Source organism: Rheinheimera sp. SA_1, from assembly GCF_001669775.1.
Classification (GTDB): domain Bacteria; phylum Pseudomonadota; class Gammaproteobacteria; order Enterobacterales; family Alteromonadaceae; genus Pararheinheimera.
This window is the reverse complement of the sequence record NZ_LXWK01000011.1, coordinates 1153432-1211102: the sequence shown is the minus strand read 5'-3', so window position 1 is coordinate 1211102 and position 57671 is coordinate 1153432. Positions and strand designations below refer to the sequence as shown.

Below are 57671 nucleotides of genomic sequence, written 5' to 3'. Positions count from 1 at the left end.
GCACCAATACACCGGCCAGTTGTTGCTGCGCGAACACCCGGGTTAACGAGGGCACATACATTTGGGCATGTGAATTACCAAGCACCGCAATGCTGGGCTGAATGTCAGCGGACGCATTGATGCCGCAGGCTCTGGTGCCCTGATAGAAAAAATAATCCGCTAACGCACAATAAAAGTGGGTGCGACGGGCGTCTGAAAGCGCGATAACCAATGGCGAATTCCGAACCATATGCCCTTGATTTGAATACACTAGGCCGCTTAATGCCAGCAGTGCCCCGATGGACATTGCCAAATAGCCGTAGACAATTTTGTGTGAAAAATCCCGGCGAAACGGTTCTTCTACCCAGCGGTAACTGAACAGCGACAACCCAAAAGTGACTACAAGGCCGGCCGTCATGACTAAATAGCTATGTTCTTCAACAACATAGTAGTTAATAAAAGCAACAAGTGGCCAGTGCCATAAGTATAAAGAAAAAGAAATAATGCCGATTTTTCTGACATGGTTGTTCAGGAAAAAAAAGGCTAAAAAACCGGTGGTGTTGAATTTTTTTGCCAGGAATAAAGCGGTCATTACTGAAACGACAGTACCAGCCGGGATCTGGGTGAACTCGATGCAAAAGAACAAAAACAGTGCCGCAATGATGCCGAGTTCGACAAATTTATGATGGGTAGTGTTGTTTTTCATAAAGTACATCGCGGCGAGGATCCCGACCCCAAATTGCCATGCTCGGGCCGGAAGTAAGAAAAATGCCGGGGCGGTGAGGTCCTTAAAAATTAAGTAGATGCAGGCTAAAAAGCTGGTCAGACACAAGGCTGCGACGGTCAAAAACACATAAGTTTTGTTTTTGACTTTGCTTAGCAGTAACACCATAAATATCGGAAAAATCAAATAAAATTGTTCTTCCACCCCAAGTGACCACATATGAAGCAGCGGTTCAATGCTGTTATCCAGACCAAAGTAGCCGCCGTTGCGCCAGAAATATATATTCGCAGTAAATGAAAGCGAGGACAGCAGTGAGAATGAATAGTCGCGTAAATTCGATGGCGTGAAAATAAAGATCGAAAGTACCGAGCACACTGTTAACACCAGCATGACGACCGGCAGTATACGTTTGATCCTGCGATGGTAAAACTCAGCGTAAGAGAATTTACCTTCATCGCATTCTTTGATGATATACGAAGAGATTAAAAATCCGGAGATCACAAAAAATACATCAACACCTAAATAACCCAGCGGAAACATGGCAGGGAAAAAATGAAACAGCAGCACCGCCATCACGGCAATGGCCCGGATCCCATCAATTTCTGCACGATAGCGCATAGCACTAAGCCTCATGATTATTTATTGGTGTTGAATTACAGGCACTTTAGGTGTTGTTCAAAATTAAATAGTGTTTTTAGGTGCGAGACAGTATTCAAAAAAACAGACAGCAACAACCGAAAAATGACTGCTGCTAGGCGTGCCCAAAAGCGGGCTATCTTAAGTGAGAAGCACTCGACGAGCAACTTATACCCGTCATCCTTGTGCATACAAATCCGATCGAAGGCCAGGTTTTCTGCCGTAGCCGCCACTGTGATTTTAAGTCGTTAGGTCAAATCGCGGAGCAAGATGATTATAAATACTTGTCCAACCAGGCTTCAATTTCTGCATCGGCTTGTTTGCGGTTTTTATTTAAACCATGGTCGTCCCCTGGGTAAATCACCAGTTTGTGCGGCTGCTGGCGTTGTTGCAGTAGCTTTGCCAACTGTTCAGAGTTTTTCACATCTACTTGTTTATCAGCACTGCCATGCAATAACAACATCGGCAACGCGGCCGGAATTTGATCGATAAAATGCACCACCGATCGTTCTTTCAGTGCCTCGTCTTTGCGTAATTGGTAATATGGGATCCGCTTTTCATACATCTTTTCCATTTCAGGCCTGAACTGCAATTCCGAAACTAAATCGCTGACGCCTGCTGAGGAAATGACTGTTTTTAACCCAGGCATCGATTTTGCCGCCAAATAGGTCATCATGCCACCGCGACTTTCACCAAACATCGCCACTTTTTTCATGTCAGCGGCCGGGCTTTGTTGCAAAATGGGCCATAGTGCCCTTACATCATTGACCTCAACGCCACCAAATTCGTCGTGACCGACATTTACTGGCTGGTTGCGGGGCCAATTATGCTCCCCGCGATAGTTACTCGCGATCACCATATAACCCCGTTCAGCCCAAGGCATCAGCCGCATATAGGCAAAACCCATCACGATACTGCCATACTCACCATTACCACCCCGGTTGTAAATCAGCACCGGTAACTTGCCCTGATGTTGTTTCGGTTTCATCATCCAGCCCGTCACTGGCACGCCATCAACGGTATAGGTAAATGTCTGACAATCTAATTGTTGTTGATAACGGTCAAAGTCTTCTTTATTAAAAATTTCTGCCAGCTTCTGCTGCGCTGCAGCAGGTCGATTTTTATTTTTTTGCAGCAACATATCGATAAATGTCTGATGGCTTTGAAAAGGGCCCCGAAAACAGGTCACGCTGCTTTGTATACTGTCGTGGCTGGAAAATAATAGAGGTTTAGCGGATGGTTGTTGGTCGGAGGTTGCGGCATGACTGACGGCGCTGAATATCAAACCCGCGCCAATCAGCCATATACTCTTTTTAATCATGTATAACTCCCTGTTAAAGTTCATAATTTCTCACCCAAAGCGAGTTTTTCGATGCTAACAGTTTGCTGATACTTTTACAGCGGATTAAATGTAAATTGAGGGTAAATGGTTGTCATGATGTATGTGTTTGGTTAACGAATGGCGATGGTAGTTAAACCACTAAAACAACGTATAAATCAGTCCGGCCAAAGCCGATTGTTGGCTCGCCACCACCAATGCGCCCAGTAACGCCAGAATGACCACCACCGGCAATAACCACATTTTTTTGCGCACTTTTAAAAATGCCCATAAATCGCTTAGAAATTCCTGCATTTAAAACGGTTCCTCTAAATTACGGGCTTCTGGTGCAACCGAATGCTGCCAGTTGCTGTGCTCGCTGAAACTTTTCCGCTTCTGATACTGCAATTTACCCAAAAGCCGCAGCACCAGCCCCATGGGCGTGATCAACAGCACAAACACCAGGCTTAAAATCAGATAGGTATTGATGATGCCGACCACCCCAAATACCGCCATCCACAGCCGATACGGGTAATACAATAAACCGGGTGTGAGCATCGCCAGCGGCAGCAGCCACAGTGGGATCAGCACCGGCCACAACGGTGTGCTGTAATTCAATAACCAGGGTATTAACGCCATAAAGATCAGCGGCAGCGCCAGGCCCATACTCACGCCAAAGCGGCGCAGACCGGCGTGATCGGTGGGTTTGAGTAGTTTAGCTTTCAGCATGATTTCCCCTTAGCTGCAATTGGCGTTTAATCATCAGCAAACTCACGCTCGCGGGCACGGTCGATGGCCGCTTGCGGCTGGTTTCTTTTAAGTAACAGATAATTACCCAGCACCAGTACATCCATATCGGTCGCCAGAAAACCTTCGATGGCATCTTTTGGGCTACACACCGGCGGCTCACCGCGCACGTTAAAAGAGGTATTGATCAACACCGCCACGCCCGCCTGTTGGTAAAATGCCCGCAACAGAGCATGAAATCTGGGGTTGGTGTTGGCATCCACCGTTTGCACTCTGGCACTTAAATCGACATGGGTAATGGCGGGCAAGGTCGAACGCTGCTCGGCCAGTCTGGCGAAAACATTGCTGGTTTGGCTGGTCGGGGAGGCCGCAGTTTGTTTATTTGCTATGGCTGGTTCAGCACTGAGCTGATACTCGTCGTTGTCTGCCTGTGCGGTTTTTCCTGTCGCTGGCAGCAATAACTCTGGCCGCAACTGACAACACAACAGCATATAAGGGCTGGTGCCAATAAGTTGAAAATAGCGGCTGGCCATTTCCTGCAGTACCGCTGGTGCAAAAGGCCGGAATGACTCGCGGTTTTTGATCTTTAAATTCAGCACACTTTGCATCTGCGGGCTTCTTGGGTCGCCCAGAATAGAGCGATTACCCAGCGCCCGTGGTCCAAATTCCATCCGTCCCTGAAACCAGCCAACCACTTTGCCATTGGCTAGTAAATCAGCCACTTGCGGGTAAAGCTCAGCATCTGCCACGTGCTGATAGGACAGGTGCGTAGCCTGCAATTGCTGCTCAATCGCAGCGTCGCTATATTCGGGGCCGAGGTAACTACCTTGCATTTGATCGGGCGCGCCAGCGGCCAGCTGGCGCGGTTGCCCGGCGTACTGATGCCAGGCCAAATAAGCAGCCCCAACCGCGCCGCCGGCATCACCAGCAGCGGGCTGGATCCAAACATGTTTAAATGGGCCTTCGCGCATTAACCGGCCATTGGCGACACAATTAAGCGCCACGCCTCCGGCCAGACAGACTGCCTGACAACCGGTCAGCTGCTTGGCATGGTGCGCCATTCTCAGCACGATATCTTCAATCACTTGCTGAATAGAACGGGCCAAATCCATCTGCTTTTGGCTGATCGGCTCATCGGCACGCCGTGGTGGCCCGCCAAATAAGCGGTGGAATTTGCTGCTGGTCATCCGCTTACCGACGGCAAAATCAAAATAATCCGGGTTCAGCACAAAGCTGCCATCTTCATGTAAAGTCAGCAGATGTTGGTGAATTAAATCGACATAAACTGGTTCGCCATAAGGCGCCAGGCCCATTAACTTGTATTCGCCGGAATTCACTTTGAAACCACAATAGCTGGTAAAGGCTGAATACAATAAACCCGGTGAATGCGGGAAATGTTGTTCGGTCAACGGCGTCAGTTGTTCGTTTTCACCGAGCCAAATCGATGCGCTGACCCATTCGCCAACCCCGTCCAAACAGAGCACTGCCGCCCGTGCAAAGGGGCTTGGGTAAAAAGCCGACGCCGCATGCGCCTGATGATGCTGACTGAATAACAATTTTGGCAAGGCAGTTTTAGCCAGACCCGACAGCGCCATCAATTCTTGGCGCAGCACCGTTTTCAGCAGCAATTTTTCTTTCAGCCACACCGGCATCGCCCGGCAAAAAGCTGGCAAACCAAAAGGGGCGTGTGCCAGAAAAGTTTCCAGCAAACGTTCAAATTTTAATAACGGCTTGTCGTAAAACACCACGGCGTCGATGTCGGCGAGCACCAACCCGGCTTGATCTAAACAGCTTTGAATGGCCTGCGCCGGAAATGCCGGATCGTGCTTTAACCGGCTGAATCTTTCTTCCTGCGCTGCCGCCACAAGCTTACCGTCAACTAATAAGGCGGCAGCACTATCGTGGTAAAAGCATGAAATACCTAATATTTTCTGCATAACTCTCAATTGCAGCGCTGGCTGGGCTCCGGTGAGGGATCTGTTGCATGGCACAGGGCTTGGCAAAGCTGAATGGGTTCGATACTGTTGTTATATTACGAAAATCTACAGGCGTCGAGTCCCGGATGTTGCCAAGACTTCGTACCCAACTGACCAGCTCAGCAGCAAATAAGGACCGGCATGCGCCAAATGACAATTAAAGTTGCAGCAACCAAACCAACGCCGCGAAGGTTTTATCTGGTGCTGTGGTCATTGCCATTGATCCTGTTATTGCTGTTGGAAGGGCTATTGCGACTGGCAGGATTTGGCGCCAGTTACCCGTTGTTTGTACCAGCGCCAGAGCCAGGTTATCTGCAGCCAAACCCGCTGTTGGTGCGCCGATATGTTGACGACCCGCGTCAGGCTCCGCCGGTGGCGCCGGACAGTCAGTATTTTCTGGCAGAAAAGCCCGAAGCCGGTCTGCGATTGGTGGTGGCCGGGGAGTCAACGGCCGCCGGTTTTCCTTATGGCCGCTTTGGCTCGCCCGCAGCTTTGTTGCAACAGCGGCTTAAACAGCAAGCAGGCGACAAGCAAATCGAAGTGATTTCAACCGCGATGGCAGCGATCAACAGCTACACTGTGCTCGATATCATGCCGGAACTGTTGGCGGTGCAGCCTGACGCCATTGTGCTGTACCTGGGGCACAATGAATATGTCGGTTTGCTCGGCGTGGGCTCACAGTTTCAGGCCAGTCCAAACCGGCAGTTAACGCTGTGGTGGCTGCAGTTAAAACAGTGGCGGTTATATCAGTTGGTGCAGCAGCTGTTGCAAGCGGTATTGCCGGCGCCGGATCGGCAAAGTGGTCAAACGACGATGGCGCAAATGGCCAGCCAGTCTGGTATTGCTTTGAGCAGCGAGGCTTACCAGGCGGGTGTGCAGCAATTCCGGGATAATTTATCTGAAATCAGTGAATTAGCGCGCGAAGCCGGGGTGCCGCTGCTGTTGACGACACTGGTCAGTAATGAGCTGGTGCATGCGCCTTTTCTGGCGGATCAAAGCCAGTCGCTGCCGGCACTTGATCCGGAATTATCCGCGGCAGCAGCGTTACAACAGTTACCGGCATTATTAAAAACCGCGCCGGAAGATGCATTGTTGCATTACCGTTATGGCCAGGCGCTGCTGGCGAATCGTCAGCCTGAAGCGGCACAGCAAGCGTTACAGCAGGCCAAAGATCTGGATTTATTAAGGTTTCGCGCGCCAACCGAGTTTAATCAGCTGCTACGCGAACAAAGTAACACACCCGGCATTTGGCTGGCCGATGCTGAAACTTTGTTTCGTCAGCACAGCCAGGACGGCATTTTGGGCGCTGAATTATTGCTGGAACATGTGCATCCGAATCAGCGCGGCTATCAGCTATTGGCCGACAGCTGGTGGCGCAGTTTGAGCCAAGCCGGATTACTGAGGGCAACACCTGGTAGCAACACCGCAACTGCGCCAACAAATTTGTTATCGGTGTTGGACGTGGTGAATGCCAACTACAAAATTGCCATGCTGCTGGCAGATTATCCTTTTGATCAACACCAGCAACAGCCTCCACCGTCGCAGGCTGAGTTTACCAGTCAGTTGCCACAACCGGCGCTGCAACAGCTGGCTGCGCAGCTGGTCCAAGGCGGCGACTGGCTCAGTTTACATCAGCAATTATTAAATTTTTATCAGCAACAACGCGACGCACCCAATGCGGCGAAAGTGGCGGCGTTATTGTCCGATGCCTTGCCGTTTAAAGCAGATATCGCCTTTGCTGCCGGTCAGTTTTATTTTATGGCTGGTGATGTGCTGATGGCGCGTTTTTATCATTGGCGGGCGTTGCAATTACAGCCGACAGATGTGCAATACCGGCTGATGTTGGCCCGCACGTTGGCGAGTGCCGGTGACGTACCGGCGGCTTTGGCGCAGCTGGCGCTAATCCTGCAACAACAGCCGGATCACCAGGTGGCATTGCAGCAGCAGGCGCGGTTAAAAGCAGCGTTCACACCTGGCGAAGGCGACACAACACCATGAAAGCAACACCATGAAAAAAATGCGTTCACAGTCGCAGGTTCAACCAACAAAGCCGGTTCCAGCAGAAAAAACGCTTCAACCAAAAAAGCCGGTACCGGCACTGTTCTGGCTGGTGTTGGCGGTCATCCCGTTTTTGTTATTGTTATTGGCAGAAGGGGCGCTGCGACTGGTTGGTTTTGGCATGGATTTACCGTTATTTGTGCCGCACCCGGCGCATCCGGCGTATCTCACCGCAAGGCCCGATGCAGTGCGCCGTTTTGTACCAACCGGTGTCACGCCACCCAATGTCACCATAGAGCCGCAGTATTTTCTGGCGGAAAAACCGGCCACTGGGGTGCGGATATTTGTGCAGGGCGAGTCGTCGGCGGCGGGATATCCTTATGGCTTGGGCGCGTCGCTGGCGGGTTTGCTGGAAGGCAGGCTCAGGCGCAGTTGGCCGGAACATCATGTCGAAGTCATTAACACTGCGATGTCGGCGGTTAATAGTTACAGCATGTTAAGTTATGCCGATGACATTATTGCCCAGCAACCGGATGCGGTGCTGATTTACGCCGGACACAATGAGTATGTGGGTATCCTTGGCGTTGGCGCGGCAGAGTCCGGGTTGGGTTCGTCGACACTGACGCGGCTAAGTTTAGCGCTGCGGCCGTACCGGCTGTATCAGGCGGTGGAACTTCTGGCCACCACATTCACACCAGAAGCTTCTGTTCACAACTCTGATCACAACTCGGCCCCCCAGCAAAAACGTACCCTGATGGCACGTTTGGCACAAAGTCAGTTTATTCCATTAAATTCTGCGCTTTATCAAGCAGGCTTGGCGCAGTATCAGCGCAATCTGGCCGCGTTACTTGGCAAATATCAACAAGCGGGTGTGCCGGTGTTTCTGGCAACAGTCGCCAGCAATATCGCCGACCAACAGCCGTTTCAAAGCCCGCCGTTGACTGCTTCGCAGCGCCAATTACTGGCTGAACTTGCTAGCTCCGATCCCGGCAATAATCCCAGCAACAACGCCGTCAAACTGGCAGCGCTTCGCGACATTATTGATCAGCAACAGCATGGGTTATTGGCGTTTGAACTAGGGCAATGGTTACGCGCGCAGCAGCGGTTTGCTGAAGCAAAAGTTTATCTGGAACTAGCGCGGGATTTGGACCAACTGCGATTTCGGGCGCCAGGCGACATCAATAACATTCACCGGCAGCTGGCGGCGGAGTACGCTGCAACATTGGTTGAAACCGAACAAGCGCTGGCGCAGCATTCGACTGGCGGCTTGATCGGCCGCGAGCTGATGCTGGAACATCTGCATCCGAATTTGCCCGGTTATTTTGTGATTGCCGACCAGTTTTATCAGGCGCTCGCCAACAGCAAGCCACAATCTGTAAGACAACAACAGCTGCCGGCGATGACTTTACAGGAAAGTACCGCTCAGGCCTGGACCTTGCGACCGGTATTGCCGGCTGAGGAATATGCCGCTTTTGCCCGGATCGCGACTTTAACTTCTGATTACCCCTTTGTGCCGAGCGCGCAGCCGGTGCAATTACCCAAAGCCAGCGACTGGCAGCAGCAACTGGGGCTGGATTATTTTGCCAATACCATCAGTTGGCTGACGCTGATGCAACAGTCGCTGGCGCAGTATCAGGCCAGTGCTGATTTGCCAATGCAACTTAAAACCAGTCTGATTCTGGCCGATGCCATGCCGGAGCAAGCCGGACTTCAGGCCACTGCCGCCCGCTTGTTGCAGCAGCAAGGGCGTCACGGCGAAAGCCAGTACTATCAGCAACGGTGCCAACGGGCATTGCCGGTTGCAGGGCGCCCGGTCAGCTGTCGCTAAGCCTGGCAAATGTAGCATGTCAGGTGCACGTGCAATCCCCTTCAGCACCTGATAGGTGCAAAATCACCACCACCATTTCCCCAAAATCTGGCTGTTGCACTATCCTCTAGCAGTGAACATGTCGTTCGCACTGTCATTGTGCGAAAGTTCCGGGCTGAATACGTATTCATGTTGTACTTCGCTCAGCCACTGTTTATTTATTAGACACAGAATTCTGAATTTCTCTCAGTGACTTAGGATAACTGCCGTCTGAATTTTCAACAGGGAGCCATTGCGGTCACTTGTTGAACCAAGCAGTAGCAACGGTACCGTCCAGGGTCATAACAATAAAAACCATCCCGGGGACAAAGGCATGTCAAAGTTCAAATTAAGTGTGTTAACGCTGGCGATTGCAGCGGCGGGGTTTGCGCCCGGCTTGTCTGCGGCACAAGCCAGTGCCGAAATGCAAGAGACTGCACCAGCTGCTGAGCAAAATCAGGCGAAGAAAAAGCAACCCACCAAAGAAGAAATTGAGGTGATTGAAGTTCGCAGTTATGCGGGTAGTCTGATTAAATCGCTGAATATGAAACGGTTTAACGACACAGTTTCTGAAACTATTTCTGCCGATGACTTAGGTGCTTTGCCAGATGTGTCGATGGCCGATGCATTAACCCGGTTACCGGGTATTTCTGCGGTGCGCACCGGCGGTCAGGCGGCGGAAATTAACATTCGCGGGATGTCGGGCGGTTTTGTGTTTTCCACTTTAAACGGCCGGGAGCAGGTATCGACCAGCGGCAGCCGTAGTATTGAATTTGACCAATATCCTTCTGAGCTGATTTCTTCGGCTGCAGTATACAAGTCGCCCAAAGCCTCATTAATTGAAGGTGGCGTTGCCGGTACTGTCGAGCTGGAAACCGCCAGTCCCCTGCGTAACGCCGAGCAACACACTTTTATGGTCAATGCCCGTGGCATGTACAACGATCGGGCTGATGAAGTGCCGGATGGCAAAGAAATGGGCGATCGTTTCAGTGTTTCTTATCAGGGCAAGTTTGCTAACGACACTTTGGGTTTGGCGCTGGGGTACGCCCGATTGTTCCAGCCTAGTGTTGCGACGCAGTTTATCGGTTTAGCCTACAACGCTTCTAAAGACGTTGATGGTATTAAAGAAACCGATCCTAATGAGTTTATCAGCGAAGGTTTTGAAATCCAGCATAAAGGCGGTGAAGAAGTCCGTAACGGCTATATGGCCTCAATGGAATGGGTACCGCACGATGCGTTTAAGTTAAAAGGTGATGCCTTTATTTCTAAATTTGATTCCAAAGCCTTTGCCCGTGGTTATCGGGTGAAATTTGGTGGCGCTTCGGCGGCTGTTGCGAACCCGGTGCTGAATGGTAATTCAGTGATCGGCGGTACTTTTAATCGCACTTCGAACAGCTTTACCCGCGTAGAACTAGTCAACGATGACAACCAGGACTTTGATGAAGTACAAAGTTACGGAATTAATGCCGACTGGGATGTCAGTGAGAATTTCAATCTGAATTTTGACGTGTCACATTCCAGTGCCGAAAGCGATTTCCGCAACGGCTTGTTGTGGTCGCTGGTGGCGCAAGACGCGACTGTTGCGAATCCGGTATTTGATACCAACGTGTCAATTTCGTATTTGCTTAACGGGTTGAATTTACCGGATGTAGGCTTTAATCAGGCTGCGGCCTTTTCAGATATCAACCGGGTGATGGTCAGTAAGTACGGTATTTATCCGTTTGAAAATAAAGATGAATTGAATGCAGTGCGCTTAGACGGTAGCTACAAACTGGATATGCCGGTGTTGGCCTCGTTTGAAGTGGGCGTGCGTTATTCCGAGCGTGAATATGCCAATGATCGTTCAGTCTATGAGTTTGGTAACGACGGTGCTTTTTCCAACCTGCAAAAACCACTTCGTTTGACCCAGGATATGGTGAAGGTGGTTGATTTCAAAGGTGACTTTAGTTATTTCCCAAGCTACCTGGCGATTGATTTAAACAAAGCTCTGACCGCCTGGTTCCCAAATGGCATTCCACAACCGGTAAAAACCTGGGGGACTGGTACTCCGGGTGTTCTGCCCGATCAGTTTGTTGCAGGTGGACCGCAAACCAGCTGGTCTATGCTGCAAAGCGGCAAAGTATTTGAAGATGTCCTTTCTGCTTATCTGATGGCCAATATAGACACGGATGTGTTTAACATCCCGCTGACCGGTAACTTCGGGGTGCGGATGATCGAGACCAAGCAATCAGCGACGTCTTTGCAGGATGTCAAAGGCGATCCAAAACTTGGTGCGCAGAATATTACCGATGATGCCGGTTTAATAAATGGTCAATATGCCCCTTCAATTTTGGGTGAAACCTACCGTGATTATTTGCCACAGCTGAACTTAAATTTCCGGTTGACAGATGATGACCAATTACGTTTTGCCGCCGCGAAGGTTATGTCACGTCCACCAATCAACCGTCTAGCTTCAGATACCAGCACGTCGATCAGTGATGACGGAATTATCAGCGGTTCCAGTTCGAATAATCCATATTTACGGCCATTTTATGCCGATCAATATGATATTTCGTATGAGCACTATTTCACTGAAACTGAAGGCGCTTTTGTGGCAGCTTTGTTCTACAAAGACATTAAGTCTTTTATAAGTACTTACACTACGCCTGAATTTGATTTTGCCGCAGCAGGTTTTTTTGTACCTGAATATAGAGAGGATCCTGTCACTGGCGTCCGCACTGAGTTGAAAAACGGTGATTACACCACTGCCGTAAATAATGCCAAAGGCGGGTATATCCGTGGTGCAGAAGTTGCCTATACCCAAATCTTTAAATTCCTGCCCGGCATTTGGCAAGGTTTGGGCGTTAGCGGTAGTTATTCTTATACCGAAAGTGAAATCCAACAACCGACGAATCTTGGCGGCGATAGTATTGAAATCAGCCTGCCAGGTTTATCAGAAAACGTCTTTACCGGCACCTTGTTCTGGGAATACGACAAGTTTGAAACCCGACTCAGTGCGCGTTTTCGTGACCCCTTTGTCTCTGAGCAAGTGGCTGTGAACGAGCAGATTGTCAATTATGACGGTGAAACCGTGCTCGATTTCCAAACCTCGTATCAGGTTACAGATAATTTTGGGGTGTTGTTCCAGGTGAATAACCTCACCGATGAACCGACCAAGAGCTATTTCGGTGATGAATTACAAACCGGCACTATTCAGTTTTTCGGCCGGCAGTATTTCTTTGGCGTGACCTACTCAATGTAAGCAGGCGGATTTCACCAGCGGTGGGCTTTGCAAACGCACCCGCCTGAACGGACAAATTGGAGTGATTGATTTATGTTGAACCTGAAAAAAATACTGCAGCTTGTGATAGCAAGTTGTGTGCTGGCGGTTCTCGCCGGTTGTGGTGGTGGCAGCGACTCGGTGGAAACCGGTAAAGTGCTGTTAACCTGTAATGTGCCACAGGTACCCAACTCTGCAGGCACCGCCTGCGTGGCGCCGAAACCAATTAAATGCCCGGCGCCAACAGTGCCGGATGCCAAAAACGAAAGTTGTGTAATTGGCGTTGACCCGACAGCGCCGGCACCGGTGGTGATGGCTGGCCCTGGTCAGGCGGTGTTGTTTTATAAACGCGCTGATGGCAACTATGATGGCTACAAGTTACATACTTGGAACGATGAAACTTGTTCCGCTTATGCCCCTTCTTCTATTGCCGCTGGCTGGGCTGACGGTTTGGTTCGCAATGGTGTTGATCCTAACTACGGCGCTTATTGGTTATTGAATCTGCTGGAAGGTGTCGGCACTAAGGCAACTGATTGTGGTAATTTTATTATCCACATTGGCACCGATGACGCCGGAAAAGAGCTCGGTGGCGGTAATATGAAACTTGGTATGGGGCCAAAAGACGTCGCTAAATTCTCGCGTATGGGTTGGACTTTCTCTGGCGTCGCTTCGGTGTTTGATTACCCGTTGGTGTCATTGGGCGTACAAATCAGTGATAGCGCCGCGCATTGGCTGGATACCGGTACTTTTGTCTGGAAGGCGGCAACCACGGGCAGCAGCAAAATCAAATTGCACAGTTCTGCTGCAGCCGACTTAGCAATCGACAGCGACACCCTGACCATCAATGGTGACAGTGTCGAACTGACTCCAACCGCATTAACCGATGAGCAAAAAGCCAAGGTGCCGCATTTAGCCACTTGGCCGGCCTACAAAACTACCGTCACCGCTGATCAGGCAAAAAACCTGGTCAAAAACCAGCTGGTGCTGGCAGCTTATGATTCTGCCAATAAACTAACCTCTGCATCGCATGTGCAGGCAGCAAAAGTGCTGGACGATTTGTATACCAAAGCCGCCAACGATGCGGATGAAGCGGTGTTGGGCGTGGTGTACGAAGGCAGCAATATCAAAACATCAGTCTGGGCACCAACGGCGCGCAGTGTAAACCTGAAAGTGTATAACGCAGCAAAAACCCTGACCGCAACTCATGCCATGACCGTGAACGCGGCAACGGGCGTTTGGAGTTACAGCGGTGCAGCAGCGGGTTTAAATCGCAGTTTTTACCGTTTTGAGTTGCAGGTGTATCACCCGCTGACCAAAAAAGTTGAAACAGTGCTCGCTACTGACCCGTACTCAGTGAATACCGCCACCAATGGCCGTTACAGCCAGTTTGTCAATTTAGCCGACGCTGATACCAAACCGGCCAACTGGGATAGCCATGAAGTACCAGCGGCAGGTAATCCGGAAGATATCGTGATTTATGAAGGTCATATCCGTGATTTCAGCGTTCGCGATATGTCGGTGACTGCTGCCAATCGTGGTAAGTATCTGGCCTTTACTGAACTGGACTCGGCGCCGGTGCAGCACTTAAAAACTTTGGCTGACAATGGTTTAACCCATTTTCATATGCTCCCTGCGACCGATATGGCAACCGTCAATGAAGATGCCACTAAACGGGTCGATCTGAACAATACGGTAGCTGATCTTTGTAAAATCAATGCGACTGCACCGGTTTGTCTGATGAACGCGACGACCAAACTGGAAGATGTGATGAAGGGTTACCAGAACTCTGGTGAAAATGCTCAGGCGTTAGCGCAAGCGATGCGCGGTACTGACAGTTTCAACTGGGGTTATGATCCACATCATTTTAATGTGCCGGAAGGTTCTTACGCTTCAACGCCAGAAGGTGTGGCGCGGGTAAAAGAAATGCGGGCGATGAACCAGGCGCTGCATGCTATTGGCCTGCGTGTGGTGCTGGACGTGGTGTACAACCACACCAGCTCATCGGGTTTATTTGATAACTCAGTATTCGACAAAATTGTTCCGGGCTATTACCACCGCTATAACCCGGTCAGTGGCTTGATTGAGCGTTCAACTTGCTGCGAAAATACCGCCACCGAACATGCGATGATGCGCAAGTTTGTCAGTGACTCGCTGGTGACCTTGGCCAAAGAGTACAAGTTTGACGGCTTCCGGTTTGACATTATGGGCCACCATCCAAAAGCCGATATCCTGGCGGCGCGTGAAGCAGTGAAAGCGGTAGATGCGGATACTTACTTCTACGGTGAAGGCTGGAACTTTGGTGAAGTGGCTAACGACGCCCGTTTTGTGCAAGCACGCCAGGCCAATCTGGCTGGTACCGAAGTAGGTAGTTTTAACGACCGTATCCGTGATTCGGTGCGCAGTGCCGCCTTGTTTGCGAATGATCCGGACGTGGGTAATCTGCAACAGCAAAACTTTGTTGAAATCGGCATGGCCGGTACTTTAAAAGACTTTGTCTTTAAAGATTATCGCGGCAACACCGGCACTGCCGGCGGTGTGACCTGGAATGGTCAGCCAGCAGGCTACGCCACTGATCCGGCCGACATCATTAACTATGTCTCGAAACACGATAACGAAGCCTTGTGGGATAAACTGCAGCTGGAACTTGATTCGGGTGTCAGTATTGAGAACCGGGTGCGTATTCACAATATTTCACTGGCCATCCCATTGTTAAGTCAGGGGATTCCGTTCCTGCAAATGGGCGATGATTTACTGCGTTCGAAATCGATGGATCGCAACAGCTACGACGCTGGCGACTGGTTTAACTTTGTAGATTTCACCAAGCAAAGCAACAACTGGAACGTCGGTTTACCGCTGGCGCAGGACAATCAGGCGTCATGGGAAATTATTAAACCCATTGCTAACAACCCAAATACCGCTGCAGCACCACAAAATATTGGCTTTGCGACCGATGTGTTTAATGAGTTTTTGCAAATTCGCAGCTCAAATTCGCTGTTCCGCCTGACCACTGGCACTGATGTGATGGCGCGGGTTGGTTTCCATAATATCGGCAAAACTATGACTCAGGGTTTGATCGTGCTGAGCATCGACGATGGTGTGGGTCTGGCAGATCTTGATTCGGCCCATGATGCAGTGGTGGTGGTCGTCAATGGCACCAACGCTGAGAAAACCCATAAAGTTCCTACTGCACAAGGTTTTGAGTTACATCAGGTGTTACAAGACTCAGCGGACACTGTAGTCCAGGACGCACACTTTAATACCGTGGGTGCCGACGGTGAGTTTGTGGTGCCGGCTTATACCGTAGCGGTATTTGTCAAACCACAGCTGGGTGCACAAGGTGTTGGTCTGAAAGCCGATGCGACCATGGGCGCTCCGGATATTGCCCCTTACGGTTTAACCACAGTTTATGTCCGCGGTGGCATGAACGGCTGGGGTGAAGCCGATGCCTTCAGTTACGATGGCGATGGTATTTATTCAGCCAAAGTCACGGTTGCCGCAGGTAATCACGAATTTAAAGTGGCCTCCAGCGACTGGTCAACGGTCGATTTTGGCGCGAAAGCTGGTGAGCAGGATGTGATTTTCGGCACACCACAAACACTGGCAAAATCGGGTCCTAACTTAAAAGGTAACTTTGCCACCACATCCAGCTATGTGTTCAAATTGGATGCGACAGTGGCAACAGCTCCAGTGCTGACAGTCAGTGAATACGTGCCTTATGGCAGCACCAAAGTATTCCTGCGTGGTGGTATGAACGGCTGGGGCGAAAGTGATCCATTTGTCTACAACGGTTCAGGCCAATACAGTGTGCAACTGAATCTGGCGGCCGGTAACTATGAGTTCAAAGTTGCTTCCAGTGACTGGGCAACAGTCGACTTCGGCGGCGGCGCTGATGGGCAGGATGTGGCGCTGAATACCGACAAAGTCCTTGCTAAATCTGGGCCTAATCTGAAAATCAGCATCGCCGATGCAGCGGCTTACAAGTTTGCAGTCAACGCCAACGACAGCGCGGCACCGGTGTTGAAAGTGAATAAGGTGGAGTAGTTGTACCTTTGTTCGATTTAAAGTGATGCAAAAGCCAGACTTCGGTCTGGCTTTTTTATGGAGTGATTTTGACGTCGTGATTGAAAGACTGGACTTGAAAATTAGCAACTTGCATTGCATTAACAAAGCGTTGCGATTTAAAAGCAGTAACGTAGTATGCGATCTTATTTCTTACGCCTGTCTTGTTCACGGAATGATATTGATGATGCATTTGATTGAAATTCAAGTTGTTGACTTATTTTTGCGATTTGCAGCGGTTGGCCAGTTGGGGCTATTAATTGCTTTTTTTAGTCGAAATATCACCGCGCTTTCGGCGGCAAATATTACTGTAACCTTATGTGTTATTTGCTATGTATTGCTTACCGCACCCATTGGCAATAGTCACTATGGTGGATTTCGCCATGTGTTGCTGCTGTTTACCGATTTAACCCCATTTGCCACGGTTTGGTATGCATTGGGGCATCTGAACCCTCAGTTTAAATTGGATAGGATACCTAAATGGATACTTACCGTCGTACTGCTTTGGCTGGGATGGCTAGTGTATTTCTTTTTGGTATTGGGCGGGCGCGGCATGTTCCACGACTTCAATCATGCTTTGGGTGTGATGTTGTTATGCTACGTGATCTACCTTTGTATTTCCGAGTTTAACGGTGATTTAGATAACGAAAGGCGCAACACCCGGGTCATGTTGGTTGCCTTGTGCTCGTTATACATGATTGGCTTGGTGATATTCGAGTTTACCTTAAAGAGCGTGCGGGATAGCTGGCAATTTAGTTTAGTGAATTCACTAATGATTTTTTCAGCGGTGTTTTTAGTTTGTGCAAAAGAGATGTTTTCCCGGTTTGAGATACTGGCACCACAGCCCCTTGTCGCAGCGCAAGCACATGCTGAGCACAACAATCAATTATCAACTGCAAAAGTCCGCCAAATGTTGCCAGGCCAAACAGAAAATCTAGAGCGTTTGATGGCGCAAGGCGCGTTTTTAGAAACGGACTTAACGGTTAATAACCTCGCCAGGCAGCTGGGATTACCTGCGCATCAACTGCGGCATTTGATCAATCAGCAATTGGGTTTTAGCAACTTCTCCGACTTTTTAAACAGCTATCGCATACCTTGGGTATGTGAACAATTGGCAGATGCGTCGAAGCGGCACCTGCCCATTTTGACCTTGGCGTTAGAGGCAGGATATGGCTCAATTGCCCCCTTTAACCGGGCTTTTAAAACGAAAATGGGGTTAACGCCGACCGAATATCGTGATCAATTTTAAAAATGATCAGGTATTTTCAGTTCTAACAAGACGAGAGCGCGGTCATTGCTTGTAATGGACGTCCTTATTTTTAATTGGACGTTTTTATGAAAAAAATTCTGCTCGCAACTACGGTCTTTGTCCTTGTTCCACTGATGTATGTCTGTGTACCGATATACCAGGGTCTCGCCCATAAGGGTATGTTGCCTATGGTTGGATGGGATTATCAGACCTGGCCAACTGAACAACCGACAACGCAGCAAGTCAACGACAACAGATTTAAAACGTCCGGGTTACAAGCGCTCAATTTGTTGAAAGAACAACAAAAGGCGGTGTCCGCACCCGGTTATACAGCCGCAGTGGCAATCAACGGCAATATTGTATGGGCAGGCAGTGTTGGCTGGGCAGATATTGCCAATAAAATAAAAATGACCACCGATACACAACTGCGTATCGGCAGTACCTCAAAAGCGCTCACGTCGGCCGGATTGGCTCGATTAGTGGCAGCGAATAAGTTGAATTTAGACGCTCCATTGACTGAATATTTTGACTCACTGCCTCATCCTGATTGGCACAATATGACCGCCCGGCAATTAGCCTCACACATGGCAGGAATGCCCCATTATGATGAAAATACAGATATTTTAGGTTTGCTTGAAACCGTAAGTGCCCAGACCCACTACCCCAATGTGTTGGATGCAATGACCTTGTTTGATGAAAGCGACCTGTTGTATCCGCCAGGAGAGCAGTTTAGTTATGCCAGCTTGGGTACTGTGTTGTTGAGCGTGCTGATCCAAATAAAAGCTGAGCAACCTTATCAGGATTTTATCAAGCAGGCGGTTTTAGCGCCGCTCAATATGAACGAAACCAACACCGGCTCACCGGATGATGTTGGTGCCCAGATGGCGACATCTTATTGGCAAGACGAGCAACAACCAACCCGGCTCAAACCTTGGTATGAACTCGATCTGAGTCACCGTCTGGCAGCGGGCGGTTGGGTATCCACCTCAAAAAACCTGGTTCAGCTAGGGCAAGGCTTTTTGGACGATAGCTTTATCCCGCAAGAAGTAAGAGACACTTTTTGGACACCGCAACGACTCAATAATGGCACAACGAATCGGCAAAACTATGGCATTGGTTGGCGCATTAATGACCTGGATTTAGGTGAAGGTTACAAAACGATGAAATATATCCATCACGGCGGCGAGACTGCCGGCGCTCAGAGTTTTTTGATGGTTATTCCTGAATACAAACTCTCTATCGCCGTAAATACCAATGTTAAAACCGAGGCGAACTTTGGTGCAGTAGCATTCGACATCGCCAAAGTGTTTATCGCCGAACTGGAAAAATAAAAATAGCGCTCTGTAAAATAACGATTTGCTGAATGTAATTTTATTTGCATATACCCACGTTTGGCGATCGCGCGATCAGGTAATTCAGCAGGTAATTCGGTGGTAATTTTGGATAGCCATTAATTTGAAAAGTGGCTGTCCTTTTTTGTCCTCGATTTATTTGCTTATGCATTGATATTTTTTTTGATAAATTTTTGATATTCGCTGCAATGGCCGAGCAAGCCATTGCACGCTTTGCACAATTTGTTAGCTTGAACCCAGTAAACCACTTTGTGCAGCTCAGATCACTCGTAAGCAAAGGCGCCTTCATCCGCGCTTTTTTTGGCAGTGAAAATGACAACGTTGTCAAAGGTGATTTACCGCGGTGTATCGTCTATTGGGTTCAACTTTCGGAGAGTTCATATGAAAAATTTAGTGCTTATCGGTTTGGTTGCGTTGTCAGCCTTTGGCATGACTGCAGTTTCGACGATTGCTGTTGCTCAACCGGTCGCACAAACGACCACTTGCCAGTGGCAGTTTGATTATAGTGAAAGGGTTGGCAGTCAGCACAACTACACGGTATTGGACTGGTATCGTTCGAATGGAGCCTGCGGCTATAGTCGCAAAGCGTACAACCACAGAACCAGCAGCTGGATGTACTTCTGAGGTCTTCAGCTGTGCTGATCGGGCAGGGGATTAATTAAACGGGATTAATTGAGGACATCCACAAATTAAAAATTGTGGCTGTCCGTATTTCTCCAAGGACGTGGCGCTTAATATCGACAATGTCCATGCTAAATCTGGGCCTAATCTGAAAATCAGCATCGCCGATGCAGCGGCTTACAAGTTTGCCGTGAACGCGAACGACAGTGCGGCACCGGTATTGAAAGTGAGTAAGGTGGAGAAGTTGTACCTTTGTTCGATTTAAAGTGATGCAAAAGCCAGACTTCGGTCTGGTTTTTTTTATGGTGCGCCGGGCATAGCGTAGGGCTTTGATGGGTGCTCTCGAGCACAAGAGTGACCTTTTTGTCGTGCAGATGACAAAAAAGTGAACTATTTGTGGTTAAAATTTGATCTTTTATAAATATGAGAATATATCTTGGATGCGTTCTGATAATAATTAACAGGAGGACATGATGAAAACGCAAACAAGACAAAAGATCCGGGTTGGCAGCTTAATGCTGACTTTATTGACGGTTGCGATGCTGCCGGGCGCAGTGAATGCAAAGACCGTCAGTGCTGGCCCAGAAATCGAGCCACATGTGGTTGGTGGTAGTGAAACGACTCCAAATTCAAGACCTTACCAGGTGGCGTTATTAATGAATGGCCGGCAAGGCTGTGGCGGCACCTTGATTAGCCCGGAGTGGGTGCTAACAGCAGCACATTGTTTGGATAGCGCTTCGACCAGCACCCTGACGGTGCAGGTCGGGGCTCATAGTATTAGTCGGCGTGACGGACAAAATCTGCGGGTCAGCCAGATCATCAAACATGAAAACTGGCGCGGAGCACAAGGTATTCAGTCTGGCTGGGATATTGCGGTGTTACGGCTGGCGACCCCTGCGGCAGGGGCCGTAACCCCGGCGGTGTTGCCAACAGTGGCGCTAGAAAATCAGCTGGCAGCTGTCGGACGTGCAGTGACTGTTTCTGGCTGGGGTTTGACCCGTAATCAGGGCAGCCCGAGTGATGTATTGCGGGAAGTAAATTTGCCGGTGATCAGTAACTCAAGTTGTAGTAGCGAACTGCGCACCAGCTTACCTGCCTCAGTGATTTGTGGTGGTGGCAGTGGCGGGGTTTCCGCTTGTAATGGTGACAGCGGCGGTCCTTATGCCGTAAGTTCAGCTGGCAAATTTTACAGTATTGGGACCGTTAGCTGGGGCAACGCCTGCTCGGGCGCCACAGTGTTTACCCGGACCAGCAGCTACTTAAGCTGGATTGAGCAAAAAACCGGCGTTAAACCGGATGGCGGAGGAGGGATCGATCAAAAACCGGTGGCACGGTTTACCGCCAGCGTGAATGGTTTGAATGTCAGTTTCAGCGATGCGTCCACCGATGACAAAGGGATCCGCAGCTGGTCGTGGAATTTTGGTGATGGTAGTGCGTCATCTAATCAAAGTTCGCCTTCGTATAGTTACAGCGCCGATGGAAGCTATAACGTGACCCTGACGGTCACAGACACTGCGAATCAGACGCACGCTGTGTCGCAACTGGTGCAGGTACGCGCTGACGGTGATCCAACCGGTTGCGAAGGTCTGTCTGCCTGGAATGCCAGTACGGCTTACCAGTTGCGGGATCTGGTCAGTTATCAGCAGAAAAAATATCAGGCCAGTTGGTGGTCGACCGGAGCGCGGCCGGACCTGTATGCCAATGTCTGGACCTTGTTGGGTAATTGTGCAGATGGTGGGAATACGGCTCCGGTGGCCGACTTTAGCTTTGTCGCTAATAAGCTGAATGTCAGCTTCAGTGACCGTAGTACTGATGATTCGGCAGTCGTGAGCTGGTTATGGCAGTTTGGTAACGGCAGCAGTTCGACGCAGCCATCGCCGACCACCAGCTATGCTCAGGCTGGCAGTTACAAGGTTCAATTAACGGTGAAAGATGCGGCAGGCCTGAGCCACACTGCGAGTAAAACGGTGATTGTGACCTCAGGGGATACTGGCGGTAATTGCGCCGGATTGCCGGTCTGGAGCAGCACTGCGGTTTATAATGCCGGTGTCAGTGTACAGCACAGTGGCAGTAAATATACTGCCCGCTGGTGGAGTCAGGGCCAGGACCCGTCCACTAATGCCGGGCCATGGCAGGTTTGGGAGGCGTTGGGCTCTTGTCAATAACAGTGATTTGCTGAACGCCCCATGCAAAAAAGCTACGGGTGAACTGCAGCCGACAACGCCAGTGATCTGACCGGGGGTCAGCACTGGCGTTCATCTTTCTTCCCTAAAGTGCTTTGTGGTAAGGTAAAACGCTGTGTTATTGGGTCACAATTTTCTATGTCTTTGTCATCTCAAGAATTAGATCAACTGGAACAGGCAGGCAAACAGATCGGCGACGGATTACAACAACTACTGTTAGTAAGTCCACCTTCGGCCCGGACGATCAGTGGCATGGCTAAATGGCTTGGTTATCACAAATCAAATTGTCAGCGCATTCTGCAAGCGACACAAAAAGCGCAGCATGGTCTTGAAGTGTTGTGTCAGTTGCCTGGCATGGCCAGCCTGGAAGAATTTCTGCAACTGCTGCGACACAAAGCCTTACCGGAAACCTTGATTACCGCGCTGGAGCAACAAATCCGACAATGGGCAGAATTGTTTGCGTTGCATTTTCGCAGCCATGCGGATGTCAAAAGGACGTTGGCCGAAGCAATGGCGGTCGCTGAATCAGCACCGGCGCCTGACCGACTGTTGTTACGGCAACAACATTTCGTCAGTTCTAAAGCGCTGATTGGCAGTAGTATTGATGTGGTCTTTGCCTGTTATCTGCTCACTGAAAGTGAGAAAAACCCCGAGTTTCTGCAGGAAATTGCGCTGATTTCGAAGAAAAACTTCTGCCGAAGCGCTGAAGCTCCACCCTTTGTCCAATTTTATACCCATCCACATCCGGCCCATTTCGATCGGCCGCTGGATATTACCGCTGCTTCCCGTATCGATACCGCTCAATTTCAGATTGGCGTGGTGCAGCCATATTCTTCCCCGGGTTTTCTGGCACAGTATCGCAGTTATTCGGCCAGTAATTCCGGCATTGTATTTGCTGATGACGGGGTCGGTGTGCCGCTGGATGCCACTTTTTTATTCAGCAATCCGGATGAGCTGGTCAATCCGCTGAGTCATCAAAGCCGCTGCAGTTCAACCAGCATTTCCATTAAAACACCCACCAAAAAACTGGTGATGGCGGTCTTTCTCGAGAAAAAAATTGATATGCGCAGCTCGGTGAATGTCGGTTGTTATTCTGGTAATCAAAAGGTGGAAGAGGGAAAATTGCGACCCGACGACATGTGGACTGAATTGCTGCCGGATTATCCGGATCTCAGCATTTTACATACCGCATCATCACAGGTGAAAACCGTTGATGAGGTGCCGGTTGGCGAAATGACCGATTTTATGTTCCGTTTTGCTGGGTTGAATAAAGCTGATTTTATCTGTTATTTCATGACCATCGACTATCCAATCTGGTCGTCGACCTATCGTATTTACTTTCAGCACAGCTACGTATAAATCGAGGCCCTCATTGAGCAGTAGTTCCACTTTGAATTAAAACAAAAGCCAGACTTCGATCTGGCTTTTGTTTCATCAGAATAATTGGCTCTCTCCATCTGCGAACCGACAAAGCTGACAACTCAAGCAACCGGCACTAGTTTGCTGGCGCAATATCTTTAATATCGACATGACCTTTGCCGCGATTTTCGTACGGAGCGAGAAATTTCGAAACTTTGTGTGCTTGTTCGGCCCGAGCGAACGCTGCAAGCGGCAGACCATTGCACACAACTTTATCAACAGCAGTATTCACACCGATGCGGTATTCTTTTAGTGTTTTATAAAGGCTTAAGCGATCGTCCTGGCTGGTTTCGGTACAAACAGCCACCAACGCCTCATAAACAATAGGTGTAAATTCATGTTTTTCAGAGTTCGCCTGCACAGCGCCACTTCCTACGATCATTGCTGCAAGTACTATCAGTTTAGCGTTCATTATCAGAGCCTCTTTTTACTGTAACCCCCTTGGTCACAGGCGTATTTTGTACATATGGCACCTATTTGCCAGTTTGGATGGGGTTAGCGGATGGTAGCTTGTGACTAAGTGACCAGCAGTGCTTTTTTAGGGACGAATAGAACCTGAAAATCCGAATAAATGAGGTGGCTGTCCTGGCTTCTCACGCAAGGACATCGACGAAAAAACGCTCCCGGCATTTTCGTCATACCGTCCGTCCATGGACATCGACGAAAAAACGCTCCCGGCATTTTCGTCATACCGTCCGTCCATGGACATCGACGAAAAAACGCTCCCGGCATTTTCGTCATACCGTCCGTCCATGGACATAAAAAAGCCGGGCAATAGCCCGGCTCATCAGTTCAAACAACTAACAGCAAAAATCAATTCACTGCAGTTTTTAAACCACGGCGGATCAGTAGTGCGTCAGTGGTTGGTTCCTGACCACGGAAGTTTTTATAAGCTTCCATTGGCGGCAGGGTGTTCCCGACAGAAAGAATGTGTTTGCGGTAATTCTGACCGTTTTCCAGCTTCAGACCACCTTGCGATTGCACATAAGCAAAGGCGTCAGCTGCCAGAATTTCTGACCACATATAAGCGTAATAACCGGCTGAATAACCGCCGCCAATCGAGTGGCTGAAGAAGGTTGATTTGTAGCGTGGTGGCACGGCAGCAATATCAACGCCATGTTTTTTCAGGGCTTCGGCTTCAAATTTTTCCACATCTTGCAATGGAGCATCGGCTTTTAACGCGTGCCATTCCATATCGACCAACGCAGCGGCTAAGTATTCCAGCGTATCAAAACCCTGGTTAAAGCTGCGTGATTTCATGATTTTCGCCAGCAATTCGGCTGGAATTGGCTCACCGGTTTTATAGTGTTTGGCGTAGTTGGCAATCACTTGCGGGTAAGCTGCCCAGTCTTCCTGGAAGGTCGATGGGAATTCAACGAAATCGCGTGATACTGAAGTACCAGCTAAAGTTGGGTATTTCACTGCGGAGAACATGCCGTGCAGCGCGTGGCCAAATTCGTGGAACATGGTGGTCACGTTGTCATAGCTGACCAGCGTTGGTTCGCCAGCCGGGCCTTTTGGAATATTCATCACGTTGACGATCACTGGCTTGGTGCCGATTAAGCCACTTTGATCAACAAATGAGCTCATCCAGGCGCCACCACGTTTACCTTCGCGGGCGAAGTAGTCAGCGTAAAACAGGCCAATGCTGCTGCCGTCGGCATCAAACACTTCGTACGCTTTGACGTCCGGGTGGTAGCCTGGCAAATCTGGTCTTGGTTTCATGGTGATGCCAAACAGTTTGTTCATGGTGAAGAACACACCGTCTTGCAGGACCCGCTCAAATTCGAAGTATTGTTTGACTTCGTTTTCGTCTAAATCAAATTTCGCTTTACGCACTTTCTCAGCGTAAAACTCCCAGTCCCACGGTTGCAGTTCAAAATCACCGCCAGTGGATTTGATCATTTCCTGAATGGCAGCGGCTTCCAGTTTGGTGTTTGCAACCACGGCTGGCGCCATGCCACCTAACATCGACAGTACCGCCTGTGGTTTTTGCGCCATGGCTTGTTCCAGCTGGTAATCAGCCCAGCTGTCGTATCCTAGCAGCTGCGCACGTTCAGCCCGGATTTGCGCCAGACGTGACACTATCGGCCGGTTATCAGTTTCGCCTGTTGTGCCACGGTAAGCCGAAGCTTCCCAGATTTGTTTACGCAGTTCACGGTTTTCCAGGACTGACAGCACCGGCTGGCGGGTGGTGTTGGTCAGGGCAACGATAAACTTACCTTCTTTACCAGCGGCTTTGGCGCCTTCAGCGGCAGCGGTAATTTCAGCATCTGACATACCGGCTAACTGTTCTTTGCTGTCAACAAACACGGCGATGTCTTTGGTGATTTGCAGCAAATTCTGCCCGAATTGATTAGTAAGCTTTGAATGCTCTTCGTTTAAGGCGCGGATTTTGGTTTTTTGCTCGTCAGTTAATTTGGCGCCGGCGCGGACAAAACGGTCGTAATACACTTCGGTTAAACGCAGCGCTTCAGCGTCCAGATTCAGGTTAGCGCGATTGGCGTAAATGGCCTGTATCCGGGCAAACAAAGTAGGGTTTAAGTTGATATTGTCGCCATGCGCAGCCAGTTTTGGTGCCATCGCTGATTGAATTTTCAGAATTTCCGGGTTGCTGATAGTACCGGTCATGTTGAAGAATACGGTTGATGCACGATCCAGCAGTTCACCACTTTTTTCCATCGCCACAATGGTATTTTCAAAAGTGGCAGCTTCGGTATTGTTGGCAATCTTTTCAATTTCAGCAGTGTGTTCGACGATGCCTTGTTCCATCGCAGGCTGATAATGTTCAACCTTGATTTTGTCGAATTCCGGCGCGCCATATTGCAAGGTGCTAGCGACCAATAATGGATTTGTTGCTGCCACTGGTGTTTGCTCCGCTGTCACTTCGGCGGCAGGTGCTGCAGCCTGAGTCGTTTCTTGTTGCGCTGGTGCGCTGTTATCGGTACAGGCGCTTAACGCCAATACTGCAGCGACTGCGGTCGCTACCATCGTTTTATTCATGAATTTTTCCTTTGAGTGTGCGGAACCAGGGAGGTTAACTGACCGAGTATGCCAAAGCCGTTCCGGCTGTCACCGGCATTTTCTGCCAGTGGTGGTTTTGCTGCGTTAAATCACCTTTTTCTGATGTAATAGCGTACCGATGTCAGCCATACTCAATACCATTGAGCAGCAACGCGCACCGGATGGCCTGACATTTTCCGGTGCTGCCGGGGCGTTTTTTTACGGTTGCTACGCTGTTTTCCGGTTGAAATCAGTTGGCGCTGTTACCAAAATTTGCTGCAGAAGCTATGCTCAACGAGCTGCTGCAATGATGCGGGCAGTTGCTTTGTGACGACCGCACAAACGGCATCCGCCAGAATCCTGAGGACATTTATGTACAGTATCACTGAAGTTCCGTTGACAAATCCGGCTTTGATGGCGCTGTTTGGGGCTTTATCGGAAGCGCTGGGCAAAACCGAACCTGAACCACAACTACAGCAAACACCACAAAGTGGCCTGTTGATTGCGGTCGTTGCCTGGCACGATGGCAAGGCGGTCGGTTGTGGATTGCTGCGGCAGGAGGATCCGCAGCAGGCTGAAATTAAACGCATGTATTCGTTGCAACCGGGCGTAGGCTCCGCGGTGTTGTTATATTTGGAGAATTACGCCAGGCAACAGGGTTTTCAGAAAGTACTGGCGGCTGCCCGCATTATTAACTGCAAAGCAGTTAACTTTTACCTGCATAAAGGTTTTAAAAAATGCCCCGGATATGGCAAATACCGGTACAGTTCGCAGTCAATTTGCCTGGAAAAGTCGTTAGTTGCGGCCTGCGCATGACCTTCGGTCTTGACCATGACAACGCATAAGCGGCAGTTGCATCTGCAACATCGCCAGCAAGGATCCTTTACCGGTTTATTGCTTAGTACCGTATTGATTGCGGCAGTGATTATTGCCCTGAATAGCCTCGCTGTCCTGAGTTACCAGCAAGAAGTCCCGGCAAAAACGGTCAGCATCATGATGCTGGACGATCAGGCGGTACAAACACCGCAGCAAGCGCTGCAACAAGCAGCAGTACAATGGCAACCATTACTGGATAAAGGTCGGCAACTTGGTTACCACCGGGGCAGTTTGTGGTTTAAGCTGCAGTTTGAACCCGACGCCAATTTTGCGCTGGAGCTGGCCGCGCCTTATCTTGATGATGTGCAATTTTATGTGCTGAACGCCAATGGTGATGTGGTGCATGAAGTACACACCGGCGATCAGTTGCCTTTTGCGCAGCGTCCGCTGGCCAGTAGTTCTTTGTTGTTCCCCATTCAACCCGACTGGATCAACGAGTCCTATCAGTATCTGTTCCGGCTTGAAAATAGCGGCGCTATCGTTTTCCCATTACATTACCTGGCTCGTGACCAACAATTGGCGCTGTTACAGCAACGTAATGTATTACATGGTTTTTTTCTGGGGCTGATGGTGTTTGCCAGTTTGCTGGCGGTACTGCTGGCGCTGGTGACACAGCAACATAGTTATGCCCTGTTCAGTGCTTTATTGCTCTGTATTGCAGCGGTACAGGCGGAAGTGAATGGCTTTAGTTTTCAGTGGTTATGGCCGAAAAATCCAGGGCTGAATCATCTGGTGGAATGGGGGTTACCACTCGCGGTGTTATGTTGTTGTGGTTTTGTCCGCAGCTTTTTCCAATTACAGCCGCCGTCACGCCTGCGGTTGATGTTGTTACTGATCGAGCTGGCAGCAGTATTATTGCTGATGGCGACAGTCGTCTGCCAGCTGTTGGCGCAGCCGGTGGTGCTGGGGTATCTGAAACAAAGTGCGGTCTATCTGATGCAGCTGTGTGTGCTGGCCAGTGTGATTACCGGGCTGGTGATGCTACGCCAACAACCCAGACGCGCCGTGGTATTTTTGCTGCCGATGTCGGTGCTGCTCGGCAGTATTGTATTGGCGGTGCTGCGGGTGCTTGGCATTTTATCCGAATCAGCGCTAACGCTGATTGCGCTGGAACTTGGCACTACGCTCGCTGCTATTTTGATGGTTAGCAGTCTGCTGGTGGAGATTTACCTGGAAAAGGCCGCTATTGCGCGCACGCAGCAGTTGTTGCTTGACCGTAACCTGCAATTGTCGCAGTTGCAGCAACAGGAAATTCAGCGCAGTAAAATCTCGGCCTTTTATGGTCTGGGTTCGCGGCTGGTGTTAACTGAACTTCTGAACAATCAACTCGCTCATCCTAATCTGCATTACCGTTTATTATTGATTGAATTACAAAGCTTTGATCAGATTGAAGCTGTACTGGGCCAGCAAAAAACTGCCGAAATTCTGCAGGCTTATATCAGTCAGCTACAGACATTCTGCAAGCAACGGGCGCCGGCTGTTGTTAGTTTAGGGCCTGCGTCACATGAAACTTTGTTTTCATTAAGCCCGGACAAACTAGCGCTGTTGGTGCTGGAGCAAGATTTTGTGGTGGTGCTGACCGGTCTGCGTAAGTTAATGAACCAGAAATTCAGTCTCGATGGTATTTCACCTGACTTTAAGCCAAGGTACGCCTCGGTCGCGGTCAACCGCACTTATGGGGACGACGCCGAGGCTTTGCTGGCGCATGGATTACTGGCGCTGACTTATGTGGAGAAAACCGCCAGTCACCGCTCGTATCAGCCACAACTTGCTGCGGAAAGCCGGCAGCGGCTGACGCTGATCAGCGAACTGGCTAAAGCTACCCAAAGTCAGCAGCTGAATTTGTTATTTCAACCGGTGCAGGACATCGCCACGCAACAAGCCAGTTCACTGGAAGCCTTTTTGCGCTGGCAACATCCAACGTTAGGGGCGGTGTCACCGGCGGTATTTATTCCGTTGGCGGAAGAAGCTGGCCTGATGAACAATTTAACGGCCTGGGTCTACAGCCAGGCACGCAAAAGTCAGAATCAGTTGTTTGGATTGGGGTTTGCGTTGCCGGTATCGATCAATTTGTCAGCGCAGGATTTGGCTAATAGTCAGCTTATCCAGACCATTTTGCAGCATGAGCAAAAGTACCCCAAAGCGCAACGGGTGAAGTTTGAGCTGGCAGAAAGTGCAATGAACCTGGATACCCCGGCATCGCAACGTTCACTGGAACAGATTAAAAAAAGTGGCACTGTGCTGGTCATGGACGACTTTGGTGCTGGCCAGTCGTTTATCGGCAAATTGGCGAGCTTACCGATCAGCGAAATTAAAATTGATATGGCGCTGCTCAGCATGCTTGGTACACAAAAAGAAATGCTGCTGGCGGCGGCAATCAAACTGGGCAAAAGTCTTGATCTGACCGTGATTTGTGAAGGTGTTGAGCATCAGAAACAATATGATTTTTTAACTCTGCACAATGCCGATGCGGTGCAGGGTTATCTGGTTGCCAGACCCATGCCGCTGGATGATTTAATTGCATATTTAACTGCGCAGCAGCAACAGGTACCGGACAATGCGGATGAGGTCGTTGCGCAGACGGGGCAAGCCTGATTGTTCGTTGGTATCTGCGGTTTTTGTGTGGTGCCGACGGGCATTGTGCTGCACCCTCTATCCGCTCCAAATCCGCGTCTGTTTTACCCAGCTGCGGGCATAAAAAAGCCCGCGCGGTTTTACCGTCGCGGGCTGGTTGCTGCGGCTCAGAAATGCCTGAGCAACAACTGATTTAGACGGCAGTTTTTCTGCGACGCAGGCCTAAGCCCAACAGTGCCAGACCAAACAGACCCAAAGCAGCAGGTTCTGAAACGCTGACTGGCGTACAAGGAACACCTGGTGTCGGTACACATACCTGATCGCCGCCATCAACAATTAACGATGATTTGCCAAGTGTTACCAGCCAACCTTCGTTCAGCGCATCAATGTTCATTTTGACTTGTAAACCAGCGTTCACTTGCGCTTGTGCCCAGCTGTATGAGCTCAGGTCAAAAGAAGTAAATGCCCAAATGTCAGATGCACCAGCCAGTGCGCCAAGGCTCAGCCAGTCGCTACCATCGAAAATCCAAATCAGGTCGATTTCGCCGTTAAACAGAGTGGAAAAGTCCACATCAAAAGCGGAAATATCAAGTTTGATGGAAGAATGGGTGCCGGCGATGGCGTTGTGGGTCCATCCCCAGTCTTGATTTGCATCGCGATAGTAAGGTGAAGAATATTTTGCAGCGTCGTTAATAACGAAGAATTCAGACGCGGTGTTGTTTGCATATTCTTTTACATCGGTAATTGGCGCTGCAGTGACAGTAGCAGAAACACACATTGCTGCACCAAGCACAGCGGCCATTGCTACTTTCTTGAAAAATGTCGACATTCTTTAGATATCCTTGATAGATGTGATTTGTAAAATTTGAGTTTCCTCAATCGCACGAAGTATTCCCTTTAAGTGCCGTATACATGCTAAAAAACTGAGCAGAAACAACTGGCTGTGAACTTCGGGGCTCACATAGCAAAATGCAGGCCAAGTTGTTAAATTCTACTTAATTCAACAAGATACAGTTTATGTGGGAGTTGTTGCTACAAAGTTATTTATCTAAATGTAAAAAAATCAGACGATGATTGGCATCGATGGTGAGGTTAGGTTGCTTAGGTGTTGATTCTCGCTGTCAAAGTGGCTGGGGTGGGGCTGCCGAAGCCGGACTTTTTGTGGTCACATGCTTGAGAAATATGCCACAGGCCCCATAGTTCAGGCTACTATCTGGTTTTCAAGATGGCTGTTTTTCCAATGCCGTTTTTTCTGAGTCAGTGTTTTGAATTGTCGCACCGAGGCTATCATGAGCAATGTGTTATCCAGTTTTACCGGTTTACCTCCTTTTTCCGCAATTGAGCCGTCGATGGTGTTGCCGGCAGTTGAACAAGCTCTGGCTGCCTGTCGCCAGAATATTGAAGATGCGCTTGCGGCAACACCGGTTAGCTGGCAGTCGCTGATCACCAACACCGAAGAAACCTCCGATCATTTAAGTCATCTGTGGTCGCCGGTGTCGCATTTAAACTCGGTATTATCATCGCCGGAACTGCGGGAAGCTTATGAAAGTTGTTTGCCGTTGTTGTCTGATTACAGCACTTGGGTGGGGCAGCATGAAGGTTTGTATCAGGCGTATCTGGCACTGAGTCAAAGTGCTGAATACAGTACGCTTTCCAGCGCCCAACAAAAAGTGATTCAGAACGAGCTGCGTGATTTTAAGTTGTCGGGCATTGGTTTATCCGATGAAAAAAAACAGCGTTATGGGGATATTCAGAGCCGGTTGTCCGATTTATCCTCCACCTTTTCTAACAATTGCCTGGATGCGACCCAAGCCTGGTTTAAGCACATCAGCGATGAAGCTCAGCTCGCCGGTTTACCGGAAGATGCCAGGTTAGCTGCCGCTGAAGCGGCGCACAGCCGTGAGCTTTCCGGTTATGTGTTTACGCTGGAATTTCCAAGTTATATTGCAGTGATGACCTACGCCGATGATGCCATGCTTCGCCAGGAAATGTATCAGGCTTATTGCACCCGCGCTTCGGATCAAGGGCCAACCGCTGGCCAGTTTGATAACAGCGCCATTATTGAAGAAACACTGGCGCTGAAGCATGAATTAGCGCAACTGCTTGATTTTAATAACTCGGCGGAGGAGTCACTGGCCACCAAAATGGCGGAAAGCCCGGAACAGGTGTTGGCGTTTTTATCCGATTTGGCCACCCGAGCCAAACCGCAGGCACAGCAAGATTTACAACAGCTGACTGAATTTGCCCGCGCTCATTTTGGCGTCGACCAGCTGCAAGCCTGGGATACTGCGTATTATTCGGAAAAACTGAAAATGGCCACTTATGCCATTTCCGATGAAGTGCTGCGGCCGTATTTTCCGGAGCATCGGGTTGTTGCCGGGTTGTTCAGCGTGTTACAGCAAGTGTTTGGCATTACCGTCACCGAGCGCGCAGGCGTCGATGTCTGGCATCCGGATGTGAAGTTTTACGATATTTTTGATACTGTCGGCGAACTTCGCGGTAGTTTTTACCTCGATTTATACGCCCGCGCCAAAAAACGTGGTGGCGCCTGGATGGACGATTGTCAGGGCCGGCGCATTAAAGCCGACGGCAGCCTGCAACGGCCGGTGGCCTATTTAACCTGTAACTTTAATAAACCGGTCGGTGGCAAACCAGCGCTGTTTACCCACGATGAAGTGGTGACGTTGTTCCATGAGTTTGGCCATGGCTTGCATCATATGTTGACCAAAGTTGACGCCAGTGCGGTAGCCGGGATCAGCGGTGTACCTTGGGATGCCGTGGAATTGCCAAGCCAGTTTATGGAAAACTGGTGCTGGGCGCCGCAAGCCTTACAGCTGATTTCCGGTCATTTTGAAACCGGCGAGCCGCTGCCACAGGACTTGCTGGATAAAATGCTGGCGGCGAAAAACTTCCAGTCGGCACTTTTTTTAGTGCGCCAGTTAGAGTTCGCCTTGTTTGATTTTAGGGTTCACGCCGATTACAACCCAAAACTGGGTGGTCAAGTGCAGCAAGTGCTGGATCAGGTGCGCGCTGAGGTTTCGGTCATAGTGCCACCACGTTTTAACCGGTTTCAGCACAGTTTCAGCCATATTTTCGCCGGTGGTTATGGCGCCGGTTATTACAGTTATTTATGGGCCGAAGTGTTGTCTGCCGATGCCTTTGGTCGTTTTGAAGAAGAAGGCGTGTTCAACCGCCAGACTGGCGCCGACTTCCTGCATTGTATTTTAGAACGGGGCGGCAGTGCTGAACCGATGGAACTGTTTAAAGCCTTCCGTGGCCGTGAACCGTCCAATGCCGCGTTATTACGGCATATGGGTATTGCCGGAGCGGCCGCCTGATGCGTTTGCCTATGACTGCAACACTGCTGGCGCTCATGTTGGCCGGTTGTCATGAACAATCTGCTGAACAGGCGGCACCGCCCGCGACCACAGTTGCGCCTGAAACGGCGACGGTGACTGCCGCAGCGGCAGATCCCGAGGAGCAAAAAATGCCAAAAACCAGACAAACATTGCCTGTCGCTAATCAGGGCACCAATGCCGAACTAACGCAGCGTTATGCCGAGATTAAAACCATGATCGGCGACGCCAAAGCCAGTGAAGTACAGCAATGTCGTAAAGTGCCTTTTGGTTATAAAGCTTGTGGTGGCCCGGCTTCGTACCTGATTTATTCGGTACAAGGGTTGGACGAAGCGCTGCTGCTACAAAAAGTCTCTGAATACAACGGATTGGCCGAAGCAGAAGCCCATCGACTTGGGCTCATTTCGGATTGTTCCATGGTGCTGGAACCCAGTGTGATGCTGGTCGGTGGGGTTTGTAAAGCCGGCCCATCCGGCGATTTGTTCTGAGGTTGATATGGCGCAGGTCGAGAAATTCCCGAGCATTTATCAGCGGGCAGTTGAGCGTAAAGGTGGTGAAGCACAGCTGCAGGCATTGCTTGGCCATTCGCTGAGCAGTGCCGAACTGTTGCAATACAGCGACGCCGACTGGTTGGAAGCATTGACCAAAAAAGTGTTTCAGAGTGGTTTTGTCTGGCGGGTGGTGGAAAACAAATGGCCAGGTTTTCGCGAGGTGTTTTTCGACTTTGCGGTGGAGAAAATGCTGATGCTGCCGGACGAAATGCTGGCACAAAAAGCCCAGGATCCGCGGATTATCCGTAACGGCAGCAAGGTGTTGACCATTCGCCATAATGCGCTGATGATCCATGAACTGGCACAGCAACATGGCAGTTTTGCTGCGATGGTGGCGCACTGGCCGACGGACAATATCATCGGTTTGTGGGAGCTGTTGAAAAAACGTGGCGCAAGATTAGGTGGCAATACCGGTGCTTACGCGTTGCGTGCCATGGGTAAAGATACTTTTTTATTGTCGCAGGATGTCGAAGCTTATCTGCGCGCTTATCAGGTGATTGATGGCGGGCTGACCAGCAAAAGCAATCTGGCGAAAATTCAGGCGCAGTTTAATCAGTGGCAACAACAGTCGGGGTTCAATCTGCAACAAATCAGCCGCATTGTAGCAATGAGTGTCGGTGATAATTATGCTGGCCTCAACGGTGTGACCGGTTCCGCTCCGATGAGTGAAAACGGCGGGGCCGTCTGATGCAAGGGGCTGGCTCACCCATTGGTTTTGATGAGCATAGTGGCCGGTTAAACCCTGGTTTATTAGCTCATTCTGAACTACCGGCAGCAGTGATTGATGCGCTGCAACAACAATTTGGTCTGGTGATTGTCGAACAAGCAAACGGCTGGCATCTGGCATGGCAGGACAGGCAATTAGTCTTGCGCCACACCGAACTTGTCAAACAAGGCGACATTCTGGTCGATTTTTCCAGCGGCGCTGCGACATACCGGCGCAAATTTGGTGGCGGAAAAAGTGAAGCTATAGCCAAGGCCGTTGGAGTCACCAAAAAATCTGGTCTGGCGGTAATCGACGCCACCGCTGGTTTGGGACGGGATGCGCTGGTGTTGGCCAGTTTAGGCGCCACTGTGACACTGGTAGAACGCAACCCTTTAGTGGCAGCGCTGCTGTGGGATGGGTTACGCCGGGCGCGGCTGGATCCTGAATTGCAGGATTGGTTGCCAGGACGATTGACGCTGGTTTTTTCACAGGCGATTGACGCATTACAACAGTTACCGGCGCCCGATGTGGTCTATCTGGATCCGATGTTTCCGGCGCGTGAAAAATCGGCGGCGGTGAAAAAAGAAATGCGGGCTTTTCATGACGTGGTCGGCGCCGATCCTGACGCCGATGCCTTATGGCAGGCAGCGTTTGCCCTTGCCAGCAAAAGGGTGGTGGTGAAAAGACCGGGTTACGCCGAATTTCTGGCTGGGCAAAAGCCCAGCATGAGTATTGAAGGCAAAAACAATAGATTTGATGTTTACGTAAAAGCGGCGCTTTAAATCGGCTGAGGTTTCAGTGGTGCAGAAGTAAAGCTGCAATAGGAGCAAATAATGATTCAGGTAGGCGATAAATTACCAGAAGTCAGTTTTCAACGTTTAACTGACAATGGCGTGGTGACTTTAAGCAGTAAAGAGATTTTCAGCGGCGAAACCATTGTGCTGTTTGCCTTGCCAGGTGCATTTACCCCCACCTGCAGCGCTTCACATTTACCCGGTTTTATCGCCCTGTGTGAACAGTTTTTCCAGCAAGGTGTGGATCGGATCATCTGCACCGCAGTCAATGATGCTTATGTTCTGGATGCCTGGGGCAAGCAACAACAAGCCGGTGATATTTTGTTTTTAGCTGATGGTGCCGGCCGGTTTGCCGAAGCCTGTGGTTTGTTAGTCGACAGTGGCGATTTTGGCGGCATGCGTTCGATGCGTTATGCGATGATTGTTGAAGACGGTGTGGTGCAATTGCTGAATGTCGATGCGCCTAAAACCTTTGAACTATCTAAAGCTGAAGTGATGCTGCAGGCGGTAACAGACTGGCAGGCGGCCCGTTAATTCCCGGTAAAAATAAGCGCGGTTGTAGAAGGCCGCGCTGTACTGCTTATTTAACCCTTTCTCCTCACACCTTGTTGGTGTTTTTTCGGCAAAACCAACCAGCGTCTGCGCCAGTAAATTGTATAGTTATGTAAAGCCACTGCCTGCCGGAGCTCGCTTCAGGGTAAAATTCGGCCATACTTTTCGCGTTCATTTTAACGCTTATCGAAGGTTTTATCGTGGCTCATTTGTTACTCATCGACGACGACAGCGCTTTAACCAGCATGCTGGCGACTTATCTGCAGCGTGAAGGTTTTACCGTGACAGTGGCCAACGATGGCACCACTGGTTTAAAACTAGCGTTAAGCCATGGTTTTGATCTGGTGGTATTGGATGTGATGATGCCGGGCATGGACGGTGTGACGGTGCTGAAAAAGCTACGGCAGGTGTCGGATCGGCCGGTGTTGATGCTGACTGCGCGTGGTGACGATATCGACAAAGTGATTGGCCTGGAGCTGGGTGCAGATGATTATGTTGCCAAACCTTGTTTGCCGCGGGAATTAGTGGCGCGTATTCGGGCTATTTTGCGGCGGATGCAGTTACAACAACAACCTGATTTACGCTTACTGGAAGGCCCGCTGTTATTAACTCCGGCCAGTCGTAGCGCCATGTTTGAGGGGATTGCACTGGACTTAACCGGCGCCGAGTTTAGCTTATTATGGCTGCTGGTCAGTCAGGCTGGTCGCATTGTGACCAAAGCTGATTTATCGCAGCAGGGGTTGGGGAAAACGCTCACCCAATACGACCGCAGTATTGATGTGCATATTTCGAATATCCGGCAAAAACTGGGTAAACGCAGTGATGGCCAGCATTGGATCCAGGCAGTGCGCGGCAAGGGTTATCAATGGCTGAGGCATCTGTAAGCCATGGGCCAACTGTTCTGGAAATTCCTGTTAGCATTCTGGTCGGCATTAGCTTTTGCCTTTGGTTTGATTTGGGCTGTGGTACAGCTGAGCACCGATACCAGTGACGATCGGCTGATGTTTGGGCCACAGGCGCGGCTAATTCAGCAGTCGGCACAAACCATGGTGGATGCCGGCGGCATTGAGTTGCTGCGCAAAGTGGTGGCGAAATGGGATTTAGAACCTATTGCCCGCGAACGGATTTTAATCCTCGATGCGATGGGCCAGGACCTATTGCAACGACCGGTACCGGCAGACTGGCGGCAACAACTGGCGCAACGTAAGAATCAGGCCGATTTTGCACTGCACAGCGCTGATGGTCGTCACTGGCAATTGCTGGCGGTGGCGAATCCGCAATTTTGGCCCGGCCGCTGGCGCAATTTTGGCGAACCAGGGCAGCCTGCCGGTGAGCGTAAATTTTCCGCTCAGGAGTCTGCCGAGGATAATGGACTGCGTCGGCCTCCTACGCCGCCATTTTGGTTTCATCCGAGCTTTATTCTATTCAGTATTATTTTGACCAGTATGGCTTCAAGTCTGTTGCTGGCCTGGTATTTTGCGTCGCCGGTACGCCAGCTTCGTCAGGCACTCGGCGCTTTACCAAAAGAGCAGTGGCGTACGCAGCTCAGTGGCAAGATTACCAGTCGTAAAGACGAGTTCGGTGAGCTGGCGCGCAGTTTTAACCTGATGGCGCAAAGTGTGTATCTGGCGATTTTGTCGCAACGCCGGCTGCTACACGATGTATCACATGAATTACGTTCACCATTGGCCAGGTTACAGATTTTGATTGGTCTTGCCCGGCAAACCCCGGCTGAACAGGAATCGGCGCTGGCCAAAGTAGAAACTGAAGCGGCGCGGCTGGATGCACTGGTTGGAGAAATTCTGACTTTCTCCCGGCTGGAAAGTGGTGAAGTGAATTTTCAGCTGCAGGAAGTCGATTTGACTGAATTGCTGGAGTCAATTTGTGATGATGGCCAACTGGAGGCAGCAGCACAGCATAAACATCTGCAACTGGCTGAGTTACCGAAAATTCTGGTGCATGCTGATGCTGAGTTGTTGTACCGGGCGCTGGAAAACGTCATTCGTAACGCGATTAAATACACGGCGGAAGATTCATTAGTCCTGGTGCGGGCGCTGGTGTCGGACAAGAGCGTCCGGGTGTTGGTTGATGATGACGGCAGTGGTTTACCAGCAGAGCAGTTGCCGCTGATTTTTAATCCGTTTTTCCGCAGCCACAGTACCGGGGACGGGGTTGGACTGGGACTGAGCATTGCTCAGCGCGCTATCAATGCTTGTGATGGCAGCATTAGCGCCGAGAATCGTGTGAATGCCACCGGTGAACGATGCGGTCTTCGGATCAATATCGTGTTGCCGTTATTGCAACAATCCTGAACCATCCTGTACTGAAATGTCTGTTTCGGCCCATGGCTAATGTATTGTTGCTTAGTTGTGATGGAACTTGGCAGTGACATGAACGGTTTAAACATGGAATTAATGGTAAATGTTGCGTTTAGCTTTAAAATTAATCAATCAAATCAAAAACATGACTAATTTCAACTGATTGGACTTGCCTTCTTTCAATAAACGCCAATACTTGGCTTAGGTCAGCGTTTGCTGCTTTATTCTGGCCGCGATCTGGGTGGTTGTGCCAACGAATCCAGGTCGCAAGCGCTATGAATACCATGGATTTTTTAAGCTAAATGAGGTTGTTATGAAGAAGACTCTAACGGTAGTAGCTTTAGGCCTGGCAGTTGTTGCATTAAGTTCTCCTGCGGTAATGGCGCAAGAGCAATGGACTGTTTCTTTGTGCGAATACACCAAAGCGGATGATAAAAACCGGATCCGTAAACTGTTATCAGACAACAAAGTGAACGTGCGTAAAATCTACGACAATGTACAATGTAACAAAGAATCGCTGATTAAATTCGCCATGCGCAGCGATGCTTATGAAGTTGGTTCGTTTTTTGTGAAGCAGATGCCAGCCAAAGCCTTAACTGCAGAAGGTCTGGAAGCCTGGGCGACCGCCAACGGCATGGGCGACTCACCACTGATCAACGATATCAAAGCCCGGATTGGTCAGGATTAATTTGCCGTTTTAGCGGGTTTTTTGATGCTTTCACCTTTGCGGTGAATTGCAAACTAAAGTCGCAGATTCAGGTTATTTCCGAAATCGTTAACATTGCAAGTGGGTACTGACCTGCGGCTGCAAAGTTGACCGGTATTAAAGGCGTTACTTACCATAATACGGTAGTACGCCTTTTTGTTTTTCAACTATGGCTGAGCTGCTGAAAGAGAGTGATATCCCGCACCTTGCGTTTACATGTTGCAACAATTGAGATTTATAAAGTGCTTTTATTTTATCCTTTGATATGAATTAATCACCCGTCTGACCTGTATGTTATTGATTCTAAATAGTGATCAACAGACTTTAAGGCCAGTGGGAAGTTATTAAACAAAGGAATAAAGAAATGAAAATAATCACTGCTTTATTGATGCTGGCCGCTGCTTCACCGGTGCTGGCGTTTGAATTCACCATGCCGGACAATATTTATCTGGGTGGCTCGTATAGTACACAGCAATATGCCAATTCCAACAACGGACGTAATCTGCAGACTTTGGGGATGACTCTTGGTTACCGGCTGAACGATTATTTGTCGTTCGAATCACGCCTGAACAGGGGTGTTTCAGGCTACTCCACCAGATACGAGCTACCAGGATCGACGATTGGTGATTATCGCGAACAGCTTGGCTGGCAATCAATGCTGGCAGTGAAAGGGACTTATCCGTTAGTCGGTAATTTGTCTGTCTATGGCTTGCTCGGGTATAGCCATAGTAAGCTGGAAGTGGATCTGTTAAGTTCCTACCGGGATCCGCAAAACGGCGGGATTACTCATTTCCCATCGAGTTTAACTTCCAGTGACAGCGGTGCTTTGTATGGGCTTGGTTTGAAGTTACAGACTGGGAAGAATATGGACATCTATCTGGATTATCAAAAGCTACCGGACTTCGCACCGAATCATCCCGTATCATTTAGCTGGAAAGCCATCACGTTCGGCGCAAACTATTATTTCTAATGACCTGTGTGCAGCTGAATTAGCAATGATGGCGGTCATGTTGCTGACCGCCATATCAGTTGTTACCTATCAGTAACCCGCGGCTTGTCCATCTTTCCGTGATTCTGAAGCACCATAATAAACACCGGTTTTTGGGTCTTTCATAATTGCTTGATAACCACCGTAGCCGCCAAAACCGTAGCGGATATCATGGCCTTTTTGCTGCAACTGCTGAATGGTTTGATAAGGCACACCACGCTCAACTTCAGTGTAACCACCGTTTTCCAGGTACATTTCGCTGCCATCGGTTGGCTCGGTATTGCCAAGGTGCTGCCAGCGCGCGGCGTCACCGGCTTCCTGCAGATTCATCCCATAATCGACCATATTGACGATGATCTGCACATGTCCCTGCGGTTGCATCGCGCCGCCCATCACCCCAAAGCTAATATAGGGTTTGCCGTCTTTGGTGGCAAATGCCGGAATAATGGTATTAAAAGCGCGTTTGCCAGGGGCAAAAGCGTTAGCGTGTTTTGGATCCAGCGAGAACATCTGGCCGCGATCCTGGAAGCCAAAACCGAGTCCCGGCACCACCACCCCAGAGCCCATACCACGGTAATTTGACTGAATAAGCGACACCATATTGCCGTCTTTATCAGCCGTGGTCATGTAGATGGTATCGCCTTCATACAGGTTTGGATTGCCAGCATCGACCCGCTGCGCTGCACGTTCACCAATTAGCTTGGCACGTTCGCGGCCATAAGCTTCCGATATCAGCCCTTTGACCGGCACTTTGGCGAAATCCTGATCGGCGTAGAATTTGGCGCGGTCTTCAAATGCCAGTTTTTTCGCTTCAATCAGGGTGTGCAAACTGGCCGGGCTGTTAAAGCCCATACCTTTTAAATCGAAGTTTTTCAAAATTTGCAGCATCTGCAGCGCCGCAATTCCCTGACCATTGGGTGGTAATTCCCAGACGTCGACGCCGCGGTAGTGCACCGATACCGGCTCCACCCATTCCGATTTGTGCGACGCAAAATCTTCATAACGCAGATAGCCGCCTTCTTTTTTCATAAAGGTATCAATTTTGCGGGCGATGTCGCCCTGATAAAAGGCATCGCGGCCGTCTTTGGCTAAGGTTTTTAACGTCGAGGCTAAAGCCGGATTTTTAAAGATTTCACCTTTTTGTGGTGCTTTACCATTGATGGTGAAAGTGCCTTTAAAATCACCTGGTTGCGGTGACAAGCGCGGCACCGAGGCATTCCAGTAATAAGCGATCAGCTCTGATACCGGAAAACCTTGTTCGGCGTATTGAATCGCTGGTGCCAGGATTTTATCCATCGGCAATTTGCCAAATTTGCCATGCAGACTAAACCAGCCATCGACCGCACCCGGTACGCTAATTGGCAACATCCCATAAGGAGGAATATCAGTGCGGCCAAGTTTTTTCACTTCCGCCTGCATTTGTTCCAGTGTCATGCCCTTCGGCGAACGGCCTGAGCCATTGAGGCCAAACAGTTTTTTATCTTTGGCTGACCAAACGATGGCGTATAAATCGCCGCCGATGCCATTACCGGTCGGTTCCATCAAGCCGAGCGCGGCATTGGCTGCAATGGCCGCATCGATGGCATTACCGCCTTGTTTCATAATATCCAGTGCAATTTGCGTCGCCAGTGGCTGACTGGTTGCCGCCATTGCATGCGGCGCAATGACTTCAGAGCGGCTGGCAAAGTCATGGCCGGTGACCCGGTCATAAGCCAGCACTGCAGTGGTTGGCGCTAATAAAGCCGTGATCAGCGTTAAACGTAACGAGGTAGAAAGCAAGTGCAGGCGCATCAAATGGCTCCGGATGATTTTTGAGCTTCGAAGCTAACTTTAGCTTTTCCTAAACTCCAGTGACAAGCGACCAATGGCGGTGCGGGGTCGATGGGTGTCAACCCCGCAACACTTTTATACCTTAAATTGTTTAACTAAATCGCTCAGATGCTCGGCTAACTTAGCCAGTTCGATACTGGAAGCCTTGGTTTCATCAGCACCTGCCGAAGTCTGAGCTGACAAATCTTTAATATTAATTAAGTTTTTGTCGACTTCCCGCGCTACCGTTGCCTGTTGTTCGGCGGCGCTGGCGATAGTCATATTCTGGTCGCTGATCTGACCAATTGATTGTGTAATCAACTTCAGTGCAGCACCGGCTTCCATTGCCAGTTTTAACGTCTGGGTGGCGCGCTCACTACTTTGCTCCATCGTCACCACGGTTTTTTGGGTGCCGGCCTGCACCGTTTTGATGGTTTGCTCAATCATCTTGGTTGATTGTTGGGTACGATGGGCCAAAGCCCGGACTTCATCGGCGACCACCGCAAAACCACGGCCACTTTCGCCGGCTCTGGCGGCTTCAATCGCGGCGTTCAGCGCTAATAAATTGGTTTGTTCGGCGATCGCCCGGATCACGTCCAGTACCTTGCCGATTTCATTTACATGTTCGGATAATTGAATAATATCCGCCCGTGACAGCTGAATATCTCCCTCAAGGGATTGAATGGATTGGATGGTCGAATTGACTTTCTGATGCCCTTGCTGCGAGGTTTTATCGGCCTGGGTCGAATTATCAGAGGTCGCTGCGGCGCTGCGTGCGACTTCTTCAATGGCCGTGGTGAGTTCAGTCACGGCAGTTGCAGCCATGTCGAGTTCGGCACTTTGCTGTTGCATGGTATGCGCTGAACTTTCGGTCACTACACTTAACTCTTCTGAAGTGACGGTCAACTGTGACGCTGATTTATTGATATCGTCCAGAGTACTTTGCAGTTGCTTTTGCATGGTCACCATAGCCCGGACCAAAACACCGGCTTCGTCCGGAGCTTCATCAGTAAAGTGAAAACTCAAATCACCGGCAGCGATAGCCTGGCTAGCCACCACAGCGGTTTCGATCGGGCGTACCAGACTTCGGGTAATCAGCACCGCCAGAGTTGCACCAAAAACCATCGCAAAAATGACGGCGAGCAATGCAGTCATTTCGGCCAGGAAAATACTGTGTTCACCTGCTTCTGCTTGCTTAATGCCGGTTAAACGCTGGTAATCTGCCAGCTCTACCAGCGCTGTTGTGACATCACGGGCTGCATCGGTAAAATTTGCTTGCCTGAACTGCAAGGCTTCGTCGATTTTATTGCTATTAATCAGCACCATCAGTTCGGCGTATAGCGCATCAAATTTGATTTTGGCCGTTAAAACTTGTTCAAAGGTCGCTCTGCCGGCTGCTGTTTTATGGAGCTCGGCGGCCTGGGTCGAAGTGTCGTTATACTGCCGCACCGCTTGAGATAATGCATCCTGTAGCGGGCCTTTATCACTATCGGCTTTGGCAATCAGCAAATTGGCGAGCTGTAAGCGGATCAACAGGAATTCGCTATTCATTTTCCCGACTAACAAAGCGGCTGGTAACCGGCGTTCTGCCAGATTGGATAGATTTGATTTGATTTCTACCAGCCGGTAAAACGAAGAAGCGCCGACAACGATACTGATCAGCACCAATAGGCTGAATCCGATGGTTAACCTTTTGCCAATTTTTAGACTTCTTAACATCGAATATTCACTCCTGTGGTCGCCTAAAGATGCTGAATTAACCAACTCGATTCACGGTGGATGCGGATGAAGGTAAAACAGCGTAAATGTCGTTTTTATAACGGTTGCGAGTATAACTGCGTTAGGTTTGAGATATGTTGTAAATTGTTTATTTTAAAAGAAAATCTGTCAGTTGCATTTGATTGGTAATGACAAAAATACTGAGAGAGGCGGCGCCTGGATGACTAGTCTTGCGCTGACAATCTAAATTGCCGGATACAGGTTATCACATGCTCACGCTAGCCCTCACATCCCTTAAACTCCAGCAACAAACGTTCAGCAGCAATACCAGGACGACGAGTGTACAGTGCGGCGACATCATTAACATGGTTTTCTGTGGTGCCGGTTGCGCTAAGCGAACAAACAGCGATATCTTTTAACATGACTGAACAATCACATAAACGCAGCGATTTTAAGGAAAAAACGTTCATGGAAATCCGCAAAGCATCAAGCAGTGATGCCGAGGGTATTGCAAATTTAATCAAAAACTTAGCTATTAAATTTATTACTCCGGAATTTAGCGTCGAGGCAACCCGACATTTTTTGAACGCTAATAACCAGGCCGCGATCGAAGGTTTTTTCGAACAAGGATTTGATTATTTTGTGGCAGAGCACGCCGGTGCAACAGGCGCTGAAATCATCGGCTGTATTGGCATGCGCAACCAGAGCCATTTATATCATTTGTTTATCGATGAAACGTGGCAAGGCCAGGGCTTAGCCCGCAAGCTTTGGGTGCAGGCGATGTTGTATTGTGAAGCTCAGGGCAACCCCGGAAGTTATACCGTGAATTCGTCCAATAATGCGGTACCGGTGTATCAGGCGCTTGGATTTGTCCGCACAGCGCCGATGCAGCAAATGCATGGAGTGTGGTTTAACCCGATGCAGCTGGACCGGACGCAACTTCCGAAATAAACAACAGGGTTTAGCTGCAGCGTTCCACCAGTAAGGCGATGCCCTGACCTCCGCCGATACACAAAGTCACCAGGCCAAATTGGCCGTCGATGCGTTCAAGCTCATACAAAGTCTTCACCAACAATATTGCACCGGTCGCGCCGACCGGGTGCCCCAATGCAATAGCGCCACCATTTGGGTTTACCTTTGCAGGATCAAACCCCAGCGTCTGACTGACCGCCAGCGCTTGCGCGGCAAAAGCTTCGTTCGATTCAATCACATCAATATTACCAAGCGCTAAGCCGGTTTTTGCCAGCAGTTGTTGTACCGCCGGAATGGGTCCAAGCCCCATCAAAGAGGGTTCGACCCCGGCCATGCTGTAGCCGACGAGCCGCGCTTTCGGGCTGAGGCCTTGGCTGTTGGCATATTGCGTTGTGGCCAGAATTAATGCCGCGGCGCCATCGTTGAGGCCAGAAGCGTTGCCGGCAGTCACCATGCCGTTGGCTTGGAACGCTGGTTTTAGCTGGCTCAGACTTTGTAGCGTAGTGCCTGGGCGGATATGTTCGTCTGTTGTAATCAAGGTTGGCTCAGTACCGGTTTTGCCCGACAACGGCACAGCGACGATTTGCTCAGTAAAATAACCGGCTTGATGCGCTTTTGCTGCCCGTTGCTGACTTTCCAGCGCAAATTCATCCAGTTGGTTGCGCGTAAAACCATATTTGGCTGCGATATTTTCAGCGGTGATGCCCATATGACCACTGCCAAAAGGATCGGTCAAAATGCCGAGGGTTAGATCTGTTACTGCGGCATGTCCGACGCGCAAGCCTTTTCGCACGCCGGGCAATAAAAATGCGCCCTGACTCATCGATTCAGCGCCACCACAAAGCGCCAGCTGGCCATCACCCAGCAGCAGTTGTTGCGCCGCACTGATAATCGCCTGCAAGCCTGAGCCACAAAGCCGGTTGACTTGAAAAGCATTGCTGCTGGCTGCCATGCCAGTTTGTAGTGCGATTTGCCGGGCTAAATATACATCGTCGCTATTGGTTGTGATGATATGACCAAATACCGCTAGATCTACCGCAGCTGCGTCTACGCCGGCCCGGCTGATTGCCGCAGTTGCCGCCACAGTGCCCAACTGCGCCGGACTTTGACTCGCCAGCGCGCCACCAAAACTGCCAATTGGCGTGCGGGCTCCACTTAAGATGACGATGTCGGACAGTTGCATGGTTGTTTTTCCTTTAACGAGCGTTTAAAAGCAGTGAACATCTGAAAAAAGTCGATTTCATGCAGTGTCGCCTTTTTTTGCTCGATGCATGTTGGATAAGTCTGAACTTACCGACTCTGCTGAGGTTTTTCAACAGGAAGCAATGAAGACAGCTGCAACAGCGATGGTAAATGGCTGTGAAATCAGCATGGCAAGCTTTTACTGGTCAGCACAGCGTTTTGGCGTATAATGCGCGCCGTGAGTTGGCCAAGACAATCGCTGCCTGCGCAAGCAGGGGGAGGAAAGTCCGGGCTCCACAGGGCAGGGTGCCAGGTAACGCCTGGGGGGCGTGAGCCTACGACCAGTGCAACAGAGAGCAAACCGCCGATGGCCCACGCAAGTGGGATCAGGTAAGGGTGAAAGGGTGCGGTAAGAGCGCACCGCGCGGCTGGTAACAGTTCGTGGCACGGTAAACTCCACCCGGAGCAAGACCAAATAGGCCCCCATTGGCGCGGCCCGCGTTGGGGGCGGGTAGGTTGCTTGAGGCGTGCGGTGACGTACGTCCTAGAGGAATGATTGTCGCTCTGGCAACAGAGAACAGAACCCGGCTTAACGGCTGGCTCACACCTCATTCAAGGAAAAAACCGGCAGGTTATACTGCCGGTTTTTTTATTTGTGCGTTACATGTCAATCATTTCCGTTTTAGCGGATCAGTAAAGCCTTAACCGCCTATCCGGTCTATTCGAATTTAAAAGGCTGTGATAGTTTTAGGCAAACCCTTACTACAAAGTCATTAGAAATGGATATCTTAGTGCTGTTATTCGCGTTGATTGCAGTGGTTGGCTTTTTGACCGAAGGTTTTGCTGCCGTTAACTTCTGGCAGTTCTTTCGTGGCAAAAAGACCTGGTTGGAGCGCTGGTTTGAACGTCAAGTTGCTGAAAAATCTCACGAAAAATAATGCATTGCTCGCAGATGTTTAGCCGAGTCTGAAAAAAAGCTGCTGTTCTTCCACACCGATGTTGTTGATCTGTTCGCTCAAATCCTGCTGCACCAAACCAGCTTTTTTCAACACTTTTGCCGATGCAACGTTGTTGGCAAAACACTGCCCGAAAAATTGCCGCAATTGCAGATCATCTTGCGCAAATTGCAGCAGCCGTAACAAAGCTTCTGTGGCGTAACCCTGACCCCAATAAGGCACGCCGAGCCAGTAGCCGATTTCTGCACTACTGTGATTTTTGTCGATATGCAGCAGGCTGACAGCGCCAATCAGCTGGGTTGATGACTGCAGTTCGATAGCAAAGACAATCTCGGTTTTTTGCCGGAACGCTGCCGCATGTCCCGCGATCCAGTTTTCTGCTGTGCCATCCGGATAAGGATGGGGAATGGTTTGGGTCATCTGTGCAATCCGCTTGTCACCGGCCAGTAGCTGGACAGTCTTGGCATCTTCCTGTGTAAAAGGACGAAGGTGCAGGCGGTTGGTTTTAAGCATCGGTTGTATCAAAAGATCAGTGATCACCTGGCGAGGCTCCAAGTAACGGCAAATGTTTCAGCTGATGGTATCGCATTGCCAATAAAATGCAGTGCGCGAGCGGCAAATGTTGGATGTTGGCGGTTAAAGGAACCAGTACTGCTCTATTGCCTTCATAGCGCAATTCAGCCGGGTAAATCTCTCTGAATGTTTCAACTAACCGCGTCTGACAATGGAAAAACAGTTTTACGAACTCAGGGTCTTTGGCTTTCCAGTCGATGCGGATAGCAGTACCACCTTTCACCAGGAAACTCGCTTCACCCCATTTTATACTTTCTTCGACATAGCCCAGCGCTTGTTCCGCTGCAACCGTCAGAATGAGCTGACGGATAGCTTCCAACTGCTGTTGGGCTTGCGGCGGGTAGCTGTTAAATCGAGTCTGCAGTTCTGGTTGCATGGAACCTCTGAAAACCATTTTTGCGGGCAACAATCAGATTGTCGGCTGCGCACGTTGTGTTCACAGCAGCGTAACAGTTGATGCGATTGCGGAGCAATATCTGGAATAGCCGCAGAACTATGGTGTAAGCAACACTGGTGCACCGATCAATTAAAAAAGTGAGCAATAGTGCAGCCGGAAAAGCCTGCATCCGGCACTCTGACAAATGATCATGAAGTAATTCAGCGAGTCAGACACCGACAAGCCGCAGTTTCACTGTTTAACCAGCTGGCGGGGGTCTGCAGCTTTTGTTGCAGCACCTGGTCCAGCAGGGAATCGCCGATACTGCAGGCGGGGCCACTGGCATAAGGGCCGCTGTAAATCAGTTGCTGATCACGAAGCACAACAATCATCGGCGTCGCCGGAACCGCAATACCGGCTTGTTGCAATAACAATGGGGTCAGTGCTAATTGTCGCAATTTGGGTAAGTTTTGCAGTGAAGGTTGCAGCTGGGCTATATGATCCTCCGCCAAAGCCGCACAGCGACATGCCGGATCCAGCACATGCAATAAGATGGTTTCCCCGGGTCTGGCAGCGCTAAGCTCAATGAAATCACTGAGCTTGGTCGGGTGCTGCTGCAACTGAAGTTTGGGATCAAACTCGCCATAATCGCTTTGACCAAACCTAAACAGCAACACCGAACTTGCCACCAGCCACAGCAGCAATAATGCCCAACCAAAAGCCTGCGGTTTTACTGATGCCAACCCTGATTTTTGTAGCATCACAACTTCGCTGTTCGTCGACAGACTGCAACCATCAATGGCTGAACCTGTTGGCTTCTTCTTTTAATAACAAACTGATTTGACTGACATGATCGGCGCTTTTCAGTACTTTTTGTCCTTGTTCATACTGACTTTCACTCATCTGACTGAGCTGCTGCACGCTGCGATCAATTTGCTGACTCGATTGGTCCTGTTGCTGCAAAGTAGCAGTCATTTGCTGCGCCGTTTGCTCGACCTGGCCAGCTTGCCGGCGAATGGTATCTAATACTTCATCACTTTGCCGGGCGTAGCCGATGGTGGTCTGAATTTGCGTCAGGCATTCATCCACTGCTTCTACCGAATCCTGGCTGCCTTGCACCAACCGTGCAATCATTTGTTTGATTTCATTGGTCGAACCATGGGTTCTGGAAGCCAGGGTACGTACTTCGTCGGCCACCACAGCAAAACCACGGCCTTGTTCACCGGCTCTGGCCGCTTCAATCGCAGCATTAAGGGCCAATAGATTGGTTTGCTCGGCGATGCTCTGGATCACTTCCAACACAGTTTTGATTTCGTTGGTGGAGTTGGCCATTTGATGCACTTTGTCGCGGGAGCCTTGCAAGGTGCCGGTCAGCGTATCGATAGCGCCAATAGTGGCGGTGACTGCTTTTCGTCCCGAATCGGCCGAGCTGCTGGCCTGACCGGCAGTTTCCAGCATCGACTGCGACAGCCGGACTGCTTCGGCAATTCCGACCGACATCTGTTTTGTGGCATCGGCTATCCGCTCCACGGCTTGCTGTTTGCTGGCCAGGTTATCGGTCAGTTGATGGCCTTCATTGAGCAGATTGACACTTTCGTGGCTGAGCTCTTGTACAGAGGATTCAATAGTGGCAACGGTTTGCGCTAAGGTACTGAGGACCTTATTAAATTTATTAACCAGTCTGGAGTTAATGTCCTGAGCGCGACTGGCAATGGCAATTTTTTGATCGGCGCTGACCAACTGATCGGTCACATCAAACAACGCCTGGCCTTCCATGCCTTCCCGTAAACTGCGTTTGCAGATGACGATCAGCACTGCAGCTTCAATCACCACATACAAGGCGTGGATCACCACAATCCCTAGGTTGGCGTCTTGTTGTGGCACCAGATACACCGGCGAGCCATTGAACTGCAAATACATAAACAGCAGATGATGCACCGCAATCACCAACGCCGCCGCAAGGATCACTTGCCAGTCACGAAAGGCAATCAGCAAAGCCAGCAATACAAAAATGCCAAAATGCAGTTCGGTTTTGCCCATTGATAAATGAATATGCAAAGCGGCAAACATCATAAAACTGATGCCAAAAGCCAGGCGAGACAGCAATTGATCGCCAAAACTGCGATACAAAAACCAGGGTAATAATAACGAAGGGATGCCAACCAATAAGGCAGGCAACCAGCCTTTAAACAGCGCAGCTAGTAACAGGGTCAGCACAAATAACGCCAGATTCACCAGATTGGCGATTAAAAAGGCTTGTTGGCGAAACGCTAAGATCATCACAGGCATAAGGCCCTCCCGGGTAATGCATTATCCATCGGCCTTGACGCTCAAATGCAGAATTTATCTTAAATAGAAACAAAGTGTGGTCGTTACGACATCAGTATGGCTTTGGATCTGAGGTCGGGGGATATATTTTAGTCAGACTGAACCGCGAACAGCAGCAAACTTATACCGGCGTCGTCCTCCAATGGTGGAATAAATCCGCATTAAAACCACGACAAAACCACGACAAGCTTTGCATTAACTTCAGGTTTTTGAAGGAGACATTTATGCAAAAGCTAACACAAATATTCGCCAAATACTTCATCATCCTGTTTGCTCTGGGGCTGGGGGCTTGTACGCAATCTCATCTGCAAATATTCCCGGAGTTGGAAAATCCGGCCTTGCCGCAGCAACAGCTAAGCGTCAAGCAGATGCACGCCGATATCGATCATTTGCTTGAGGTGGTCGTCGCCTGGCATCCGGAGCTTAGCGAATACGCCGATCTGGCGCAGATCCAACAACAAGCAGAACTACTAAAGCAGCAGATTAATAAACCACTGCTGCGTACTGAGTTTTATGCCGTTATTGCGCGGTTAAATCAGACGTTTAATGATGGCCATACTCTGTTGTTGTGGCCCTATCCTGAGTACCAGCAATTGCAGTCGCAAGGCCATTTATTTTTCCCATGGCAACTCAGGTTGGCCGAAAATGGCAGTTTGCTGCTGCAGCATAGCTACCAGTTAGCCGACGGTTTGCATGTCGCCGCCGGTAGTGAAATTCTGAGCATCAACCAAGTGCCCGTTACTCAATTACTCGATACATTACAAGCCTATGGCAATGGTGAAACTGCAGCTTTGCGTCAGGAAATGCTGGTGTCACGTTTTGGCCTGAGTTTGTGGGCGTCGCTTGGCTGGAAGGATCAGTTTGAAGTGACACTCAAACCCATGCAGCAGCCCCTGCAGACCCTGCATTTAGAACGGGGACAAGATTGGCAAATGGTTGACGCAAAGCGGCAGGATTATGTTTACAAGCAAGTCCGGCCTGGGGTAGGTTTATTGCAACTCAACACTTTTGACCTGGATGAAGATGAATTTGCTGATTTTCTTGATCAAAGTTTTGCCACTATGCAACAACAGCAGGTGCATTCTTTATTAATCGATCTGCGGCAAAATACCGGCGGCAATACCGATACCGTCAGCTATTTAAGCCGTTATCTCAGTCAAAAACCATTTCGGTTGGTCTCGCAACTGCGGGAAAAACTCAACCCACATAACAGCGGTTGGTTTGGTTATAAAGGCCAATCCGGCACGCTGCTGCAGCAAGACTGGACTGAATGGGAACAACCCTTTGAGGTTGATAAGCGTTTTGTCGGCAAAAGTTACCTGTTGATTGGCCCACGGACTTATTCTGCCGCCATCGTGTTTGCCACTGCCGCGCAGGATCAACAATTTGCCACGCTGCTCGGCAGTCCGACGGAAGGTTTTGTCAATCAGACGGCGCAAGGGAATTTATTTAATCTGCCACATTCACAATTGCGGGCTTATGTCGCAACACGTATCTTGGTCAGGCCTAATGGCAAACTGCATCGTCACAGTGTTGAGCCGGATGTCCGTTTTGACGACACAGCGTTGGCCATGCCGGGCGGCGCTGAAGCCGACCCTCAATTGCAACAGAGCCTGCAACTGATTGAATTGCGGCAGCAAACAGTTCAGTGAGCTATCAAACTCAAGTCAGTGAGCTATTAATCTTAAATAAAGAATGGCGATGAACGAAAAACTGCATATTTTAGTGGTGGAAGACAACGCCGTGCTGGCGGCACAACTGTTGGATTTCTTGCAGCAAAAAGGGCTGGTCACCGATTACGCGGCCACCGGCCAGCTGGCGCAGTTGCTGATGCAACAGCAGCAGTTTGATTTGGTGATCCTCGACTTAACCTTACCGGATCTGGATGGTTTAGTGCTGTGTCAGCAATTCAAACAAAGCGCTTATAACCCGCCGGTGTTGATGCTCACGGCCCGCGATAGCCTGCAGGATAAAATCAGTGGTTTTGAAGTAGGCGCCGATGATTACCTGACCAAACCTTTTGCGCTGGAAGAAGTGTATTTCCGGGTGCTGGCTTTATGTCGTCGCCATCGGTTGCATCAAAGCCCTACGCTGTTGTTGGGCGATTTAACCATCGACCGCGCGGCGCGGCAGGCCAGTCGCTGCGGGGTGCCGCTAAACTTATCTGCTACTGATTTTAGCCTGTTGCAACTGCTGGCCGAAGCTTATCCGCATGCGGTCAGTAAACGTCAACTGAATGCTAAACTCTGGGGCGATGACGCACCGGAAAGTGACGCAGTGCGCAGTCATATCTACACCTTGCGTAACGCGCTGGATAAACCTTTTGCCAGCGCTTTACTCAAAACTGTGCATGGCATTGGCTTTCGGCTGGAGTTGCCCGATGCCGGACATTAGGCCAATCCGCACGGCTCATTCTATTCGTGTGGCGGTGTTAAAGCTCGTTACCGGCCTGGTGTTGCTGTTGACTCTGGGCTACAGCCAGTTGGTGCTGGTGTATGCCTGGGTGGTGGAAGACAATATTTTTAACCGGCTGGTCAGCGAAGAAGCCGCGTATCTACAACAACATTATCAGCAATCCGGCATGGTAAACCCGCCAAGACCGGCCTTTATGCAGTTGTATCAGGGTTGGCAAGCACTACCCGAGACTTTGTATCAAAGTTACCTGCGTGAACCCATGCGGGTGGAATATCGGCTGGAGGATGGCAAAACTGTACATTTGCAAGTGCTGCATTTGGGTGGACAACCTTATGTGTTACTGGCGGATGTCGGTGCTTTTGAAGTGAGCCGCGAGTTATCGCCACTGTTAGCCAGTGCTTTGCTGTTACTGTTGTTGTTATGTTTGCTGGTCGTACTGCCGGTCGCACTGCTGTTAGCCAGACAGATTACCGATCCGGTGCTGCGCTTGGCCGCAGCGGTGCAGGATCCGGCCTTACCGGTGCTGTCACCCGGATTTGCCAGCCAGTTTCCAAATAATGAAATCGGTACTCTGGCGCAGGCTATTGCCGACAATCAACAGTTTTTACAGCAGGCCTTAGCGCGGGAAAGCAACTTTACCAAAGATATCAGCCATGAAATCCGCACACCGCTTAGCGTGCTGAAAAATCTGCTGCCTGATGCCACTCATGATGCCACTCATGGTACCAGTCTCGGTGCTGCGCTATCTGTGTCAGAGCGGCAGGCCTTTGCGCAAGCAGTGTTGACGCTGGAACAAACCACTGAAACTTTATTAGCGTTGGCACGGGCAGAATCGGTACCGCAGCAGCGGTTCAATCTGACTGAGCTACTGGAGCAAATCCTGCTTCAACATTACGCCTTAAATCACAGTGCTGCCGGCCAGCGCTTACAACTGGATTTACAGTTGGCCGAAGCGGTCTGGGTTGTCGCTAACCCCAGCCTATGCCAAATGTTGCTGCAAAACCTGCTGACCAATCTGCTGCAGTATGCTTCAGAACCCGAAGTCGGCATTAAACTCAGCGCTGCGCAGTTAGTGATCAGCAACTGCTTTAGCTTGCCGTTACCAAGCGATCCACTGCGAAGTGGCCAGCGCAGTAAGGCAAGTACAGGTATTGGCCAGGGACTGAGCCTGATCCAGCGCATTTGTGAACTGCAACATTGGCAATTGCAGCTTGCCAACGATGCGCAAAAATTCGAAATCACCATCCGGTTTGATGCATTTTCAACTCTTGCCTGAGCGGTTGCCGAAAAAAAACGTAAAACATTTTTCACCAACTCTCTGCATAAACAACCCTGCAAAAACAGCCCTTCACAAAAGCACGACAAGCACCAGGGTAACTTCAGCTTGAATCAACACCAAGGAGTAGAAGATGAAGTTACCATTGATGATATTCGGCCTCATAGTTGGCATCGTCATGGCGCCAGCCGAAGCAACACAACTGCCAGCCAAAGAAATCCAACAGCCTGCGACGCAACCTGCCAGCAACGCTAAAGTTGCCTTGCTGATTTCGGGTTATGGCAAGCAAGGTGATCCAGCCATCAGTTATGATCTGGAAGAGCTGGCCCAGGCTTATCTGGTGCTACAACAAAATGGTTTGCGTCTGGATATCTTGTCGCCCAAAGGCGGTGCGGTACCGGTGCACAACCGCAAAGACGATTTGCCCTATATGCAGCAATTTAAGCAGCAGACGTCAGTCCTCAAGCAACTGCAACTGACCTTAGCGCCAACCGCTGAACTTGCCACTCAGTATGCGGCGGTATTTATTATTGGCGGTGATGGCGCCATGTTTGATTTGCCGGTTGATACCGGAACACAGCAGTTCCTGCAGGCGATGGTGCAGCAAAAAAAACCAATTGCGGCGGTTTGTCATGGTCCGGTGGCACTGGTCAATCTAAAAAATCCGGATGGCAGTTATTGGGTTGCAGGCAAAGAAATGAACAGTTTTACGCTGCGCGAAGAGCAGGCTTTTAGTGCTGAGCTGCTGGATAAGTTCCCTTTCATCCTTGAAACCCGTTTACGCGAACTTGGTGCCTTGTTTGTCGCCAACCAGCCAATGTTACCCTTTGTGGCGCACGACGAGCTGTTGATCACGGCACAAAACCCGATGTCTGTGCCAGCCGCAGCTGATCTCTTAGCGCTGCAACTGGGTCAAACACCCCGCACCCGCACGCCTTTTCCGGAGGAAGCTACTATGGCGTTGCTGGCGACTGCACGCAGCAACGGGGTCGCTCATCTTGATCTCGCGCTGGCGCAACAGCCCGGTCTTTATGATCTGAACTATCTGGCTTTGTATGGCATGTACAGTTATCGCCTGGCGCAAACGCCCGCCGACAAAAGCACCGAACTGCGGCTGATGGCAAAAATCGCCGAACATTTTCAGCATCCACAATACCAGTTGGCGTTACTCCAGGCTTATCTGGCGGAGCAACAGCTTGCACCGGCAAGATTGCTGTATCAGCAGTTGCAGGCTGAGGCGCCGAAATTACTAAGCCAGGCCGGCATCAGTAGTTTTTAACAAGCAATCAGATTGATGTTTGGATGGCGACGGCCCCGGCAACCTGGTCTTGGCGCAGATGTCGTTGGCATCGTGAAACAGGTTATTCAGTAAGACAGATATCTGGTTTTTGATGGTTTTTGACGGTTTATGCGGAAAAATTTCAAATATAAACAATAAATTACAATTGATTAATTCAGCCAGCATGACGCAGATCTCTGGCTATGCTTTAATCAGCCACAGACTATTGATGCTGGTTTATGCCGATGTACCAACCACAACTTTATGCATTACAACTTTCTGAGAAAGGTAACCCAATGTTGCTGCAAGCCTATGGCAAGCGGCTATTGTTTGGCGTCGTAACCGGAATTTCGTTGCTATTTTCGGTCAATGCAGCCACCGAAAATGTCCAAACCATGTTGTGGCTGACCGACGCTGTGGACAACCAGCCGGTGTATAAATCCAGCCAGCCGGTCGATGTCAGTGGCGCAACTTTGCAGTTGATGTTACCGAAGTTAGCGCAGTATCAGTTGCAAACCATGGTAGTCAATAACCAACGGGCAATAGAAGTATTAAAAGCTCGGCCCAATGCCTGTGCCGGCAATAAAATTGTCACTTCAGACCGGCTTGATATCAGTTATGCCTCAAAGTTACCGCAAGTGGTGTTTCCAGGGTTGCGGATATTCGCCCGCGCCGATTCAACAGCCGCTGCTGCGTTGGCGGGTTTACTGGATCAACAAGGCCGGATCAGCGTGCGAAAGGTATTGCTGGAGGCGCACAAATTACGGTTTGTGGTGGTGGGGGGCCGTAATTATGGGACAGAGCTGGATACGCTGATTGATGCCGCGCAATGGCAAAACCGTTTCTGGAAACGTCAGGCTGACGATATGGCGGCTGGTGTGGTCGATATGGTCAGAACCGGCCGTATTGACCTAATGCTGGAATATCCGAATGTTGCTGCCCATTATCAGGCACAACAAACCGACGGTACGGCGCTGGTAAGTTATGCGGTGGCGGAATCACCGGCTTATTTGCTGGGGCACATTCTTTGTTCACGCACTGCCCAAGGCAAAGAAATGCTGCAACAGTTTGATGCAGCGCTGGCCGAAGTCACGCAAACAGAAGCTTATCTGGATGCGCATTTACGTTGGTTTGCTCCAGATTATCATGCGGAATTCCGCACCCTATATAACAAGGTATATCAAACCAGTTTTTAGAAATATTTGCTCTAAAAGCAGCTGTTTAACTGCAGTCCCCGAAACTGGTGGCAATTAACCCACCGCTTGTCCCATCAGGTCCAATGTTGCCGACATCCATTCATATACTGCAGGCTGAAAATTCTTAGATGTAGGACAAGGTGATGGACTTAACCCGCGCCAGTTGTAAAAACCCGGCCGCTACTTTGGTGGTGGTGATGTTGATTGTGTTGTTTGGTGCTTTGGCCTTGTTGAAATTACCCATTCAGCTGTTGCCGGATTTAGACCGGCCGCAAATTTTTATCAATAATGGCTGGCGCTCGGCAGCACCGCAGGAAATGGAAGCCACTATTATTGAGCCGCAGGAAAATACCTTACGCGCCGTGCCTGGGGTGGTTGAAATCCAAAGTAATGTCGGCGCCGGTTTTGGGTTTATCAGTCTGACTTTTGAAGTCGGACAAGACATGCAGCGGGCAATGCTGGATGTAATCAATGCGCTGAATCAGGCGCCACCACGGCCACGCGAAGCGGCCGAGCCGGTGATTACCGTCGGCAGTGGCCGTGGCAGTGTGGCGTCGCTGTTGATCAAACAAATGGACCCCAATGCGCCGGACGACTTTGGCCCTTATCTAAAGTTTATCCGCGACAATATCGGCCCTAAATTCCGCGCTATTCCCGGGGTGTCCAATGTCGATTTAGCCTCAGATTTACCCAAAGAGCTGCATATCACCTTTGACCCTTACAAAATGGCGGCGCTCGGCATTACCATCGATCAGCTGCAAAGTAACATTAATCGCAGCAGCAATGTTTCGGGTGGTTTCGCCGATGTTGGCCGCCGCCAATACACAGTGCGCTTTGAAGGCCAGTTTGATGCCAGCGATTATGGCCGGATGATTGTGTCCTACAACCAGGGGCGGCCAGTGTATCTGTCGGAAATTGCCACCATTGAAGTGGGGATGCCGGAGCAAGCCGGTTTTACCAAACGTAACGGTTTTCCGGCTTATTATCTGACGTTGGAGCGGGGTGATAACTCCAATACCGTGGCCATTCTGGATCAGGTGAATCTGGCGATCACCGAATTAAACCGTGATTTGCTGCACCCCAAAGGCCTGGAAATTGAACTCAGTTTTGATGCCTCTATTCACATTCGCCGCGCACTGGCATTGGTCAATTCTAACCTGTTGCTCGGCGTGTTATTTAGCCTGATAACGCTGTGGTATTTCCTGCGTGGCTGGAAAGCCACCTTGCTGATTGGCCTGACCATTCCGGTGTCGTTGTTGGTGGCGATCCTGGTGTTGCAGGCGATGGGTCGTAGTCTGAATATTGTGTCGTTGGCCGGCTTGGCCTTTGCGGTGGGGATGGTGCTGGATGCCGCTATTATTGTGCAGGAAAATATCGTGCGGTTGCAGCAAAGTGGCATGGCGCTGCGTCAGGCTGTCATCAAAGGTTGTGCTCAGGTCAAAGGTGCTTTGTTCGCTTCCACTGTGACCACTGTGGCGATTTTCTTGCCGGTGCTGTTTATGCAAGGGGTGGAAGGGCAGTTGTTTTATGATTTGGCGCTGACGCTAGCCGTTGCGGTGGCTGCGTCGATGTTGGTGGCGCTGACGGTTATTCCGGTTGCCAGTTTACGCTGGTTTCAGCAAGCGCCAGAGCAAGGTGATCCGCTGCAGCAGCTGTGGCGTCGGTTAGCCACAGGCGTCAACCGGCTGACCGGAACTTCGGCCAAAGCACTGGGCTGGACCGCACTGCTGGTGCCTGGCTCGGCTTTATTAGTGGTGTTACTGCTACCGAAAGCGGATTTCCTGCCGCAAGCTAATTCCG

44 protein-coding genes and 1 other RNA gene (2 of these 45 only partly in view) are annotated in these 57671 nt (G+C 50.0%); 29 read left to right on the top strand and 16 right to left on the bottom strand.

Annotated features, from left to right (window positions below; genetic code table 11):
• The 5 genes from A5320_RS06020 to A5320_RS06005 all read right to left on the bottom strand — a co-directional run.
• On the bottom strand, positions 1-1321 hold the 5' portion of the coding sequence (locus tag A5320_RS06020) for an acyltransferase family protein (RefSeq protein ID WP_068062226.1). The gene continues 572 nt to the left of window position 1, outside the view; only the first 1321 of its 1893 coding nucleotides appear in the window; it begins with the start codon at positions 1319-1321; its stop codon lies beyond the left edge, outside the window.
• Positions 1322-1613: 292 nt separating this feature from the next.
• On the bottom strand, positions 1614-2660 hold the full coding sequence (locus A5320_RS06015; protein WP_068062225.1) for an alpha/beta hydrolase family protein: 1047 nt from the start codon (positions 2658-2660) through the stop codon (positions 1614-1616).
• Between the two features lie 159 nt (positions 2661-2819).
• A complete protein-coding gene (locus A5320_RS22115; RefSeq protein WP_197489995.1) occupies positions 2820-2972 on the bottom strand; it encodes a DUF5989 family protein in 153 nt (50 codons plus the stop codon).
• Complete coding sequence (locus A5320_RS06010) at positions 2973-3386, bottom strand: SxtJ family membrane protein (RefSeq protein WP_157605659.1); 414 nt, start codon at positions 3384-3386, stop codon at positions 2973-2975.
• 26 nt (positions 3387-3412) lie between these two features.
• Positions 3413-5341, bottom strand: coding sequence for a carbamoyltransferase family protein (locus A5320_RS06005; protein WP_068062224.1), 1929 nt, complete (start codon positions 5339-5341; stop codon positions 3413-3415).
• A 180-nt stretch (positions 5342-5521) separates the two neighbouring features.
• Here A5320_RS06005 and A5320_RS06000 point away from each other — a divergent pair, with 180 nt between their 5' ends.
• The 9 genes from A5320_RS06000 to A5320_RS05960 all read left to right on the top strand — a co-directional run bounded on the left by A5320_RS06000 (position 5522) and on the right by A5320_RS05960 (position 23306).
• Complete coding sequence (locus A5320_RS06000) at positions 5522-7378, top strand: SGNH/GDSL hydrolase family protein (protein WP_068062223.1); 1857 nt, start codon at positions 5522-5524, stop codon at positions 7376-7378.
• A 10-nt stretch (positions 7379-7388) separates the two neighbouring features.
• Positions 7389-9206, top strand: coding sequence for an SGNH/GDSL hydrolase family protein (locus A5320_RS05995; RefSeq protein ID WP_197489994.1), 1818 nt, complete (start codon positions 7389-7391; stop codon positions 9204-9206).
• Positions 9207-9558: 352 nt separating this feature from the next.
• Entirely contained in the window at positions 9559-12465 is a 2907-nt protein-coding gene (locus tag A5320_RS05990) for a TonB-dependent receptor (protein ID WP_068062222.1), read from the top strand.
• A 72-nt stretch (positions 12466-12537) separates the two neighbouring features.
• Positions 12538-16524 (top strand): pullulanase-type alpha-1,6-glucosidase, encoded by a 3987-nt coding sequence (pulA, locus tag A5320_RS05985; protein WP_068062221.1) that lies wholly within the window; start codon positions 12538-12540, stop codon positions 16522-16524.
• Positions 16525-16726: 202 nt separating this feature from the next.
• Entirely contained in the window at positions 16727-17791 is a 1065-nt protein-coding gene (locus tag A5320_RS05980) for a helix-turn-helix domain-containing protein (RefSeq protein WP_197489993.1), read from the top strand.
• 86 nt (positions 17792-17877) lie between these two features.
• The gene (locus A5320_RS05975) at positions 17878-19122 is read left to right on the top strand and encodes a serine hydrolase domain-containing protein (protein ID WP_082971558.1); all 1245 of its coding nucleotides are present in this window, start codon (positions 17878-17880) and stop codon (positions 19120-19122) included.
• Between the two features lie 402 nt (positions 19123-19524).
• Positions 19525-19767: a hypothetical protein gene (locus tag A5320_RS05970; RefSeq protein WP_068062218.1), complete on the top strand. Its 243-nt coding sequence runs from the start codon at positions 19525-19527 to the stop codon at positions 19765-19767.
• Positions 19768-20237: 470 nt separating this feature from the next.
• Positions 20238-21929, top strand: coding sequence for a trypsin-like serine protease (locus tag A5320_RS05965; RefSeq protein ID WP_068062217.1), 1692 nt, complete (start codon positions 20238-20240; stop codon positions 21927-21929).
• Between the two features lie 156 nt (positions 21930-22085).
• The gene (locus tag A5320_RS05960) at positions 22086-23306 is read left to right on the top strand and encodes a hypothetical protein (protein WP_068062216.1); all 1221 of its coding nucleotides are present in this window, start codon (positions 22086-22088) and stop codon (positions 23304-23306) included.
• A gap of 136 nt (positions 23307-23442) precedes the next feature.
• On the opposite strand, the gene A5320_RS05955 is transcribed toward A5320_RS05960, so the two are convergent.
• Both A5320_RS05955 and A5320_RS05950 read right to left on the bottom strand, forming a co-directional pair.
• On the bottom strand, positions 23443-23778 hold the full coding sequence (locus A5320_RS05955) for a DUF3718 domain-containing protein (protein ID WP_068062215.1): 336 nt from the start codon (positions 23776-23778) through the stop codon (positions 23443-23445).
• 401 nt (positions 23779-24179) lie between these two features.
• Positions 24180-26369: a M3 family metallopeptidase gene (locus tag A5320_RS05950; RefSeq protein WP_068062214.1), complete on the bottom strand. Its 2190-nt coding sequence runs from the start codon at positions 26367-26369 to the stop codon at positions 24180-24182.
• 372 nt (positions 26370-26741) lie between these two features.
• Here A5320_RS05950 and A5320_RS05940 point away from each other — a divergent pair, with 372 nt between their 5' ends.
• Entirely contained in the window at positions 26742-27185 is a 444-nt protein-coding gene (locus tag A5320_RS05940) for a GNAT family N-acetyltransferase (protein WP_068062212.1), read from the top strand.
• A 15-nt stretch (positions 27186-27200) separates the two neighbouring features.
• Positions 27201-29840, top strand: coding sequence for an EAL domain-containing protein (locus tag A5320_RS05935; RefSeq protein WP_068062211.1), 2640 nt, complete (start codon positions 27201-27203; stop codon positions 29838-29840).
• Between the two features lie 172 nt (positions 29841-30012).
• On the opposite strand, the gene A5320_RS05930 is transcribed toward A5320_RS05935, so the two are convergent.
• Positions 30013-30648: a PEP-CTERM sorting domain-containing protein gene (locus A5320_RS05930; RefSeq protein WP_082971557.1), complete on the bottom strand. Its 636-nt coding sequence runs from the start codon at positions 30646-30648 to the stop codon at positions 30013-30015.
• A gap of 460 nt (positions 30649-31108) precedes the next feature.
• On the opposite strand from A5320_RS05930, the gene prlC reads away from it, so the two are divergent.
• The 9 genes from prlC to A5320_RS05885 all read left to right on the top strand — a co-directional run bounded on the left by prlC (position 31109) and on the right by A5320_RS05885 (position 39772).
• Positions 31109-33157 (top strand): oligopeptidase A, encoded by a 2049-nt coding sequence (gene prlC, locus A5320_RS05925; RefSeq protein ID WP_068062209.1) that lies wholly within the window; start codon positions 31109-31111, stop codon positions 33155-33157.
• The gene (locus A5320_RS05920) at positions 33157-33663 is read left to right on the top strand and encodes a hypothetical protein (RefSeq protein WP_068062208.1); all 507 of its coding nucleotides are present in this window, start codon (positions 33157-33159) and stop codon (positions 33661-33663) included. Before prlC ends, A5320_RS05920 begins: the two co-directional genes overlap by 1 nt.
• Positions 33664-33670: 7 nt before the next feature.
• Positions 33671-34414: a DNA-3-methyladenine glycosylase I gene (locus A5320_RS05915; protein WP_068062207.1), complete on the top strand. Its 744-nt coding sequence runs from the start codon at positions 33671-33673 to the stop codon at positions 34412-34414.
• On the top strand, positions 34414-35214 hold the full coding sequence (locus A5320_RS05910; RefSeq protein WP_082971556.1) for a class I SAM-dependent methyltransferase: 801 nt from the start codon (positions 34414-34416) through the stop codon (positions 35212-35214). Before A5320_RS05915 ends, A5320_RS05910 begins: the two co-directional genes overlap by 1 nt.
• A gap of 51 nt (positions 35215-35265) precedes the next feature.
• Entirely contained in the window at positions 35266-35760 is a 495-nt protein-coding gene (locus tag A5320_RS05905; RefSeq protein ID WP_068062205.1) for a peroxiredoxin, read from the top strand.
• Positions 35761-35978: 218 nt separating this feature from the next.
• Positions 35979-36662, top strand: coding sequence for a response regulator (locus tag A5320_RS05900; RefSeq protein WP_082971555.1), 684 nt, complete (start codon positions 35979-35981; stop codon positions 36660-36662).
• 3 nt (positions 36663-36665) lie between these two features.
• Entirely contained in the window at positions 36666-38090 is a 1425-nt protein-coding gene (locus A5320_RS05895; protein WP_068062204.1) for a sensor histidine kinase, read from the top strand.
• Positions 38091-38409: 319 nt separating this feature from the next.
• The gene (locus tag A5320_RS05890) at positions 38410-38784 is read left to right on the top strand and encodes a DUF3718 domain-containing protein (RefSeq protein ID WP_068062202.1); all 375 of its coding nucleotides are present in this window, start codon (positions 38410-38412) and stop codon (positions 38782-38784) included.
• A gap of 382 nt (positions 38785-39166) precedes the next feature.
• Positions 39167-39772, top strand: a complete 606-nt coding sequence (locus A5320_RS05885) for a porin family protein (RefSeq protein WP_068062199.1) — start codon at positions 39167-39169, stop codon at positions 39770-39772.
• A 69-nt stretch (positions 39773-39841) separates the two neighbouring features.
• Here the strand turns inward: A5320_RS05885 and ggt are convergent, their stop codons facing one another.
• The 3 genes from ggt to A5320_RS22110 form a co-directional block, all read right to left on the bottom strand.
• A complete protein-coding gene (gene ggt, locus A5320_RS05880) occupies positions 39842-41581 on the bottom strand; it encodes a gamma-glutamyltransferase (protein ID WP_068062196.1) in 1740 nt (579 codons plus the stop codon).
• 114 nt (positions 41582-41695) lie between these two features.
• Entirely contained in the window at positions 41696-43318 is a 1623-nt protein-coding gene (locus A5320_RS05875) for a methyl-accepting chemotaxis protein (protein ID WP_068062194.1), read from the bottom strand.
• Positions 43319-43596: 278 nt separating this feature from the next.
• Positions 43597-43788, bottom strand: coding sequence for a hypothetical protein (locus A5320_RS22110; RefSeq protein WP_197489992.1), 192 nt, complete (start codon positions 43786-43788; stop codon positions 43597-43599).
• Here A5320_RS22110 and A5320_RS05870 point away from each other — a divergent pair.
• Entirely contained in the window at positions 43787-44269 is a 483-nt protein-coding gene (locus tag A5320_RS05870; RefSeq protein ID WP_068063030.1) for a GNAT family N-acetyltransferase, read from the top strand. The two genes, A5320_RS22110 and A5320_RS05870, sit on opposite strands and share 2 nt — an antisense overlap.
• Positions 44270-44279: 10 nt before the next feature.
• Here A5320_RS05870 and bktB read toward each other — a convergent pair whose 3' ends face one another.
• Positions 44280-45473: a beta-ketothiolase BktB gene (gene bktB / locus A5320_RS05865; protein WP_068062192.1), complete on the bottom strand. Its 1194-nt coding sequence runs from the start codon at positions 45471-45473 to the stop codon at positions 44280-44282.
• Between the two features lie 238 nt (positions 45474-45711).
• Between bktB and rnpB the strand changes: the two genes are divergently transcribed.
• An RNA gene (gene rnpB, locus A5320_RS05860) (RNase P RNA component class A) lies at positions 45712-46080 on the top strand.
• A gap of 171 nt (positions 46081-46251) precedes the next feature.
• Complete coding sequence (locus A5320_RS21890; RefSeq protein ID WP_157605655.1) at positions 46252-46410, top strand: hypothetical protein; 159 nt, start codon at positions 46252-46254, stop codon at positions 46408-46410.
• 18 nt (positions 46411-46428) lie between these two features.
• Here A5320_RS21890 and A5320_RS05855 read toward each other — a convergent pair whose 3' ends face one another.
• From A5320_RS05855 to A5320_RS05840, 4 genes are all read right to left on the bottom strand, one after another.
• The gene (locus tag A5320_RS05855; protein ID WP_068062190.1) at positions 46429-46941 is read right to left on the bottom strand and encodes a GNAT family N-acetyltransferase; all 513 of its coding nucleotides are present in this window, start codon (positions 46939-46941) and stop codon (positions 46429-46431) included.
• Between the two features lie 16 nt (positions 46942-46957).
• Positions 46958-47377: a DUF1801 domain-containing protein gene (locus A5320_RS05850; RefSeq protein WP_068062188.1), complete on the bottom strand. Its 420-nt coding sequence runs from the start codon at positions 47375-47377 to the stop codon at positions 46958-46960.
• A gap of 221 nt (positions 47378-47598) precedes the next feature.
• Positions 47599-48138: a DUF6436 domain-containing protein gene (locus A5320_RS05845; RefSeq protein WP_082971553.1), complete on the bottom strand. Its 540-nt coding sequence runs from the start codon at positions 48136-48138 to the stop codon at positions 47599-47601.
• A 34-nt stretch (positions 48139-48172) separates the two neighbouring features.
• Positions 48173-49666, bottom strand: coding sequence for a methyl-accepting chemotaxis protein (locus A5320_RS05840; protein WP_068062186.1), 1494 nt, complete (start codon positions 49664-49666; stop codon positions 48173-48175).
• A 263-nt stretch (positions 49667-49929) separates the two neighbouring features.
• Between A5320_RS05840 and A5320_RS05835 the strand changes: the two genes are divergently transcribed.
• The 6 genes from A5320_RS05835 to A5320_RS05805 form a co-directional block, all read left to right on the top strand.
• On the top strand, positions 49930-51357 hold the full coding sequence (locus A5320_RS05835) for a S41 family peptidase (protein WP_068062174.1): 1428 nt from the start codon (positions 49930-49932) through the stop codon (positions 51355-51357).
• A 49-nt stretch (positions 51358-51406) separates the two neighbouring features.
• Positions 51407-52099 carry a response regulator transcription factor gene (locus A5320_RS05830; RefSeq protein ID WP_082971552.1) on the top strand — a complete coding sequence of 231 codons (693 nt, stop codon included), beginning with the start codon at positions 51407-51409 and terminating at the stop codon, positions 52097-52099.
• Positions 52086-53396, top strand: a complete 1311-nt coding sequence (locus A5320_RS05825; RefSeq protein WP_068062169.1) for a sensor histidine kinase — start codon at positions 52086-52088, stop codon at positions 53394-53396. Before A5320_RS05830 ends, A5320_RS05825 begins: the two co-directional genes overlap by 14 nt.
• A 133-nt stretch (positions 53397-53529) precedes the next feature.
• Positions 53530-54675, top strand: coding sequence for a type 1 glutamine amidotransferase domain-containing protein (locus tag A5320_RS05820; RefSeq protein WP_068062166.1), 1146 nt, complete (start codon positions 53530-53532; stop codon positions 54673-54675).
• A gap of 245 nt (positions 54676-54920) precedes the next feature.
• A complete protein-coding gene (locus tag A5320_RS05810) occupies positions 54921-55871 on the top strand; it encodes a transporter substrate-binding domain-containing protein (protein WP_197489991.1) in 951 nt (316 codons plus the stop codon).
• Between the two features lie 143 nt (positions 55872-56014).
• Positions 56015-57671, top strand: the 5' portion of a protein-coding gene (locus A5320_RS05805) for an efflux RND transporter permease subunit (RefSeq protein WP_068062158.1). It continues 1430 nt past the right edge of the window; 1657 of the gene's 3087 nt are visible here — the first part of the coding sequence; the start codon lies at positions 56015-56017; its stop codon lies beyond the right edge, outside the window.

Coding starts and splice junctions, on each gene's coding strand:
- A5320_RS06015 (WP_068062225.1), bottom strand. CDS start 2,660: ATGATTAAAAAGAGTATATGGCTGATTGGCGCGGGTTTGATATTCAGC.
- A5320_RS22115 (WP_197489995.1), bottom strand. CDS start 2,972: ATGCAGGAATTTCTAAGCGATTTATGGGCATTTTTAAAAGTGCGCAAA.
- A5320_RS06010 (WP_157605659.1), bottom strand. CDS start 3,386: ATGCTGAAAGCTAAACTACTCAAACCCACCGATCACGCCGGTCTGCGC.
- A5320_RS06005 (WP_068062224.1), bottom strand. CDS start 5,341: ATGCAGAAAATATTAGGTATTTCATGCTTTTACCACGATAGTGCTGCC.
- A5320_RS06000 (WP_068062223.1), top strand. CDS start 5,522: ATGCGCCAAATGACAATTAAAGTTGCAGCAACCAAACCAACGCCGCGA.
- A5320_RS05995 (WP_197489994.1), top strand. CDS start 7,389: ATGAAAAAAATGCGTTCACAGTCGCAGGTTCAACCAACAAAGCCGGTT.
- A5320_RS05990 (WP_068062222.1), top strand. CDS start 9,559: ATGTCAAAGTTCAAATTAAGTGTGTTAACGCTGGCGATTGCAGCGGCG.
- pulA (WP_068062221.1), top strand. CDS start 12,538: ATGTTGAACCTGAAAAAAATACTGCAGCTTGTGATAGCAAGTTGTGTG.
- A5320_RS05980 (WP_197489993.1), top strand. CDS start 16,727: ATGATGCATTTGATTGAAATTCAAGTTGTTGACTTATTTTTGCGATTT.
- A5320_RS05975 (WP_082971558.1), top strand. CDS start 17,878: ATGAAAAAAATTCTGCTCGCAACTACGGTCTTTGTCCTTGTTCCACTG.
- A5320_RS05970 (WP_068062218.1), top strand. CDS start 19,525: ATGAAAAATTTAGTGCTTATCGGTTTGGTTGCGTTGTCAGCCTTTGGC.
- A5320_RS05965 (WP_068062217.1), top strand. CDS start 20,238: ATGAAAACGCAAACAAGACAAAAGATCCGGGTTGGCAGCTTAATGCTG.
- A5320_RS05960 (WP_068062216.1), top strand. CDS start 22,086: ATGTCTTTGTCATCTCAAGAATTAGATCAACTGGAACAGGCAGGCAAA.
- A5320_RS05955 (WP_068062215.1), bottom strand. CDS start 23,778: ATGAACGCTAAACTGATAGTACTTGCAGCAATGATCGTAGGAAGTGGC.
- A5320_RS05950 (WP_068062214.1), bottom strand. CDS start 26,369: ATGAATAAAACGATGGTAGCGACCGCAGTCGCTGCAGTATTGGCGTTA.
- A5320_RS05940 (WP_068062212.1), top strand. CDS start 26,742: ATGTACAGTATCACTGAAGTTCCGTTGACAAATCCGGCTTTGATGGCG.
- A5320_RS05935 (WP_068062211.1), top strand. CDS start 27,201: ATGACAACGCATAAGCGGCAGTTGCATCTGCAACATCGCCAGCAAGGA.
- A5320_RS05930 (WP_082971557.1), bottom strand. CDS start 30,648: ATGTCGACATTTTTCAAGAAAGTAGCAATGGCCGCTGTGCTTGGTGCA.
- prlC (WP_068062209.1), top strand. CDS start 31,109: ATGAGCAATGTGTTATCCAGTTTTACCGGTTTACCTCCTTTTTCCGCA.
- A5320_RS05920 (WP_068062208.1), top strand. CDS start 33,157: ATGCGTTTGCCTATGACTGCAACACTGCTGGCGCTCATGTTGGCCGGT.
- A5320_RS05915 (WP_068062207.1), top strand. CDS start 33,671: ATGGCGCAGGTCGAGAAATTCCCGAGCATTTATCAGCGGGCAGTTGAG.
- A5320_RS05910 (WP_082971556.1), top strand. CDS start 34,414: ATGCAAGGGGCTGGCTCACCCATTGGTTTTGATGAGCATAGTGGCCGG.
- A5320_RS05905 (WP_068062205.1), top strand. CDS start 35,266: ATGATTCAGGTAGGCGATAAATTACCAGAAGTCAGTTTTCAACGTTTA.
- A5320_RS05895 (WP_068062204.1), top strand. CDS start 36,666: ATGGGCCAACTGTTCTGGAAATTCCTGTTAGCATTCTGGTCGGCATTA.
- A5320_RS05890 (WP_068062202.1), top strand. CDS start 38,410: ATGAAGAAGACTCTAACGGTAGTAGCTTTAGGCCTGGCAGTTGTTGCA.
- A5320_RS05885 (WP_068062199.1), top strand. CDS start 39,167: ATGAAAATAATCACTGCTTTATTGATGCTGGCCGCTGCTTCACCGGTG.
- ggt (WP_068062196.1), bottom strand. CDS start 41,581: ATGCGCCTGCACTTGCTTTCTACCTCGTTACGTTTAACGCTGATCACG.
- A5320_RS05875 (WP_068062194.1), bottom strand. CDS start 43,318: ATGTTAAGAAGTCTAAAAATTGGCAAAAGGTTAACCATCGGATTCAGC.
- A5320_RS05870 (WP_068063030.1), top strand. CDS start 43,787: ATGGAAATCCGCAAAGCATCAAGCAGTGATGCCGAGGGTATTGCAAAT.
- A5320_RS22110 (WP_197489992.1), bottom strand. CDS start 43,788: ATGAACGTTTTTTCCTTAAAATCGCTGCGTTTATGTGATTGTTCAGTC.
- bktB (WP_068062192.1), bottom strand. CDS start 45,473: ATGCAACTGTCCGACATCGTCATCTTAAGTGGAGCCCGCACGCCAATT.
- A5320_RS21890 (WP_157605655.1), top strand. CDS start 46,252: ATGGATATCTTAGTGCTGTTATTCGCGTTGATTGCAGTGGTTGGCTTT.
- A5320_RS05855 (WP_068062190.1), bottom strand. CDS start 46,941: ATGCTTAAAACCAACCGCCTGCACCTTCGTCCTTTTACACAGGAAGAT.
- A5320_RS05850 (WP_068062188.1), bottom strand. CDS start 47,377: ATGCAACCAGAACTGCAGACTCGATTTAACAGCTACCCGCCGCAAGCC.
- A5320_RS05845 (WP_082971553.1), bottom strand. CDS start 48,138: ATGCTACAAAAATCAGGGTTGGCATCAGTAAAACCGCAGGCTTTTGGT.
- A5320_RS05840 (WP_068062186.1), bottom strand. CDS start 49,666: ATGCCTGTGATGATCTTAGCGTTTCGCCAACAAGCCTTTTTAATCGCC.
- A5320_RS05835 (WP_068062174.1), top strand. CDS start 49,930: ATGCAAAAGCTAACACAAATATTCGCCAAATACTTCATCATCCTGTTT.
- A5320_RS05830 (WP_082971552.1), top strand. CDS start 51,407: ATGAACGAAAAACTGCATATTTTAGTGGTGGAAGACAACGCCGTGCTG.
- A5320_RS05825 (WP_068062169.1), top strand. CDS start 52,086: ATGCCGGACATTAGGCCAATCCGCACGGCTCATTCTATTCGTGTGGCG.
- A5320_RS05820 (WP_068062166.1), top strand. CDS start 53,530: ATGAAGTTACCATTGATGATATTCGGCCTCATAGTTGGCATCGTCATG.
- A5320_RS05810 (WP_197489991.1), top strand. CDS start 54,921: ATGTACCAACCACAACTTTATGCATTACAACTTTCTGAGAAAGGTAAC.